The organism is Streptococcus sp. VTCC 12886 (genome assembly GCF_049893425.1).
Taxonomy (GTDB): Bacteria; Bacillota; Bacilli; order Lactobacillales; family Streptococcaceae; genus Streptococcus; species Streptococcus suis_AA.
This window is the reverse complement of sequence record NZ_JBMVJB010000011.1, coordinates 1-57,671: the sequence shown is the minus strand read 5'-3', so window position 1 is coordinate 57,671 and position 57,671 is coordinate 1. Positions and strand designations below refer to the sequence as shown.

47 protein-coding genes, 1 other RNA gene and 4 pseudogenes (1 of these 52 running past the window's edge) are annotated in these 57,671 nt (G+C 41.4%); 11 read left to right on the top strand and 41 right to left on the bottom strand.

Annotation, left to right across the window (positions count from 1 at the left end; genetic code table 11):
- Positions 1 to 200 carry the 3' portion of a MerR family transcriptional regulator gene (locus ACPC57_RS04940; RefSeq protein WP_434066425.1) on the top strand. The gene continues 163 nt to the left of window position 1, outside the view, so only the last 200 of its 363 coding nucleotides appear in the window; its start codon lies beyond the left edge, outside the window; the stop codon is at positions 198 to 200.
- Positions 201 to 236: 36 nt separating this feature from the next.
- On the opposite strand, the gene mmuM is transcribed toward ACPC57_RS04940, so the two are convergent.
- The 14 genes and pseudogenes from mmuM to ACPC57_RS04870 all read right to left on the bottom strand — a co-directional run bounded on the left by mmuM (position 237) and on the right by ACPC57_RS04870 (position 11,742).
- Positions 237 to 1,184, bottom strand: a complete 948-nt coding sequence (gene mmuM, locus ACPC57_RS04935) for a homocysteine S-methyltransferase (protein ID WP_289646129.1) — start codon at positions 1,182 to 1,184, stop codon at positions 237 to 239.
- Between the two features lie 12 nt (positions 1,185 to 1,196).
- Complete coding sequence (locus tag ACPC57_RS04930; RefSeq protein ID WP_217374529.1) at positions 1,197 to 2,573, bottom strand: amino acid permease; 1,377 nt, start codon at positions 2,571 to 2,573, stop codon at positions 1,197 to 1,199.
- Between the two features lie 138 nt (positions 2,574 to 2,711).
- Positions 2,712 to 4,166: a glutamate--tRNA ligase gene (gene gltX, locus ACPC57_RS04925; RefSeq protein ID WP_130554215.1), complete on the bottom strand. Its 1,455-nt coding sequence runs from the start codon at positions 4,164 to 4,166 to the stop codon at positions 2,712 to 2,714.
- A 389-nt stretch (positions 4,167 to 4,555) separates the two neighbouring features.
- On the bottom strand, positions 4,556 to 5,380 hold the full coding sequence (locus tag ACPC57_RS04920) for an MFS transporter (RefSeq protein ID WP_434066424.1): 825 nt from the start codon (positions 5,378 to 5,380) through the stop codon (positions 4,556 to 4,558).
- Between the two features lie 14 nt (positions 5,381 to 5,394).
- Positions 5,395 to 5,562 (bottom strand): hypothetical protein, encoded by a 168-nt coding sequence (locus tag ACPC57_RS04915; RefSeq protein ID WP_434065105.1) that lies wholly within the window; start codon positions 5,560 to 5,562, stop codon positions 5,395 to 5,397.
- A 112-nt stretch (positions 5,563 to 5,674) separates the two neighbouring features.
- Complete coding sequence (locus tag ACPC57_RS04910) at positions 5,675 to 5,839, bottom strand: hypothetical protein (RefSeq protein WP_242616080.1); 165 nt, start codon at positions 5,837 to 5,839, stop codon at positions 5,675 to 5,677.
- Between the two features lie 85 nt (positions 5,840 to 5,924).
- A complete protein-coding gene (locus tag ACPC57_RS04905) occupies positions 5,925 to 6,599 on the bottom strand; it encodes a LiaF transmembrane domain-containing protein (RefSeq protein WP_434066423.1) in 675 nt (224 codons plus the stop codon).
- 4 nt (positions 6,600 to 6,603) lie between these two features.
- Positions 6,604 to 7,050 (bottom strand): LytTR family DNA-binding domain-containing protein, encoded by a 447-nt coding sequence (locus ACPC57_RS04900; protein ID WP_434065107.1) that lies wholly within the window; start codon positions 7,048 to 7,050, stop codon positions 6,604 to 6,606.
- A gap of 170 nt (positions 7,051 to 7,220) precedes the next feature.
- Positions 7,221 to 7,979 (bottom strand): TIGR00266 family protein, encoded by a 759-nt coding sequence (locus ACPC57_RS04895; protein WP_217374528.1) that lies wholly within the window; start codon positions 7,977 to 7,979, stop codon positions 7,221 to 7,223.
- A 199-nt stretch (positions 7,980 to 8,178) separates the two neighbouring features.
- Entirely contained in the window at positions 8,179 to 8,673 is a 495-nt protein-coding gene (locus ACPC57_RS04890) for a beta-class carbonic anhydrase (protein ID WP_217374527.1), read from the bottom strand.
- A 122-nt stretch (positions 8,674 to 8,795) separates the two neighbouring features.
- Entirely contained in the window at positions 8,796 to 10,163 is a 1,368-nt protein-coding gene (gene radA / locus ACPC57_RS04885; RefSeq protein WP_130554220.1) for a DNA repair protein RadA, read from the bottom strand.
- Between the two features lie 6 nt (positions 10,164 to 10,169).
- Positions 10,170 to 10,633 (bottom strand): annotated as a pseudogene (locus tag ACPC57_RS04880) (histidine phosphatase family protein).
- A gap of 75 nt (positions 10,634 to 10,708) precedes the next feature.
- On the bottom strand, positions 10,709 to 11,152 hold the full coding sequence (locus tag ACPC57_RS04875) for a dUTP diphosphatase (protein ID WP_024388517.1): 444 nt from the start codon (positions 11,150 to 11,152) through the stop codon (positions 10,709 to 10,711).
- A 230-nt stretch (positions 11,153 to 11,382) separates the two neighbouring features.
- A complete protein-coding gene (locus tag ACPC57_RS04870) occupies positions 11,383 to 11,742 on the bottom strand; it encodes a YbaN family protein (protein ID WP_130554221.1) in 360 nt (119 codons plus the stop codon).
- A gap of 128 nt (positions 11,743 to 11,870) precedes the next feature.
- Here ACPC57_RS04870 and ACPC57_RS04865 point away from each other — a divergent pair, with 128 nt between their 5' ends.
- From ACPC57_RS04865 to ACPC57_RS04855, 3 genes are all read left to right on the top strand, one after another.
- Positions 11,871 to 12,473 (top strand): NADPH-dependent FMN reductase, encoded by a 603-nt coding sequence (locus ACPC57_RS04865; RefSeq protein WP_434065110.1) that lies wholly within the window; start codon positions 11,871 to 11,873, stop codon positions 12,471 to 12,473.
- Positions 12,474 to 12,487: 14 nt separating this feature from the next.
- Positions 12,488 to 13,723, top strand: coding sequence for an NAD(P)H-dependent oxidoreductase (locus ACPC57_RS04860; protein ID WP_434066422.1), 1,236 nt, complete (start codon positions 12,488 to 12,490; stop codon positions 13,721 to 13,723).
- A gap of 80 nt (positions 13,724 to 13,803) precedes the next feature.
- Positions 13,804 to 14,598, top strand: coding sequence for a formate/nitrite transporter family protein (locus ACPC57_RS04855; RefSeq protein ID WP_130554224.1), 795 nt, complete (start codon positions 13,804 to 13,806; stop codon positions 14,596 to 14,598).
- 88 nt (positions 14,599 to 14,686) lie between these two features.
- Here ACPC57_RS04855 and ACPC57_RS04850 read toward each other — a convergent pair whose 3' ends face one another.
- Genes ACPC57_RS04850 through ACPC57_RS04840 form a run of 3 tightly spaced genes read right to left on the bottom strand, consistent with a single transcriptional unit; the run spans position 14,687 to position 18,617 of the window.
- Positions 14,687 to 16,471 carry an ABC transporter ATP-binding protein gene (locus tag ACPC57_RS04850; RefSeq protein ID WP_217374525.1) on the bottom strand — a complete coding sequence of 595 codons (1,785 nt, stop codon included), beginning with the start codon at positions 16,469 to 16,471 and terminating at the stop codon, positions 14,687 to 14,689.
- Complete coding sequence (locus tag ACPC57_RS04845) at positions 16,472 to 18,178, bottom strand: ABC transporter ATP-binding protein (RefSeq protein ID WP_434066428.1); 1,707 nt, start codon at positions 18,176 to 18,178, stop codon at positions 16,472 to 16,474.
- On the bottom strand, positions 18,171 to 18,617 hold the full coding sequence (locus tag ACPC57_RS04840; RefSeq protein ID WP_217374524.1) for a MarR family winged helix-turn-helix transcriptional regulator: 447 nt from the start codon (positions 18,615 to 18,617) through the stop codon (positions 18,171 to 18,173). The genes ACPC57_RS04845 and ACPC57_RS04840 overlap by 8 nt, the downstream gene beginning before the upstream one ends.
- 469 nt (positions 18,618 to 19,086) lie before the next feature.
- On the opposite strand from ACPC57_RS04840, the gene ACPC57_RS04835 reads away from it, so the two are divergent.
- The 3 genes and pseudogenes from ACPC57_RS04835 to ACPC57_RS04825 all read left to right on the top strand — a co-directional run bounded on the left by ACPC57_RS04835 (position 19,087) and on the right by ACPC57_RS04825 (position 22,493).
- Positions 19,087 to 20,103, top strand: coding sequence for an NAD(P)H-dependent glycerol-3-phosphate dehydrogenase (locus ACPC57_RS04835; RefSeq protein ID WP_434066421.1), 1,017 nt, complete (start codon positions 19,087 to 19,089; stop codon positions 20,101 to 20,103).
- A 42-nt stretch (positions 20,104 to 20,145) separates the two neighbouring features.
- On the top strand, positions 20,146 to 21,045 hold the full coding sequence (gene galU / locus ACPC57_RS04830) for a UTP--glucose-1-phosphate uridylyltransferase GalU (RefSeq protein ID WP_130554229.1): 900 nt from the start codon (positions 20,146 to 20,148) through the stop codon (positions 21,043 to 21,045).
- 97 nt (positions 21,046 to 21,142) lie between these two features.
- Positions 21,143 to 22,493, top strand: a pseudogene (locus ACPC57_RS04825) (MFS transporter).
- Positions 22,494 to 22,592: 99 nt separating this feature from the next.
- Here the strand turns inward: ACPC57_RS04825 and ACPC57_RS04820 are convergent.
- The 9 genes from ACPC57_RS04820 to tadA all read right to left on the bottom strand — a co-directional run bounded on the left by ACPC57_RS04820 (position 22,593) and on the right by tadA (position 29,500).
- Positions 22,593 to 23,270, bottom strand: a complete 678-nt coding sequence (locus ACPC57_RS04820; RefSeq protein ID WP_217374521.1) for a rhomboid family intramembrane serine protease — start codon at positions 23,268 to 23,270, stop codon at positions 22,593 to 22,595.
- The gene (locus ACPC57_RS04815; RefSeq protein ID WP_434066420.1) at positions 23,254 to 23,796 is read right to left on the bottom strand and encodes a 5-formyltetrahydrofolate cyclo-ligase; all 543 of its coding nucleotides are present in this window, start codon (positions 23,794 to 23,796) and stop codon (positions 23,254 to 23,256) included. The genes ACPC57_RS04820 and ACPC57_RS04815 overlap by 17 nt, the downstream gene beginning before the upstream one ends.
- A 41-nt stretch (positions 23,797 to 23,837) precedes the next feature.
- Positions 23,838 to 24,965: an N-acetyldiaminopimelate deacetylase gene (locus ACPC57_RS04810; protein WP_434066419.1), complete on the bottom strand. Its 1,128-nt coding sequence runs from the start codon at positions 24,963 to 24,965 to the stop codon at positions 23,838 to 23,840.
- A gap of 9 nt (positions 24,966 to 24,974) precedes the next feature.
- Positions 24,975 to 25,673, bottom strand: coding sequence for a 2,3,4,5-tetrahydropyridine-2,6-dicarboxylate N-acetyltransferase (gene dapD, locus ACPC57_RS04805; RefSeq protein WP_434066418.1), 699 nt, complete (start codon positions 25,671 to 25,673; stop codon positions 24,975 to 24,977).
- 75 nt (positions 25,674 to 25,748) lie between these two features.
- The gene (locus ACPC57_RS04800) at positions 25,749 to 26,489 is read right to left on the bottom strand and encodes a metallophosphoesterase (RefSeq protein WP_434066417.1); all 741 of its coding nucleotides are present in this window, start codon (positions 26,487 to 26,489) and stop codon (positions 25,749 to 25,751) included.
- A 65-nt stretch (positions 26,490 to 26,554) separates the two neighbouring features.
- On the bottom strand, positions 26,555 to 27,904 hold the full coding sequence (locus ACPC57_RS04795; RefSeq protein ID WP_434066416.1) for a glucose-6-phosphate isomerase: 1,350 nt from the start codon (positions 27,902 to 27,904) through the stop codon (positions 26,555 to 26,557).
- Between the two features lie 81 nt (positions 27,905 to 27,985).
- Positions 27,986 to 28,528, bottom strand: a complete 543-nt coding sequence (locus ACPC57_RS04790) for a hypothetical protein (protein WP_434066415.1) — start codon at positions 28,526 to 28,528, stop codon at positions 27,986 to 27,988.
- 324 nt (positions 28,529 to 28,852) lie between these two features.
- Positions 28,853 to 28,948: signal recognition particle sRNA small type (ffs, locus tag ACPC57_RS04785), an RNA gene on the bottom strand.
- 39 nt (positions 28,949 to 28,987) lie between these two features.
- On the bottom strand, positions 28,988 to 29,500 hold the full coding sequence (tadA, locus tag ACPC57_RS04780) for a tRNA adenosine(34) deaminase TadA (RefSeq protein WP_434066414.1): 513 nt from the start codon (positions 29,498 to 29,500) through the stop codon (positions 28,988 to 28,990).
- Positions 29,501 to 29,913: 413 nt separating this feature from the next.
- Between tadA and ACPC57_RS04775 the strand changes: the two are divergent.
- Positions 29,914 to 31,246, top strand: a pseudogene (locus tag ACPC57_RS04775) (Nramp family divalent metal transporter).
- Positions 31,247 to 31,643: 397 nt separating this feature from the next.
- Here ACPC57_RS04775 and tkt read toward each other — a convergent pair.
- The 8 genes and pseudogenes from tkt to ACPC57_RS04735 all read right to left on the bottom strand — a co-directional run bounded on the left by tkt (position 31,644) and on the right by ACPC57_RS04735 (position 46,103).
- Positions 31,644 to 33,614 (bottom strand): transketolase, encoded by a 1,971-nt coding sequence (gene tkt / locus ACPC57_RS04770; protein WP_434066413.1) that lies wholly within the window; start codon positions 33,612 to 33,614, stop codon positions 31,644 to 31,646.
- 307 nt (positions 33,615 to 33,921) lie between these two features.
- Positions 33,922 to 40,326, bottom strand: a complete 6,405-nt coding sequence (locus ACPC57_RS04765; RefSeq protein WP_434066412.1) for a pullulanase — start codon at positions 40,324 to 40,326, stop codon at positions 33,922 to 33,924.
- A gap of 193 nt (positions 40,327 to 40,519) precedes the next feature.
- The gene (locus ACPC57_RS04760; protein WP_289646165.1) at positions 40,520 to 41,467 is read right to left on the bottom strand and encodes a LacI family DNA-binding transcriptional regulator; all 948 of its coding nucleotides are present in this window, start codon (positions 41,465 to 41,467) and stop codon (positions 40,520 to 40,522) included.
- A gap of 271 nt (positions 41,468 to 41,738) precedes the next feature.
- Positions 41,739 to 42,503, bottom strand: coding sequence for an amino acid ABC transporter ATP-binding protein (locus ACPC57_RS04755; protein WP_434066411.1), 765 nt, complete (start codon positions 42,501 to 42,503; stop codon positions 41,739 to 41,741).
- A gap of 9 nt (positions 42,504 to 42,512) precedes the next feature.
- Complete coding sequence (locus ACPC57_RS04750) at positions 42,513 to 43,172, bottom strand: amino acid ABC transporter permease (protein WP_277844231.1); 660 nt, start codon at positions 43,170 to 43,172, stop codon at positions 42,513 to 42,515.
- Between the two features lie 12 nt (positions 43,173 to 43,184).
- Positions 43,185 to 43,994, bottom strand: a complete 810-nt coding sequence (locus tag ACPC57_RS04745) for an amino acid ABC transporter substrate-binding protein (protein ID WP_277844229.1) — start codon at positions 43,992 to 43,994, stop codon at positions 43,185 to 43,187.
- A 13-nt stretch (positions 43,995 to 44,007) separates the two neighbouring features.
- Positions 44,008 to 45,147, bottom strand: coding sequence for a trans-sulfuration enzyme family protein (locus tag ACPC57_RS04740; protein ID WP_434066410.1), 1,140 nt, complete (start codon positions 45,145 to 45,147; stop codon positions 44,008 to 44,010).
- Between the two features lie 373 nt (positions 45,148 to 45,520).
- Positions 45,521 to 46,103, bottom strand: a pseudogene (locus ACPC57_RS04735) (CHAP domain-containing protein).
- A 159-nt stretch (positions 46,104 to 46,262) separates the two neighbouring features.
- Here ACPC57_RS04735 and ACPC57_RS04730 point away from each other — a divergent pair.
- Positions 46,263 to 47,027, top strand: a complete 765-nt coding sequence (locus tag ACPC57_RS04730; protein ID WP_434066409.1) for an alpha/beta fold hydrolase — start codon at positions 46,263 to 46,265, stop codon at positions 47,025 to 47,027.
- A gap of 283 nt (positions 47,028 to 47,310) precedes the next feature.
- Here the strand turns inward: ACPC57_RS04730 and leuS are convergent, their stop codons facing one another.
- From leuS to ACPC57_RS04695, 7 genes are all read right to left on the bottom strand, one after another.
- On the bottom strand, positions 47,311 to 49,812 hold the full coding sequence (gene leuS / locus ACPC57_RS04725) for a leucine--tRNA ligase (protein ID WP_434066408.1): 2,502 nt from the start codon (positions 49,810 to 49,812) through the stop codon (positions 47,311 to 47,313).
- 90 nt (positions 49,813 to 49,902) lie between these two features.
- On the bottom strand, positions 49,903 to 50,751 hold the full coding sequence (locus tag ACPC57_RS04720) for a patatin-like phospholipase family protein (RefSeq protein WP_289646173.1): 849 nt from the start codon (positions 50,749 to 50,751) through the stop codon (positions 49,903 to 49,905).
- 223 nt (positions 50,752 to 50,974) lie between these two features.
- Positions 50,975 to 52,867: a M13 family metallopeptidase gene (locus ACPC57_RS04715; protein ID WP_434066407.1), complete on the bottom strand. Its 1,893-nt coding sequence runs from the start codon at positions 52,865 to 52,867 to the stop codon at positions 50,975 to 50,977.
- Positions 52,868 to 52,921: 54 nt separating this feature from the next.
- Positions 52,922 to 53,761, bottom strand: a complete 840-nt coding sequence (locus ACPC57_RS04710; protein WP_318150695.1) for a metal ABC transporter permease — start codon at positions 53,759 to 53,761, stop codon at positions 52,922 to 52,924.
- A complete protein-coding gene (locus ACPC57_RS04705; protein WP_434065120.1) occupies positions 53,754 to 54,614 on the bottom strand; it encodes a metal ABC transporter permease in 861 nt (286 codons plus the stop codon). Before ACPC57_RS04705 ends, ACPC57_RS04710 begins: the two co-directional genes overlap by 8 nt.
- Positions 54,607 to 55,377: a metal ABC transporter ATP-binding protein gene (locus tag ACPC57_RS04700; protein WP_318150694.1), complete on the bottom strand. Its 771-nt coding sequence runs from the start codon at positions 55,375 to 55,377 to the stop codon at positions 54,607 to 54,609. The genes ACPC57_RS04705 and ACPC57_RS04700 overlap by 8 nt, the downstream gene beginning before the upstream one ends.
- Positions 55,378 to 55,509: 132 nt before the next feature.
- Positions 55,510 to 56,433 carry a metal ABC transporter solute-binding protein, Zn/Mn family gene (locus tag ACPC57_RS04695; RefSeq protein ID WP_434065121.1) on the bottom strand — a complete coding sequence of 308 codons (924 nt, stop codon included), beginning with the start codon at positions 56,431 to 56,433 and terminating at the stop codon, positions 55,510 to 55,512.
- Positions 56,434 to 56,559: 126 nt separating this feature from the next.
- Between ACPC57_RS04695 and ACPC57_RS04690 the strand changes: the two genes are divergently transcribed.
- Positions 56,560 to 57,219 carry a metal-dependent transcriptional regulator gene (locus ACPC57_RS04690; protein WP_274504445.1) on the top strand — a complete coding sequence of 220 codons (660 nt, stop codon included), beginning with the start codon at positions 56,560 to 56,562 and terminating at the stop codon, positions 57,217 to 57,219.
- A gap of 74 nt (positions 57,220 to 57,293) precedes the next feature.
- The coding region (locus ACPC57_RS04685; RefSeq protein WP_434065122.1) for a helix-turn-helix domain-containing protein at positions 57,294 to 57,671 on the top strand (378 nt) is incomplete at its 3' end.

Below are 57,671 nucleotides of genomic sequence, written 5' to 3'. Positions count from 1 at the left end.
GCCTATCTGTGAAAGCTATTATCCGTATCAAAGAACTTCACGACACCAAATGCGGCAGTCTCGAACAGCTAAAAGAAAACAAACAGGTCATACTGGATGAAATTGCCGACCGTGAAAAACAAATCCTCCTGCTCCAAGAACAGAAGGAAAATCTAGAAAATTTACTCCAGCAGATTGAGAAAAAATTACAGAATTTATAACAAAATCCCCGCCGTCACGCGACAGCGGGAATTCATTTATTTCAACCCTTGGGTCAGACCAGCTATATCATTCGGCCTAGTCCTACAACAACCTCCAACTACCTTAGCACCCAGTTTATGCCATGCAAGAGTATTGTCCAAAAGGCTATGGCTATGGTCAGCTTCTTCTTTCCAGGTCTGAGTAGCTCCATCATATATCTCTCCAGAATTTGGGTAGGTGACAAATGGTTTATTCGTTTTCTCTCTCAACTGGCTGAGAAAGGCTGGGTAAAGAGACGGTGCTGTACAGTTGAGACCAACTGCTAAAATCTGCTCACTGCCGTTAACCAGCTCTGCTATTTTTTCAATAGACGTACCATCAGAGATTGACTGACCGTCCTGAGAGGTGAAGCTAATATAGGCTTCAACCTCAGGAAAATCCTCTGCCAACAGCTCTACTAATGCTTGTGCCTCAAGAAAATTGGGGATGGTTTCTAAAGCCAACAGCTCTGCCCCCTGTTCTAATAGGAGTTCAATTCGGCGACGGTGAAAGTCTTTTAGCGCTGCTAGACTAATGTTACTATAGTCACCGGAATATTCAGCACCATTCGCCAAATAGGCCGCGTAAGGGCCAACATCGCCTGAAATAAGAGGATAGGTTCGATGTACTTTTTCAGCTTCAGACAATTCTGCCCAGACCTCATCACGCGCTTCCTTCGCCAAATCAACGGTCAAGCGAATGAGGTCCTCAGCCTCTGCTTGTGACAAGCCAACTTCTGCTAATCCTTCAAAGGTTGCCTGATAGGTGGAGGTTGTCACCAAGTCTGCCCCGGCACGAATATAATCCTTGTGAATATTCTTGATGTACTGGGGATTCTCCAAAAGATACTTGGCAGACCAAAGCTTACCCGATACATCATACCCTCGAAACTCCAACTCTGTTCCAAGAGCACCGTGCAAAATGATATATTCCTTTTGTTCTAGTAGTTCTTTAAAACGTCCCATACTTGAACCCTCCTACCACTTTTTAAAGCGAATGTAATGATAAATATAGCACCCAATCATGAAAGGAACACCGAAGTAAAGACCGGCACGCTGTGAAGGATCCCAACCGATTCCGATGATAGAAATAACCAACAGAACAACCGTAATCCATGGCAAGGTCGGTGAGAACGGCGTCTTGTATTCCAGTTCATCTTCACTGTGAGTTTTCAAAAATTCACGACGAAAACCGATTTGTGCCAGAGGAATAGCCAACCAAGCGATGACAACCGCAAAACCAGCAATAGAAACCAGGGCCAAGAAGATGGTATCTTCTGCATAAATTGACGCGATCAAGGCGATTACAACACCAATCATGGACAAAATCATGCCCCGCGTAGGCACACCATGCTTGTTAATCTTGACTAATTCCTTACTAATCATGCCTTCATTGGCCAAAGACCAAAGCATACGGCTTGAAGCATAGAGCCCTGAAGTCGATGCAGATAAGATAGCAGTCAAGATGATGAAGTTCATAATATCAGCAGCATAAGGGAAGCCAATCTTGTCCAATACAAGTACGAATGGTGCCTCTGTCACACCTGCTTCTGACATAGGAAGGAGAGCTGCCAAAACTACAATTGTCAAGACAAAGAAGATAACCAATAGACCGATAGTTGACTTAATGGCTTGCGGTACAGCTTTCTTGGGATTATCTGTTTCACCTGCCGCAATTCCGATCATTTCCACACCTGAAAAGGCATAGTTTACTGATAACATGACCGAGATAAAACCTACTAATCCGTTAGGGAGCAATCCATTACTTGTGATGTTGTTAAATAACGGCGCTGCATTGGTTCCTTCAAAAGGTAAGATTCCAAAAATGGCTAATGTCCCTAGTACGATAAAAGCTGCAATAGCATAAACCTTGATTGACGACAACGCATCCTCCGCCTTGGCAAACCAGCCAACCGAAAGTGTATTTAAAGCGAAGACAACGATGGCAAAAATCGTCGCAAAAATCCATAAAGGTACACTAGAGAACCAGCGTTGCATGAGTTGAGCTGCTCCAACAAATTGTGAAGCAAGGGCAACGACCCAACAAAGCCAATACATCCAAGCCACCATAAAACCTGTTCCAGGACTGATGAACTTGGTCGCATAGGTATGGAAAGAACCTGTCACAGGCATAGCAACCGACAATTCTCCCAAAGAGAACATGACCAAATAGACCATGACAGCTCCAAATAGATAGGCCGCAATAGCTCCAAAAGGCCCAGCCTGTGCAATGGTATAGCCTGAACTCAGGAACAAACCTGTCCCGATGACCCCTCCTATGGACAACATCTGCAAATGACGACTGTTCATCTCGCGGTTAAAGGTGCCTTGATTTTCAAAATTATGATTTTCCATACACTCTCCTAAATTCTTGTGATTATTCTATCATATCATGGATTTTCAGAAACTCGTTATATCCTTTTCAACGCAACTGTTATAGTTATCAGTTATAGCAAAATCCCCGCTGTCACAGGACATCGGGGATTATTTATCTTACAAAGATTTCAACATATTCTCAATATGCTGGATAGATTTCTCACGGCCGAGCAGGTAAATAGTATTTGGCAACTCTGGTCCATGCATTTCACCCGAAACGGCGATACGGATTGGCATGAAGAGGTTTTTGCCCTTGATACCTGTTTCTTTTTGGACTGCCTTGATTTGTAGGAAAATATTGTCTGGTTGGAAATCTTCGTCTGTCATGGCTTCCAATTTTTCCTTGAAGGCATTTAAAACAGTCGGAACAGTTTCTCCCGCCATCACTTCTCTTTCTTCCTCTGTCAATTCCGGGAAATCGGAGAAGAAAAGGTCTGTCAAACCCACAATTTCATCTGCAGAAGTTAATTGTGGCTTGTAAAGTTCCACTAATTTCTCTGCCTTATCTGTCAAGCGACCCGCTTCTTCCAAGAATGGTTTGGCAAGGTTGAAAATAGTTTCTAAATCAGCATTTTTGATGTACTCATTGCTCATCCAGTCCATTTTCTTTTGGTCAAAGGCTGCTGGTGACTTGCTGAGGCGTTTTTCATCGAAGAGTTGGATAAATTGCTCACGAGAGAAGATTTCCTCTTCACCACCCGGGTTCCAACCCAAGAGACCGATAAAGTTGAAGACAGCTTCAGGCATGTAACCCTTACGACGGTAATCTTCGATAAACTGAAGAGTATTGGTATCACGTTTGGACAGTTTTTTACCAGTTTCAGAATTGATAATTAAGGTCATGTGACCAAACTCTGGTGCTTCCCAACCAAGTGCTTCGTAGACCATGAGTTGCTTAGGTGTATTTGCAATGTGGTCATCCCCACGGATAACGTGCGAGATTTCCATGAGATGATCGTCAATGACAACGGCAAAGTTATAGGTTGGGTAACCGTCGCGTTTCTGGATAACCCAGTCACCACCGATATTACCACCTTCGAACTCGATTTCGCCCTTAACCATGTCATTCCACTTGTAAATACCAGCTTCGTTGACAGCCAAGCGAACAGTCGGGACAATGCCAGCCGCCTCACGCTCTGCGATGTAGGCTGTTTTTTCATCTTCAGACATACCCAGGTATTCATTGATGTAGCGAGGTGTTTCGCCCGCAGCTTCTTGACGCTCACGCTCTGCCGCCAATTCTTCTTCTGTCACGTAAGACTTGTAGGCCTTGCCTTCTGCCAAGAGCTGATCAACATACTTTTGGTAAATATCCAAACGCTCTGATTGACGGTATTGCTCATGAGTTTCTGGACTCTCATCCCAATCAATACCCAACCAACGCAGGTTTTCAAGCTGAGAGCGCTCTCCGTCTTCCACATGACGTTTACGGTCAGTGTCTTCAATACGAATAATGAAAGTACCGCCGTGATGGCGGGCAAAAAGATAGTTAAACAATGCCGTACGGGCATTTCCGATATGTAAAAGCCCAGTTGGACTTGGTGCATAACGCACACGAATTGGTTTAGTCATGATTCTCTCCTGTAAAATTTCATACTCAAAAAAATCAAAATCAAACGAACTTCAACTATCTGGGTGATAGTTAAAGGTGGGAATAAAATAATCCAGTGGAGTAAAGCAGCTCAGGGAACTGGTTCAGCCGGTCACCTATAAACAAGTAAACGATCATAGAAGCCCAAACTTACAATTGGGAGTCAAGAGACTGCTTCTAGTCGAATTCTTTTCCACTCTGTCAACCATGGTGTAGATTACCCGCTACTTTTTTGTTTTTGGGTAGCAGTCTGACAAGCTCAATTAGGGCTTGTCCCTCATCAAGTCAACTATGCCTGAATTTGATTTTCGCAGAGTAACAATCAAGAACATTATAGCACAGATCTGAGTAAGAAAACAGAAAAATCGGCCTATACAGACTGATTTTGAGGTGTTTTTTGATTTCTGATAAGCCAGTAGATAACATATAAGGCTAAAAAGCCACTTGCACTCAAGAAAATCCAGCTAATCTGATCAACTGATAATAGCAAGACTAAACCAGATACAACCAGCCGAAATAGAGCTTGACCCCACATGAAGTAGGTGGAAACACCACCTCCTATAGTTCCCAACTGCTCCTCTGGCATGGAATTGACAAATTTTGCATTAAATTTTGGACCACTTGCTCCGAAACCAATTCCCATAGTCGCTAAAAAGAATAGGTTGAGAGGCAATTGGTGAGTCAACATCCCTACAAATACCCCCAATAGAGAAAAAGTAGCTGCCACTTCAAGCGTAACCATGCTGGTCTTTTTGAACAAGGTAAAGACCAAAGAGGACCCCAAAATATTTCCCGCAAAGAAGATAAATAAAATGGTTGCAAGGCTTGTTTCAATATTTATTACTACCAAGTTAGGATCCTCGCTAATTAACAAGACTAACATTGGATAAAGTATTGCCCCACAGGCATTGATAATAGGGCTGGTAATCAAGACCAGGCGAAACTCAGGTATCTTGCGCAGCTCCCAAACCGCTTGTTTGAAAGAAGCAAAAATCCCCGGCCCTTTCGCTTTCTTCTCTGTCTGGCTTGGCAGCTCTGCTATTTTCGATGGTTGCTCCGTCAGAAGATTGCGAAAAATCGGTGTTAGAAACTGCATGATAAGAAATGCCACCAAAAATGTGCCGGCGTTTAAGAAGGCAAGATGCTGATAGGAAAGTAGGCCAACTAGAATGGCAGAGAGCGCTTGAAAGGCCATATTGAGCGTATTCGTTACAGTTTGACGAAAAGCAGAATACTCTCTTGTTCCCTCTCTTCTTTTGGCGCTACACGCAATCCCAGAGGTGTATAGAGGCCGTTTTCATAAAAGCCAGCAAAGTCTGCAATAACATTGAAAACCGATGCCACCACGACAATCCAAAGGGCCGGCTCAAAACCCATACAGAATCCAAGGATGAGGTAAAGAAGGACACGGAAGAGGAGGGTCAGCTTAATAGTGCCAATCTTGTTGACCGTTTAGTCTGCCAGATAGCCTGTAAAGAGCCCCATAAAGCTAGGGAAGGTTTCCGAAAAGGTTACGATAGCCATCGCTAGCCGGCTGTTTGGGACGAGCAATATAGTTCATAAAGGCCAGATAATAGACCACGTCCCCAAAGTTGGACAACATGTCTGATGCCAATATCCATAAGTAGGTTGAGTTTTTCAAAATCTTTTTCATGATAATCCCTTTTTTTTGAATATTTTCCAGAATATTCCGACTATTTATTCTGCAGAGAAGCCAAATTTGACTTTCCTCTAGCATCTTAACCTTTCGTTGAGTAAATCGTTAGGGTTGAAAAAGCCAAATCACCTGTAATGTGAAGGATTTTCTCACCCGGTTCGCTTGCATAATTATTGGTGGTTGATAAGGCACTATCTAATTTCACAATTGCTTGCCAGTTAGCTGGCAAATATAATGTCAGTGAAGAGAAGGCTGCATTAATTTCAAAACTGGCTTTATCTCCTAAAATCACTGCTTGGTCAAAATAAATAGTACTAGAGCCAAAAGCTACATCAACACTGTCATGAATAAAATTCTCCTCATGGATATAACGAGTCGAGGAACCAAAAGCTGTATCACGCCCCTTATCGTCAATCACTCCTGAACCAAATTCTTGTCCATCATTCATTGCTCTTTTTTTCTTTGGCTTAAAAATCAAGTTCAATCCCAAGCAGAGCAACCCTAGAGAAAGAACCATATTCCAAGTACCAAAACCAACCCATTCATAAACTGAATTTGCTGCGATAAATGCTAGGCCGAAGCAAAAAATACTTGAACGCCAATCCAATTTTACCAGACGATGAAATCCAGTAACAACTGTAATGACATACCAAACAGTTGTCCAGAAAGGCATTGATAGATTAAAGCCTAAAGTATCTCTTATCAGTACTAAGACTGCCAAACCTATAACCAAGTATCCTATAATAAGACGTTTCATCTCCCTACCTCACTTCTTGTAATTTTTCTTTTAACAAATGATAATAATGCCGTGACACATGAACTTCCTTATGGGTTTTATGAAAGGAAATTCGACTTGTTCCTGAAAAAGACTTATCCAATGAATACACAGCTCTAGCATTGGCAATCGTTGATTTAGCAACCCGACAAAAATACGCTGGAAGGCAGTCTTCCAATTCATGTAGTTTCATCTTGACTTCATAGGCATCATCTCTGGTATGACCAATCGTCTTATTTCCATCCGTTTCAAAAAAGAGCAGGTCTTCCAGTTTTAAGAAAAATTCACTCGTTCCCTTATAAAATACTAAGCTGGGGCGATTCAATCGTCCTAAAACTTGTTGGATTTGCTCTATTTCAGGTGCAAGTTGACTCGCTCTAATGATAACTTCAACCTGATCTAAGCTGTCATCAAATTCAATCCTAACTTTCATAAGCCCTCCTTTACTTTTGATACTCCTATTATAACAGGCAATTCGGGGAATACAAGGACAGTTCAGTAAGTGGTTACAAATTAGAGGTAAGTGGTAGAAATGAATAAAGAAAAATCCCTTGCTTTACACGAGGGACTTACTTTTATGTTGGATATTTCAGTATTAACTTCTTAAAAAATCGCATCAAGAAGTGATGTGCTACCACCACCACCGTCGCCACCTGTACGGACAATATGATTACCGATAATTTGAGCAAAGGTTTCAATGTTCAAACTTTGTACATAGATTTCACCGTAACCCGAGAATGTATTGACAATCCCTTCACCTGTACCAATTGATTGCAAGAAACCATTTTCCATATGGATATTGTAATCTAGCTCTCGGCTCCAAGCAACGACATGCGCATTATCAATTGTAATACTACCACCTGTTAACTCAATTTTCTTAATTGAACCAAAGGCATTTGCTAAAAGAGTACCGTAACCCTCAGTAGTCATAACAAAGAGACCGCCCTGACCACCAAAGAAAGCTTTACCTACACCTTGACGTTCCATCTTATACTGAGCAGAACCATCAAGAGCAAGAAATGCACCATCATTTAGGCGATATTGTTGAGCTCCAAGTTCTAAGGCAATGACCTGTCCAGGAGTAGAAGGAGCCAAAGCTATTTTTCCGTCATTGCTATTCGAAACTGCTTGGGTGATAAACATGGATTCCCCTGATACCATGGAACGACCGATAGCTCCCATGAGTTTACCAAAACCAGAACCACTGCGCGCATTGAGCTTAGTGTTCAATGTTACGCTTGGCGTGTGGTAAACCATACTTCCCTGCTGGATATAAGCTGACTCACCAGCTTCCAAAGCAATCTCTACTAAAGGAAATTGCATATTACTATCAATAGTGTATTTCATTCGATTGTCTGACATAGTTGCCTCCTATTTTTTACGAAAAGTTCCTGTTAACCACAAGATAGCTATAATAAACCAAAAACAAGCTAAAACAAACCAAATCATTTTTAACTCCAGCTGTATTATTTCTGTAGCACAATTCTACAGCTAAACAGGAGAAGTGTCAAGCATATTTACAAAAAAATAAAGGAATCCGAGCAACCAGATTCCCTCTGCATTATTTAACTTCTGTCATCACACCTGTATCCACGTTATATACAGCACCGTTGATAACAACATCCTCTGGAATTAGTGGAGATTTGCGAAGCAATTCCATATCCTCACGAACACTGTCTGCTACATCTGTAAATGGTAAGAAATCCTGTCCGGTTACATCTACACCTAATTCCTTATGAATATGGCGTGCAAAGTCTTCATTCGTAAAGGTCTGAGCTCCACAATCCGTATGATGTAGGACAACAATCTCACGCGTTCCCATTTGTTGCTGGGAAATGACTAAAGAACGAATCATGTCGTCCGTCACTCGCCCACCCGCATTCCGCAGAATGTGTGCGTCCCCTAATGCCAAACCAAGTGCCTGCGCTACGTGCAAACGTGAATCCATACAAGTTACAATGGCCACCCTAGTCTTGGGACGCAATGGTAAGTGATAATCTCCATGTAAATCAACATACGCTTTATTAGCTTGCATAAAATGTTCAAAATATGACATAATTCCTCCTATATCAATGAGAATTTCTGAAATCTTCAGACAATAACTACTTCTAGCTTAACACATTCTTTTGTATTTGTCGCAAAAAAGGAGCGACAATCTGTTACTCCCGAATATTTTTATTAGTTAAACACTTTTTGCAGAACTTCGCCAATTGTTGTCACGCCGATAACCGTAATTTCCTTGGGCACCTTGATACCGGTCAGGGAATTTTTAGGAGCATAGACCTTGGTAAAGCCCAATTTAGCGGCTTCGTTAATCCGTTGCTCAATCCGATTGACACGGCGGATTTCACCTGTCAGGCCAATCTCCCCTATAAAGCACTCTTGTGGGTTGGTTGGCTTATCTTTGTAACTGGAGGCAAGGGCAACTGCGACCGCCAGGTCAATAGCTGGCTCATCCAGTTTGACACCGCCAGCTGACTTAAGGTAGGCATCTTGGTTTTGGAGGAGCAGGCCTGCCCGTTTTTCCAAAACCGCCATAATTAAGCTGGCACGGTTGAAGTCCAAGCCTGTCGTGGTCCGCTTGGCATTGCCAAACATGCTCGGAGTCACCAGAGCCTGCACTTCGGCAAGGATAGGGCGGGTGCCCTCCATGGTCACGACAATAGCAGAGCCTGTCGCCCCGTCCAAACGCTCTTCCAGAAAGACCTCACTAGGATTGAGGACTTCGACCAAACCCTGTGACTGCATTTCAAAAATGCCGATTTCGTTGGTGGAGCCAAAGCGGTTTTTGACCGCCCGCAAGATACGAAAGGTATGCTGCCGCTCGCCTTCAAAATAAAGAACGGTGTCTACCATATGCTCCAAGGTCCGAGGTCCAGCCAGGGTTCCTTCCTTGGTCATGTGACCCACGATAAAGGTTGCGATGTTGTTGGTCTTGGCAATTTGCATAAGTTCATTGGTCACTTCACGGACCTGACTGACAGAACCTTGTACGCTAGAAATGTCAGGACTCATAATGGTTTGGATAGAGTCGATAATCAGGAAATCTGGCTTAATCTTTTCAATCTCGGTCCGAATGCTCTGCATATTGGTCTCCGCATAGAGATAGAACTCGCTGTCGATGTCGCCCAAACGTTCCGCCCGCAACTTAATCTGCTGGGCAGACTCTTCCCCGGACACATAGAGGACGGTACCAATGGTCGAAAGCTGGGTCGAAACCTGCAAGAGTAGGGTGGATTTGCCAATCCCTGGATCGCCTCCGATCAGGACCAGACTCCCTGGCACCACACCGCCACCGAGGACTCGGTTGAACTCCTCCATGTTGGTCTTAGTGCGAGCCACTTGAATGGAGGAAACTTCATTGAGTTTCATGGGACGGGTCTTCTCACCTGTCAGGCTAACCCGCTCGTTCTTGACTTCAGCGACTTCAACTTCCTCGACAAAGCTAGACCAGGAGCCACAGTTGGGGCAACGGCCCAGATACTTGGGCGAATGGTATTCACAATTTTGGCAGACAAAGGTTGTTTTTTTCTTAGCGATGATGATTTCCTCCTATAGAGTGTATTCTAGGATTTCGCAGTAGGCTAAAGTTACTTTGGGAACAAACTGGCGTGTCAGCATATCGTGACAGACGATAACAAGTCGGTCATAGGCTTGGTATTTTTCAGGGGCCTGTAAAAATCGCTCTTTCATTTCCGCAGCAGTCTCATAGCGAGCAGGAGAAGACTCGGGAACCGCTCCGCCATTTTCCAAAAATAATCGATGAGCCAAGACAGCCTCATCTTGACTGGTATTTTGCCCCGTCATATCTGGTCGCCACTCATGAAAAAAGGGTTCTACCGAAGAGGTCGTTGCTGGGCTTGAGCAACGTAGGTCGCAGTTTCCAAGGCCCTTGTGACGCTTGAAGCGACGACTACTTGAGCTTGGGAAAAGATAGGATTACTAGCAATTTCCTGAGCTAAAGTCCGCCCCTTTTCAGTTAAAGGAGCCAAATCCCGTCCAAAACCTGCATACAGACGGGGATTATCATGCTAGTCAAACATACTGTAATTGGGCTCGGAATGCCGCACAAAGAGAATCTGCATAGTAGTCTATTTCCCTGTCGAGCCAAATCCACCTGTCCGAACGCCGTCAGCCTGGTCACCGTCAGCCAAAAGGAAGGGGGCAAAAACAGCCTGTACGATTCGCTCGCCAGCTTCCACCACAACGGTTTCTTCTGTGATGTTTCGCATCTGGGCAAAGATATGACCTTCATTGGCTGGATTGCCGTAGTAGTCGCCGTCGATAACTCCAACCGAGTTAATCAGAACCAAGCCTTTCTTGCGAGGATTGGACGAGCGGTCGTAGAGATAGAGGACCTCATTGGCCTGCATATAGGCCTTTACACCTGTTGGAACCAGCTTAATCTCGCCTGGCTCCAAGCTGACCCTCTCCGCAGCTTTCAGGTCATAACCTGCTGCATGAGCTGTCTCACGTTTTGGCAATAAGTTTTCATCTGTAAACTGGCTGACCAGTTCGAATCCACGGATTTTCATAATAGTTTCCCTTCAATTTCTTCATGCATAATACGCTCTCTATTATAATTTATTCGCAGGCTAAAAGCAAAACTCCAACCTAGTGGCTGGGGTTTTCAACTTTATTCAAACACAAACTGGTTGTGGTAGAGTTCGGCGTAGAAGCCGGTGAGCTTGAGGAGCTGGCTATGGTTGCCTTGCACAATCACTTTTCCATCCTTGAGGACGATGTTCAACCCTCAAATCTGACTTTATTTCTCCGGTATGACCCAAAACAAATAGTAAGTGATGAAGATTGTTAATAGTCCCAGTCCCATTTTGACAAATAAAATAGGAGCCAGCCAGACAGAAATTGCCATGAGTAAGTAAATTTGCCAGATGATTTGCTTTTTTCGTTTGCGGGAAATGGATTTGGTCTCAACGTAATCAGATACGTAAAATTGATAAATTTTTGTATTACGTAGCCATTTTTCAAACCTTTTTGAACTTCTCGCAAAGCAAAAACCAGCTAAAAGTAAAAGAGGGGTTGTCGGAACTATCGGCAAAACAATCCCAATAACACCAACCATCAAACTAACAAAACCAAATACTAGATAGAATATTTTCTGCATACTAATATTATACCAAAAGAACTCGTGAATTTTTTAATAAATTTTATCACATTTTCAGAGAACGCTTGCATTTTATTGGATAAATGGGTATGATAAAGATACCAAATTTAGGAAAGAGAAAAGACGCTATGAAACTTCTAGGACTGGTCGGAACAAACTCCGCTCGCTCAACCAACCGCAAACTCTTGCAGTACATTGAACAACACTTCGCTGATAAGGCAGATATCGAACTGGTTGAAATCAAGGAACTCCCAATCTTCAATAAACCAGCCAATCGAGAATTACCAGAAATTGTCAAAGAATTGGTCGCAAAAATTGAGGCTGCTGACGGAGTCATCATCGGAACTCCCGAATATGACCACTCTATTCCAGCTGTCCTTATGAATGCCCTTGCTTGGGTATCATACGGTGTCTATCCACTCTTAAACAAACCAGTTATGATAACTGGTGCTTCTTATGGAACACTTGGTTCCTCTCGTGCCCAACTACAGTTACGTCAAATTCTCAACGCTCCTGAACTCAAGGCCACTGTCTTACCAGATGAATTTTTATTGTCACATTCCTTGCAAGCCTTTGATGCCAATGGGGAGCTCATTGATTTAGAAACTAGTCAAAAACTGGATGCCATCTTTGATGACTTCCGCCTCTTTGTCACTATGACTAACAAGCTGTCTAACGCAAAAAAAATACTCCAAAAAGAAGCTGAAAACTTCGATTGGGAAAACCTGTAAGAGAGGAATATACTATGAAATTTGTCGGAATTGTTGGATCAAATGCAGAACAATCTTATAACCGCATGCTATTGCAATTCATTCAACGCCACTTTAAAGTGAAGTTTGAACTAGAACTTTTGGAAATCAAAGATGTTCCAATGTTCAATCAGGACGAAGACCAGTCTGATTGTTTTGCAATTCAATACCTTTACAACAAAATCACCCGTGCTGACGGGGTCATTATTGCTACCCCTGAGCACAATCATACCATTACCCCTGCCCTTAAGAGTACTCTGGAATGGCTCAGCTTTAATTTGCACCCATTCGAAAATAAACCAGTTATGATTGTCGGGGCATCTTACTACGATCAAGGAACTTCTCGTGCCCAAGTTCACCTACGGAAAATTTTAGATGCACCAGGCGTCAATGCTTACACACTACCAGGTAATGAATTCCTCCTTGGTAAGGCCAAAGAAGCTTTTGACGATAAGGGCAATATCATCAATGAAGGCACCGTGAAATTCTTAGAAAGCTGTCTAGACAACTTTATCAAGTATGTCGGTGTTGTATCTAAATTGAAAAAACCAAAACCAATCGCACCAGAAGATTTAGACTGTACCAAACCAATCGCAACAACCATCACTGGTGTGGATCCCGATGATCCAGATTGGCTAGAAAAGGCTTCTAAATTGGTTAACGCAGTTGAGGGAGACACCTATGTTAAACTGGACAAAGGTCTGTTGACTGTTAACCAGCTCAATATGTTCCTCAATGCGATGCCATTTGAATTGACCTATGCAGATGATAATAACCAGTTCCTCTACTACAACAATAAGCACCAAGAACCTGATACCATGTTGGGTAAACGGGTACCTGCTCAAGTAGGAAATCGCCTGTCAACTGTCCACGGTACGCTACCTCCTGCCCGCATGAAGAATGTTGAATGGGTTGTCGGTACCTTGCGTAATGGTAACCAGGAATATGTTCGTACCATTGTACCCGGTACCCCTGCTGAAATTATCAACACCCACAACTACCAAGCTATGTACTATCCTGACGGATCCTACGCTGGTATCAATGAAATTATCTTTAATTTCAAACCATGGCTAGATTGGTATCTTGAAGCTACTGGTCAACGCTTGGTTGGTGGTTCGGGAACTGCCGCAGCTCCTGCACATGTTGACGCAACCTCTGGTGCATCAGATGCTGGTAGTGCCTCTGCTACTTCCACAACGACAGATGCAGATTCTGGTGCATCCGCTCACTAATCGTTCACATATAGTGGGAAGAACTCTTCCCACTATATTTTTCAAACAAAACATTGACAATTATTTCACAAGGAGTTCCTATGTCACCGTTTCAAGAAAAAATTTCAGCTGCAGTTTCAAAAAAAGAAGCCCTTTTTGACGAAAGTCTAGGCCGCTATGCCTTGCGTTCTATGTATGCAGGAGCCTACCTGACTATGTCAACAGCTGTCGGTATTATCGGAGCAGACGTTATTGCCAGTCAATTTCCAAGTTTGTCGCGCTTTGTCTTTACCTTCATCTTTGCTATTGGGCTGGTTTTTGTTCTTATTTTTGGTGGTGAATTAGCCACATCTAACATGATGTATCTCACAACTGGTACCTACTATAAGCAAATTACCTGGAAAAAAGTGACACAGATGCTGCTATACTGTACTTTCTTTAACTTTGTAGGCGCTACTATTCTAGCCTGGCTCTTCAATCAGTCCTTCTCCTACCTCAATCTCTCTGATAAGAGCTTTGTCGTCAATGCCGTTACCATCAAACTTGGAAAATCTGACTGGAGCAATTTTATTGAAGGAATCACGGCTAATATGTTTGTAAATATGGCAATCCTTGGTTTCATGCTCATCAAAGAACAGTCTGCTAAGTTCTTTGTCATCATTTCCTCCATTTTTATGTTCGTTTTCCTCATCAATGAGCATCTGGTCGCCAATTTCGCATCTTTCATGCTCCTAGCTTTTAACGCTACTCGAAGCAATGTCGAAGCTTTCAATATGAGCAATATCCTTCGTCAATGGATTGTGGTCTTTTTTGGAAATTGGCTCGGAGCCGGTCTCTTTATCGGTATCGCCTACGCTTGGCTCAATCAAACCAAAACCAACCATATTGAGCAGTAAGCCTACCACAAAAACAGCCAAGATAAACCACGTCCTAAACGTTTAAGGATTGTGGTCTGCTTATCTTGGCTGTTTATTTTTCTATATATTATTCAAACACAAACTGGTTATGATAGAGTTCAGCATAGAAGCCATTGAGTTTGAGTAACTCACTATGGTTTCCTTGTTCAATGACTTGACCATCTTTTAATACAATGATTTCATCTGCATTTAGAATGGTTTTAAGACGGTGGGCAATGACGAAGCTGGTCCGTCCTGCAATAATGGCCTCCATAGCTTTTTGAATTTTAGCTTCAGTCACGGTATCAACGTTAGACGTTGCTTCATCCAGAATCAATACTTGTGGATCTGTCAACAATGTACGGGCAATGGAAATCAACTGTTTCTGACCTGTTGAAAATACATTTTCATCATCCGTTACATAAGTGTCATACCCTTCTGGCAAACTCATAATGAAATCATGAATGTGGGTAGCACGTGCGGCAGTTTCAACCATTTCTTGTGAAATATCATCATTACCAAATCGAATATTATCCGCAATGGTACCAGAGAAAAGCACTGATTCCTGCAATACAATACCGACTTTATTTCGCAAACTATCCAAATCATATTCACGAATATCACGGCCATCAAACTCTACGCTTCCACTATTTACATCATAAAAACGATTAATAAGGTTCATGATTGTTGTCTTACCTGACCCTGTTGGACCAACGACGGCTATCATTTTCCCTTTAGGTGCCGAGATAGAAACTTTATTAAGCACTTTTTGACCTGGTAAATAACCAAAATCGATATTCTTAATCTCAACACCTTCCTTTAATTCGGTAAACAAGGGTGCATTTTGAGGGCGAACCTCTTCGGTCTCATCAAACATTTCTTGAACCCGGTGAGCACCAGTGAAAGCCAACTGTAGCTCTGCCCAACTTGAAGCAATCTGCAACATTGGTTGATAATACTGTTGAGAATATTGAACAAAGGTAACAACCAAACCTAGTGCAGCGGCCGCCTCTAACGAACTATCATTAAGGACTATAGTTGAACCTACAAAAATAACAATCGCAGTGTTAACCAAGCTCATCCCGTTCATAAATGGGAATAAGATACCCCCAAATAATCTACCTTTAAAGGTGGTACGACGAACTTCCTCATTAAGCTCTAAAAAGCCATCAATGGTTTCTTCTTGGACACCTTGGACGATAATCGCTTTTTGACCAGAAATTTTTTCATCCATGTAGGCATTTAATTTGGAAACTGCAACTTGCTGAAGATTGGTATATTTTCGAGCCAAACGAATGATTACTATTAAAGCAAGTAAGGCAACTGGTGTTGAAGCTATCGTCACTAAAGCCAATCGAACATCCTGTCGGAACATCATGATAATCAAACCAATGTATAAGGCTACGTTGGTCATAACCTGTGTCAATGATTGGTTGAAAGTATTTTGAATATTATCCAAATCAGAGGTAAAGCGAGAAAGGATATCACCATCTTTATGGCGATCAAAAAACGCAATAGTCAATCGTTCTAATTTTCCAAAAAGACCCTTTCTCATACGGCTAGTAGAGTCGGCAATAATACGAGTAAAGAGCAAACTGTAAATTAAGTTGGCAATAACTGTCATAGCATAGGCTAGAAAGAGTTTGGACATAATACTATTAAAATCTGAGTAGTCCGCTTCAAAACCAATTTGTCCCATTTGCTTAGCAACAGCATAGCTTTGACCTATTTTGCCCATCTCTGCAATCGCATCCCCAAGCAAAACCGGACTTTTTACTTGTAAATAAGTAGCTGCCACGATTGCCAGAAAAATAACAGCAAAAGACAATTTATAGCGTTTAAAATAAAACCAGAAAAAACGTAAAGTCTTCATCTATTCTTCTCTCCCTTTCTGAGTTTCATATATTTCGCGGTAAACAGCATTATTTGCTACCAGTTCAGCGTGGGTCCCTTCCCCAATTAGACGTCCTTCGTCAAGTACAAGGATTTTATCTGCTTTAATCACTGATGAAATTTTCTGTGCAACAATGACCGTTGTTGTCGCTTTTAATTCATGGTTTAAAGCCTCTTGAACCAACTTCTCAGATTTGGCGTCTAAGGCTGAAGTCGAATCATCCAAAACAAGTACCTTCGGCTCACCAATCACACCACGTGCAATCGAAATCCTTTGTTTTTGACCCCCAGAGAAGTTATTCCCCCGTTCCTCGACTTTACTTTCATAGGTTTCATCTAGGCGATCTATAAATTCTTTTGCTTGAGCAATCCCCGCTGCGCGTTCTAAGCGGAGTAAGTCTGCTCCTGGAGCACCCTGTCGCAGGTTGTCCGCAATTGTTCCAGAGAAAAGAATAGCCTTTTGTAATACAATCGAGACCGTATTGCGAAGGGTATTTTTATTGACTTCCTTAACATCACGACCACCAATAAAGATTCTCCCTTCTTGTGGATCAAAGAGACGAGCAATCAGTTGTGCTAAAGTTGATTTACCTGCACCTGTAGCACCAACGACGCCAACCATCTGTCCTGGCTCAATCTCAAATGAAATATTTTTTAATGTCGGCTCTGTATCATGTGGATACGTAAATGTTACATTATCAAAAACAATACTTCCATTTAATTCTTCGTCTGGAACATCTACAAAGGTCATAGCTGGTTCGGTATTTAAGACTTCCGCAATCCGTTTAATCGAAATAGCTGCACGAGATGCCTGCATTCCCATAAAGCTCGTCATAACGATTGCGAACATGATTTGCATCAGGTAACTCATAAATGAAGTGAATCCCCCAACCACTTCTAAATTTGTATCTACCATCCCTGAAACAAGATAGAGAGATGCAAAGATAGCCATGTAGGAAATAAACATCATCAATGGTTGTAGAATTGAAAAACCATATCCAATAAAAATATTTAAATCCAGAAGTTCATTAGAAACTTCTTTGAATTTATCGTATTGATTTTTTTCTTGAACAAATGATTTTACCACCCGAATACCACGAAGATTTTCCTTGACAATGCTATTCATACGATCCATCAAAGTTTGAAATTTTCCAAAACGTGGTCCCATTTGTCCCATCACAATGGCCATAATGGCTACAATCAAAATCACCATGACAATGATCATCCACCAAAGTTCTGGTAGGGTTCTTACAGCCATAATAAATGCCCCGATAAATAGCAACGGCACGCGTAATAAAATAGTGAAAAGCATCATGGTCAGGTTTTGAATTTGCGTAACATCATTTGTCATTCGGACAACTAAATTACCAGCATTAAACTCTTCGATATTTGCATATGAAAAACTTTGAATTTTTCGGAAGGTATTTTCTCGAATATCCGCAGATACTCCTTGGGCAATTTTTGCTGCAATAATTGTATTTGCGAGTCCAGCAAGCAAACCAATTCCGGCAATCACTAAAAGAATTTTCCCAACCCGAAAAATCTCATCTTGATCATTTAACAAAACTGCCGTCAAGACATCTTTGAGATAACTTGGTTGCAAAAGTGTTGTAATAACAACAATGGATGTTAGCACAAGCGATGTCAATGCATGCCACTTGTAGCGTAGAGTTGCATTTTTAAACATCATTATTCTCCTTATACTGTTTAATATTCTCCTTCAGCTGATGAATCAGCCGAATCATTGATTGGAAATCTTCCCGAGGGATTCCCCTAAAAAGTGATTCCGACATTTCTTGGTGCCAGTCCCTTAATGGTTGCAACTTCTCTTGACCCAATGGTGTCAAAACAACTTGCTTAAAACGCTTATCTACCACAGATGGAATGATTTGAACAAAGCCATTTTTTTCCATACGCTTAACCAAGTTACTGGCGACAGACTTAGATATTTTCAATTCAGTTTCAATATCCTTTACAAAAATTTCCTTATCCATATGATCACCTAAAAAGTGTAAGACATGACCCTGCGGACCAGCCAAATGCTCAACACCATAGTGTTTTGCAATCTTTTCACTCAAGTATTCTAACTGATGAAAAACATGTCGTAAGTCTGCCATATGTGACATCAAGAACCCTCCTTTTTTGTTAGCACGCTGATTATTATAGTTCCTAAGAGAACTAATGTCAAGTCTACTGCTCTCTTTTTTTCATTAATTTGAAAAAGTGATCCCATAGAACTGAAAAACAGCAAAAAAAAGATTTATATTTTATATTTTTCCATTTCGTTTATAATGGCTTTAACAACCTTTATCAAAATCTATTTTTTATACTACGTTTAAAATAGGACTCGGTTATGTCTTCCTCTAATTCCAATTTATTGCAATACAATTTGACTTTCTAGAAGTAATTCGTTCTTCATTTTCCGTACATTCCTCACTCTCTTCCACCTCATATTACCATCCCTCCTGTTTGAGGCTCTCCCAAATGAACCACCATAATTGCACAACAATTGAATTAAAGTCAGCCAATGATTTTTCTGTGAGAATATACCTACTTGTGATATAATATTAGTAACAATCTATGCAAGGAGAGGTCATGGAAAAACAAAAAATTGCCGTTCTTGGTCCTGGATCATGGGGAACAGCTCTCTCTCAAGTCTTAAACGATAATGGACATGAGGTACGTATTTGGGGAAATATTTCCGAACAAATTGATGAAATCAATAAAAAACATACGAATACTCGATATTTTAAAAATATTGTTCTAGATGAAAAAATTAAGGCATACAAAGACCTATCAGAGACTCTTGACGGAGTTGATGCTGTTCTTTTTGTTGTCCCAACCAAGGTAACTCGACTGGTGGCGAAACAAGTTGCGCAAGTGCTCAAACACAAAGTCGTTATCATGCATGCCTCTAAAGGATTGGAACCTGATAGTCACAAACGTTTGTCTGAGGTTTTAGAAGAAGAAATTCCAGCACAACTTCGTTCCGAAATCGTAGTTGTATCAGGTCCTAGCCATGCAGAAGAAACAATCGTTCGTGATTTAACACTGATTTCTGCCGCATCAAAAGATATGAAGGTAGCAACCTACGTTCAAAACCTATTTAGTAATCGTTACTTCCGCCTTTATACTAATAATGATGTCATTGGTGTAGAAACAGCAGGTGCTCTGAAAAACATTATCGCAGTTGGTGCGGGTGCCTTACATGGTTTGGGCTATGGAGACAATGCCAAGGCAGCCATTATCGCCCGTGGTTTAACTGAAATCACACGTCTTGGCGTTGCTATGGGGGCTAATCCTTTAACTTATAGTGGCCTTTCTGGTGTCGGTGATTTAATTGTTACCGGTACATCTGTCCATTCACGTAACTGGAGAGCCGGTGACCAGCTCGGTCGTGGCGAAAAACTGGAGGACGTTGAGCGCAATATGGGGATGGTTATCGAAGGAATTTCGACAACCAAAGCTGCCTATGAATTAGCACAAGAACTAGGTGTCTATATGCCAATAACTCAAGCGATCTACAAGGTCATCTACCAAGGAGCTAATATTGAGGATGCCATTAAGGAAATCATGACCGGTGAGTTCCGCCATGAAAATGAATGGCACTAATTCTTTTAGTTGAAAATAATTGCACAAAGGAATATATGAACTATGAAAAAAGTTAGAAAAGCAGTCATCCCTGCTGCAGGATTGGGAACACGTTTCCTTCCAGCAACAAAAGCACTCGCCAAAGAAATGCTACCGATTGTGGACAAACCTACTATTCAATTTATCGTTGAAGAAGCACTTCGTTCTGGTATTGAAGATATCTTAGTTGTAACTGGTAAATCAAAACGTTCTATCGAGGATCATTTCGATTCAAATTTTGAATTGGAATTCAACCTTAAAGAAAAAGGTAAGAATGATTTGTTGAAACTTGTTGATGAAACAACAGGGATTCGTCTCCACTTCATTCGTCAAAGCCACCCACGTGGACTCGGAGATGCAGTTCTTCAAGCCAAAGCATTTGTAGGGAACGAACCATTTGTCGTTATGCTGGGTGATGACGTAATGGACATCACAGATACAAAAGCTGTACCATTGACCAAGCAATTGATGAACGACTACGAACAAATACATGCTTCAACGATTGCTGTTATGCGTGTCCCTCATGAAGAAGTTTCTGCCTACGGTGTCATTGCCCCTCAAGGAGAAGGCATCAATGGTCTATACAGCGTAGATACATTTGTGGAAAAACCAAAACCTGAAGATGCTCCTTCTGATCTTGCTATCATCGGTCGTTACTTACTTACACCTGAAATTTTTGGAATTTTAGAAAACCAAAAACCAGGTGCAGGTAATGAGATTCAACTGACTGATGCCATTGATACACTAAACAAAACGCAACGTGTATTTGCCCGCGAATTTAAAGGTAACCGATACGATGTTGGTGACAAGTTCGGTTTCATCAAAACAACTATCGATTATGCTTTGCAACATCCTCAGGTTAAAGATGACTTGAAACAATACCTCATTGAATTAGGTAAACAGTTAGATAAACCAAAAAAATAACGTCAAATTCCAAATAGTCAACACTATTGGATTGCAAAGGTGGTAGCCAACTTCGTGCTACCCTTTTTTAATGAATAGAAACGGAAGGATTCTCCCAATGAATGACACTGTTTCCAGAAACACAACCATGTCCATTGTTGCCACCGCTCTGCTAGGATTTTCAGGTATTCTTTCAGAAACGAGTATGAATGTGACATTCCTACCAAACAAAAAGTTTATCACTTGCCACTGTCAAGTCTCCAATGGATTACAACCATCTACCTTTTAGCTGTTGCAATATCAATGACTGTCAGTGCTACTTTGCAGCAAAATGTTAAAGAAAAAACTATTTTAAATGCCTCTCTCATTCTGTTCACATCGGACACAATCTTGGCATTTGCAACCCCTAGCTTCTCCATCATGATCGTAGGACGCGCCTTACAAGGATTAGGAACTGGGATTGGAATGGCATTGATGTTCATTCTCATTTTAGACCGAATTCCTCCTCAAAAAATTGGAACCTATATGGGGATCGGCGGTCTGATTATGAGTTTAGCACCTGCTTTCGGCCCTACCTATGGCGGTTTTATGATTGCACGCCTTCCCTGGCAATAGATTTTCATCTTTATCCTACCCGTCCCTCTTATCTGTTTTGTTCTAAACCATCTCTACATAGAAAATAGCCAAAAAAGTGAGAAACGTCCTTTTGATATTTCGTCCTTCATACTGTTAGCTCTTGCGCTAATTACGTCGCTTCTAGCAATTACAAGTCTAGAAGAAGGTAAAATAAATTGGATATATTTAACTGTATTCATCCTTAGCTTGGCCGCATTTATCCATCGAAGTCTGACTATCCCTAAACCATTTCTTGATATTCGTGTCTTGAAAGTACCAACCGTTTGGCTTGGTTTAATTCCCTTCTTTATTTATCAATTTGCTAATTTAGGTTCAAACTTTATTATCCCAAACTTTTTAATTGTAGCGAAGGGGCAAGTTCCACTCTAGCAGGATTCTCATTACTGCCAGGTACTCTTTTGGGAGCCATCCTAGCCCCTGTTTTTGGCACATTCTATGATTTAAAAGGACCAAAACCTTCACTATATATTGGGAATACATTATTTACCATAGCTCTTTCTATCATGGCCTTATTCACTGTAACATTGACACTCTTCAGTTTGGCAGCAACCTATATTGTATTCACCTTTGGAAGAAACATGGCATTTAACAATACCCTGGCCGTTTCAGTATCCACATTCCCTCAAGAAAAGAAAGCAGATGCCACAGCTATTTTTCAAATGATGCAACAATTTGCAGGTGCTTTAGGAACAGCTATTGCTTCTGTCCTTGCAAATAGTAGCCAAAATTTGACCGAAGGAGTCCAACGTGTCTTCTCTCTACAGCTATTCTTAGTCGTCATTATCTACTTCTTCTTCATTAATCTATTCCAACAGCTCAGCAAAAATTCCTGAAAAAGATTGGATAGTTACAATTCTTTATCTTCAAATGAAAAAGCCGTCAGAAAACAATTCTAACGACTTCTCTTAAAAACTAGCATCCGCTAGTTTTTTTTACATGAAATAGAATATGCCCAGTAGCAAAGCAAACAAACCCAAATAACCAATGAAACTGTAAAAAACCTGTCTCCCAGTAAATAAATTTTTCTCTGTAAGCGGCGGTAAAAAAATAACGACTAAACAACCACCAATCGCTCCTCCAATATGTCCCGCCATGCTAATGGATGGGGTAAAAAGGCCTAATGCCAAGTTCAGTCCTAGAAGAAGCATGTAACGTTGGCCAAGAACTTGTAAATAAGGGCTACGACTAAATTTTCTCAAAAGGGCCATGGCTGCAAATAAGCCAAAGAGCGAGGTCGACGCACCTGCGCCAACCACATCTGGTGTAAAGAAGAGAACAAAAAGGTTCCCCATAATACCAGATAATAGATAGAGAAGAAAGAACCTCCGGGACCCAAAAAGCCCTTCTAATTGATAACCTAAACCAAGTAAAGTAATACCATTGAATAGAAAATGCTCCCAACCAATGTGGACAAAAACAGGTGAAACCAAGCGCCACAACTGAGTCGGATCATAACGCACTACTTCACCATACATACCACCGAATTCAAAAATCGTATAGGCTGTAGTGGTCTGACCAAAGCGAAATATTTGTATAAATAGAAAAACAAGAGCCGTAACTGCCAACAAGCCATTGGTCACAGGGTAGCGCTTATCAAAAAGATTCTTCAAAAATCAACAACTCCTTTACTGGGATATCAAATGTCTGGTGTTCAAAATCATATAACTGGAAAGAGCCCAAGGTCGATACCGTCTCCCCCTGATAATCTGACAAGTAGCGGTCATAAAACCCTGCCCCATAGCCAACCCGAAACCCTACTTGATTCCATGCCAATCCAGGGACATGAATCCAGTTAATCACAGACTTATCCACAGATTGTGAATAAGTCCCAGGTTCCCAAACTCCAAACCTTGTTTTAACCAAATCATCAGGATTATATTCTACAAAATCCATGCGTCCTTGTGAATAGGTTTTAGGAATGAAAATGTATTTTCCATCCTTTTGAGCCTGTTCAATCAAGTAACTAGTATCGAACTCATGTCCCATAGAAAGGTAGGTCCCAAGCGACTTTGAGCACTTATAGGTGTCAGAGGAAAGGAGCCTTTCTGTTAGTTGCTGACTCCATCTTGCTCGTTGACTACTCGTTAGTCCTTGCAAAGTCCCTAGCACTTCTTTCCGAATTTCTTTTTTATCCACAGAAACTCCTTTTCTTTCAGAAAAAGACTGGAAAACCCAGTCTAATTTGCTTTCGTTTTCAAAAAATCGCTCAACTTATCCACAGCAAAGGGAAGCACTTCCTCTTTGGGACTGAGACGAGGATTGTGAAGGGGATAAGGCGTATCCACACCCAGCCAGAACATAACACCTGGAACCTTGTTGAGCAGGTAGCCAAAGTCTTCACCCGTCATGGCAGGTGGACAGTCAATCATTTCCACACCATCAACCTGTTCAAAATAAGTCATTAGTTCATCCGCCAACTGAGGATTGTTCTCCACAGGCAGATAACCGCTAGGATTAAGTTCGATCTCCAAGTCTACTCCAAAGGACAGAGCAATTCCTTCTGCTATTTCACGCACTCGTTTTTGCACCAAGAGGCTCATACTCTGGGTCAAGGCCCGAATGGTGCCATGCAAAAAGGCTGTTTCGGTAATAACGTTGTTGGTCGTTCCCGCGTGCATGGAGCCAAAGGTCACCACAGCCCCCTCGATTGGGTCGACATTTCGACTCACCACTGACTGAACCTGGGTCACAAAGTAGCTGGCTGCCACCAAGGCGTCATTGGCGGTATGGGGAAATGCTGCGTGACCACCCTTTCCTGTAAACCGTATCTTGACTTCACAGGTCCCAGCAAAGAGGGTCGCACGGTTGGTGGCCATTTGACCGACTTTGAGGTCTGGTCGGACATGGAGCCCATAAAATTCATCTGGCAACCAATCCCCAAAAGCTCCCGCTTCATACATCAGCATGCCACCTGCTAGATTTTCCTCTGCAGGCTGAAACAAGAAGAGTAGGTTATTTTTCGGTTGCTGCTCTGCCATTTTCTCCAAAAGCCCCAAGGCAATGGTCATGTGGAAATCATGTCCGCAGGCGTGCATCCGGTCTGGTTGGAGGGACTTGAAGTCCAGGCCCGTTTCCTCCACAATTGGCAGACCGTCAATATCCGTCCGCCAACCAATCGTTTTTTGAGGAGCAGATCCTGTCAGATAAACCAAGATACCCGTCTCCCACGTGCGAACTTGGGAAAAAGAGCAGTCTTGAAGCAACCCCTCTATAGTTTCCATAAGAAAGGCATGGGTCTTGAACTCCTCCATACCCACCTCTGGAATCTGGTGGAGGGCCCGCCGTGTTGCAATTAAATCTAGCATAGCTACCTCTTAGAGTATCCGCAAAGCCTCTTCCAAGGCTGTTTTTTGTTGAGTTTGGGCATCAATTTCCTTGATGATGCGGGCTGGTACACCTGCAACCACAACGTTTTCAGGTACATCTTGGGTCACAATGGCACCCGCTGCGACAACAGAGCCACTACCGATTTGCACACCTTCGATAACAACAGCATTGGCACCAACCAAGACATTGTCACCAACACGAACTGGATCTGCAGAAGCTGGCTCGATGACACCAGCAAGGACCGCACCTGCACCGATGTGGCTGTTCTTACCAACCGTTGCACGGCCACCGAGAATAGCACCCATATCAATCATAGTTCCTGGACCGATTTCTGCACCGATGTTGATAATGGCACCCATCATGATAACGGCATTATCGCCAATCGTCACTTGGTCGCGAATAATTGCACCTGGTTCAATACGAGCATTGATGTTCCGTTTGTCCAACAAGGGCACAGCTGAATTGCGGCCGTCTTGCTCAACCACGTAGTCTACATTTTCAGTCAAGTTTGTCAAAAGTGGCTCGACGTCTTTCCAGTCACCGAAGAGGACATTGCCAAGTTTTGTCACTTCTGCAGGAACAGGACCAGCCAATTCCCCTTCAAAAGTTACTTTCACAGTTGTTTTTTTCACCGCATTAGCGATAAAGGCAATGATTTCTTGTGCAGTCATTTTTTGTGCAGTCATAATGATTCCAATCTAAAAATAATATTTTTTCTATTATATCAAAATTTTCAGAAAATTTTGGTAAATTTTGTTTTCTTAATCACTCTTATGTTTCCTTGGATATATAGCACCTATAATATTATCTTTTACCAGACCAGTGTCATCCAGTACAATTCCATGGAGAACTCCGCCGTAAACAGCTCCACCATCAATCCCAATTTTACCATCTGGGCTAGTCCAAATTTGACTAATGCGAAGTTGAGTTTGAAAGAGGTTATACACAGGTGTATGTCCAAAGACAATCATTTTTCCTGTGGTATTTTCAGCCTCATGGAAAGGGGTGCGTAACCAAACCTTATCATGATTACTAGTTTTTCGCCAATCAGGCAAGGTCAGATCCACACCCGCATGAACGAAAATATAGTGCTCGGTTTCTACATGGTAAGGGCATGTTTTGACAAAGTTGATCAATTCTTCGTATTGTTCCATCACCGCATTGGCATCTATTAAGCCATCCACAGGTGTATCCAAGGGACGCCCAAGAAGAGAATTAATGGTCGTATCGCCACCATTCCTCCGGTAATGATCATAGCGTTCCAAGGGATCCCGCAACCAAGCTAAAAACATACGTTCATGGTTACCTGTCAGACAGATGGCTCCCTTTTCGCGAACCAACTGCCAAACCAGTTCTAAGCAGGCCTTTGAATTTTCTCCACGGTCAATCAAATCTCCCAGAAAAATTAGCGTTTGTCGCTCTTCATCCCATTTCTTTAAAATATCTAGTAGGAGCTCAAACTCTCCATGGACATCACCCACTACAAAAAATTCATTTTTCATAGACTCTATTCTACCACATTTAATAAGTAAAGAAAAACTGACCGTTTCCGATCAGTTCGGTTTTCTTACAAACGTGCGTTTAATTCTGCACCAAGTTCTTCAAATCCTGGTTTACCAAGAAGAGCAAACATATTTTTCTTGTAGGCTTCTACACCTGGTTGGTCAAATGGGTTGATAGCATTGAGGTAACCAGAGATAGCAATAGCCAATTCAAAGAAGTAGAAGGTGTAACCAAGTGTGAACTCATCTTGTTGTGGAAGAGTCACAAACATGTTTGGTACGCCACCATCTGTGTGAGCAAGAAGCACACCATCCGTTGCTTTTTTGTTTACAAAGTCAACGTCTTTTCCTTGCAAGTAGCCAAGACCATCAAGGTCTTCTTCCATTTCAGGGATAAGAATATTTTTTCTAGGTTTGTCAACACGAACAACTGTTTCAAAGATGTTGCGGTTTCCTTCTTGGATAAATTGTCCAAGAGAGTGCAAGTCTGTTGAGAAGTTAGCAGATGTTGGATTGATACCTTTTTGATCCTTACCTTCTGATTCACCAGCCAACTGTTTCCACCATTCACTGAAGTATTGAAGCGATGGTTCGTAGTTAGCTAAGATTTCTGTTACATAACCTTTTCTGTAAAGAATGTTACGCACTGCAGCATATTGGTATGCTTGGTTTTCAGCAATTTTATCAGATGTAAATGTCGTACGGGCAGCATTTGCACCTTCCATAAGAGCATCAATATCTGCACCAGATGCTGCGATTGGCAAAAGTCCAACTGCTGTCAATACTGAGAAGCGTCCACCGACGTTATCTGGAACAACAAAAGTTTCCCAACCATTTGCATCTGCTTCCACTTTTACAGCACCTTTGGCTTTATCTGTTGTAGCATAGATACGGTTATTAGCTTCTTCTTGACCGTATTTTTTCACAAGCAATTCTTTAAAGACACGGAAAGCAATCGCAGGCTCTGTTGTTGTACCTGATTTAGAAATCACGTTAACAGAGAAATCTTTATCCGCCACGTAGTCAACCAAGTCAGCAAGGTAGCTTGATGAGATAGAATTTCCAGCGTAAAGGATTTGTGGCGCTTTGCGTTCTTCACGAGTTTGCAAATTATCAAAAGAATTGCTTAAAAAGTCAATCGCTGCTTTGGCACCAAGGTATGAACCACCGATACCAATAACCACCAAAACTTCACTTTCATTTTGGATCTTAGTTGCTGCTTTCTTGATACGAGCAAATTCTTCTTTGTCATAGTTTTCTGGCAAATCCAACCAGCCAATAAAGTCGCTATCAGGACCTGTACCTTGACGAAGCATTTGGTCAGCCAATGTAACCTGTGGTTGCATATAGTCAACTTCTTGTGCACCAACAAATTGGCCTAAGACTTTTGAATAATCAAATGTAATATGTGTCATGTTTTTCCTCCATTTGTATACCATAATATGATAACGCTTTATCAGGTATTTTTCAAGGAATTTATCAATTTTCATTCATTTTCATGAAATGGTTTGCGTAATTTTGGGTTTTCTTAAAAATTCTATGAAATTTTCGCGTTTACAATAATCCTCTAGGGTCTCTCCAGCGTGTGTTACAGTAATCCAGTAGGGAAATAGCTTAGCTAGCATATACAGTGGAATCAAAGCGATGTACCAAATAAACATAACCTCAAAGATAAAGCGTTGGTTGTTTCCTCTAGAAATATAGCGTTGCCGATATTCCTCTTTTAAAAACGGATGTGGAATGAAAATATGAAACAAGACCCCACCACGTACTATCATTGCAACTAGCATTCTGGCTAAAAAATTCAGTGCTACTAAAACAACTTTTCCATCCTCGTGGAGACTAAATGCTTTATCCACATAGATTGTTTTATAGCGCTTATCCTTTAAAGGACGCTTCGTTGATTTTCGTTCTTCCTTACTCAAATGCTGTACACTACTATTATCGTATTTTATATCGGACATCTCTAAGTCCACCACTCTGCTATATTTCTTAGCAAGAGTTGTTTTCCCCATACCTGGAAAGGCAAATACAAACATAGACTTTCCTCCTTCTTTTTCAATAGAATAGCAGAGCAGTCCAAAAGTTTTCTTAATAATATTCGAAAAACAGAGCCGTCTGTTATTAATTCAAACACAACATGTTATGTGACCATGAAAAAGAATTCGAACAATAAGGGCCAAAGAATACTTCAAACCGCCTACCCCCTGACAGTACCTGACTTTTATTCTTTTTGTTATGGGTTGGGTTATTGTAGCTTGGCCACTTTCGTACGTGGTTTGATTTGACTGCCCCTATTTTGCCCCTATTTCTAAAAATAAGCCAAAGAAAACCCTCCAAAAGCTTGATTTCAAAGGGTTTTTAGACTATACGCAAAAAGAGCACACACTCGAATTCGCTTAGGGCTGCTGGATTCCTCCCCTGACCCGCTTCACGCACGAATGTTGCTCCGAATATTATTATAACACAATTTGACTAGAATGCAAGTGGAGAGTCGATTAGGATTGATCCACTTGGGATTTAGTAGCCAGCTTATCAGCTTTTTGCTTCTCCCTACGTTGTCTGAAAAAAGCTTGCATGATTTGGGCACACTCCTCTTCCAATATTCCCTTTTCCACCTCTACTCGATGATTCAGACGGACGTCCGCTAAAATATCATAAAGACTCCCAGCAGCACCAAACTTTTGATTGGTTGCTCCATAAATCACCCTTGGAATGCGTGCGAGACCAATAGCCCCACTACACATGACACAGGGTTCAATTGTCACAAAAAGTGTGGTCCCAAGCAACCTCCAATTCCCCTCAACACGATTAGCCTCTTGAATCGCCATAACTTCAGCATGCATAATCGCCTGATTCAGCTCTTCACGAGCATTGTGGCCTCTACCAATAATCTGCCCTTCCTTCACAATAACGCAACCGATTGGGATTTCATCTTTTTCAAGGGATTTTCGTGCCTCTTCTAAGGCTTGTCTCATAAAATATTCTTTTTCTTCGTCTGTATAGTGCATAGGTCTATTATATCAGAAAATCCGAAACGAACTCTTTCGCTAATGGAAATTTCGAAAAAGAAATAAAGATACTTGAGAATAAGTAACCATACTTTAGCGAGATACCCTCTCCAACTTTGAAGAATCGAATTGATGGCTAAGCCAGTAACCTCATATACTCAGATGATGATTTAAGTTCTTAAAAGTGACGCAAATTATCTTCCGACTTAAAGCTACAAAATCAAATCGAACTCCTTCTCTTTTTCCCATCCAATGCAAGAAATCAATTACTCTAGGTACAATAATTTCTATTTTATTGCATATTGGATTCGTTAGCATCTGAAATTTTAGGTGTGCCAAATAAATAATTTAAACATTGTTAACAAATTGATTTTTTTCTGTTATAATATCTTTCATCAGAAAGAAGTAACATTATGAAAAAAACAAAAATATCGCTTAGTGAAGTAAATCAAAGTATTGCTGTTCCAAAAAATGGTGGTTTTTTTCAAGACTCTAAAGGCATTTTTAGGACCTGGAGCACTAGTAGCTGTTGGTTATATGGATCCAGGAAACTGGTTTACTAGTGTTATAGGTGGTGCCAGTTATAAATACCTTTTATTATCTGTTATCTTGATATCTTCTCTTATTGCCATGCAACTGCAACAAATGGCCGGAAAGTTAGGTATTGTTACTCGCCAAGATTTAGCCCAAATGACAGCAACACATTTACCTAGTTGGCTACGCTATCTGCTGTTTATTGTCATAGAATTAGCCTTAATGGCGACTGATTTGGCTGAGGTTATTGGTTCTGGTATTGCTCTTCATTTACTCTTTGGCTGGCCATTACTGTTCTCCATTCTCATTACCATACTGGATGTCTTCTTACTCTTGTCACTGATGAAATTGGGTTTTCGAAAAATAGAAGCCGTGGTAACAACCTTAATTTTAACTATTTTAGGTATTTTCATTTATCTAGTAGCATTGTCCAAACCTAGTTTTTCAGGGATTCTACACGGATATCTTCCTCATCTCTCTATATTCAACCTTCATCAAACTACTACTAATAGCCAACTAACTCTAGCTCTCGGTATCATTGGCGCTACAGTCATGCCACACAATCTCTATCTGCACTCGTCCATTTCACAGACACGGAAAGTAAATTATGAAGATAATAAGTCAATCTCTGAAGCGGTACGCTTTATGAGTTGGGATTCAAACTTACAACTAAGCCTAGCATTTTTTGTCAATTCTTTACTTCTCATTCTTGGAGCCACACTATTTTATGGACACTCTAGTGATATCAGTGCTTTTTCACAAATGTATAATGCACTCAATGACTCCTCAGTTGCAGGGAGTATTGCTAGCGGCTTCTTATCAACTTTATTTGCAGTCGCTTTATTGGCTAGTGGCCAGAATTCAACCATCACAGGAACACTGACTGGACAGATTGTCACAGAAGGCTTTCTTAACCTCAAACTCCCACAATGGAGTATCCGATTAACAACTCGACTCTTAGCCTTATTACCAGTAGTCATTGCAGCTGTATTTTACGGGGATAAAGAAGCCGTTCTAGATCAACTAATTGTCTATTCACAAGTATTCCTCTCACTTGCTCTGCCATTTTCTATCTTTCCACTTGTTTACTTTACGTCTAACCCTAAAATAATGGGAAATATGGTTAATGCCCGTTGGAACACTCTTTTCGGCTACCTTGTGGCTTTCATATTAACCTTACTCAACTTCAAACTTATCTATGACGTTCTGTAGAATATTTTATTTCCCTATTTATTTTTTAAACCAAAAGGCAACTACAATTAAAATGCTAAACACAAACGCAGGATGATATCTCTCCATTAGAATAATCATTGTGCGTTTTTTTTGATTATCATACTCAAGGAAAATCAAAAGTAGCCTAGTTTCAACTATCTAGGAGATAGTTGGAGCTAGAAATATTGCGAACTGTGTTCGCGTCATTAAGCCGAAGATAGAACTCTATTACTACCTCATTTCAAGGTTACAGGCTGGGAGCTTTTCATTCATAAAGGCTCTTGACAACGGATAATGTTGATTTTCGAAGAGTATCAATGTTCAAAATCGCACAGTATTGTCCATAACAATTGAAACGAACTTGAAAAACAGCCCCGAAAGGCTGTTTCTGACTTTATTACAATTCGCCAACCAATTTCACTACGTTTTCTACTGTGAAGCCGTAGTTGTCAATAACTGTTTGTGCTGGAGCTGATGCACCGAACCTGTCGATACCAAGGACTTTACCATCAAGACCGACATACTTGTACCAACTTTGAGTTGCACCCATTTCAATGGCCAAGCGACGACGGATGGTATTTGGAAGAATTTCTTCCTTATAAGCTGCATCTTGTGCATCGAAGAGCTCAGTAGATGGCACAGAAACCACACGAACCTTAGTGCCTGCTGCTTCTAGTTCTTTGGCAGCTTTTACAGCCAAGTTCACTTCTGAACCAGATGCAAGAAGGATGGTATCAAAGCCTGCTGCTTCATAGACCACATAAGCACCTTTGGCAACCTTGTCAAAGGCTGTTCCTTCTTCAACTGTCAAGTTTTGACGAGTGAGAACAAGGGCTGATGGTGTTGATTTGCTGGTCAATGACAAGTACCAAGCCGCCTGTGTTTCACGCGCATCTGCTGGGCGGAAGACATTGAGGTTTGGCATGGCACGAAGTCCTGCCAAGTGCTCGATTGGCTCGTGAGTTGGGCCATCTTCACCAACTGCAATTGAGTCATGCGTGAAGACATAAGTCACAGGAAGACCTTGAAGGGCTGACAAACGAACTGCTGCTTTCACATAGTCTGAGAAGACGAAGAAGGTCCCACCGAAAACGCGAAGCCCACCGTGTGCTGCCATACCATTCAAGATAGTACCCATAGCAAATTCACGCACACCGAATTGGATATTACGATTCAGAGGATTAGCAGAGTCTTGAAGTCCTTCCCCCTTAATGACAGTCATATTTGAGTGTGCCAAGTCAGCTGAACCACCAAAGAAATTTGGTAATACAGCCGCTGCTGCATTTATCGCATCTTGTGATGAATTACGAGTTGCTTGTGAGAAACCATTTTCATAGACAGGAAAATCAGATTCTGTCAACTCAGCCAATTCACGACCTTCCAAGATAGCTGTTACTTCTGCAGCCAATTCTGGATGTGCTACTTTGTAGTCTTCCACCAATTTCACCCAAGTATCATACGCAGCTACTCCACGGTCAGCTACATTAGCTTTGAAATCCGCATAGACCTCAGCTGGAATTTCAAACGGAGCATAGTTCCAATCAAGTGCCTTACGAGTTGCTTCTGCCTCTTCTGGACCAAGAGGAGCACCGTGAGCCGCATTGCTTCCAGCTTTATTTGGCGAACCATAACCAATAACTGTCTTGATTTCGATAAGTGATGGTTTACCAGCAGCTTTTGCTTTTTCAATAGCCGCAAAGATGGCATCTACATCTGTACCATCTGTTACGAGGTCTGTATGCCAACCATATGCATCGTAACGTGCACGAACACTTTCTGTAAAGGCATCCTTCGTTTCACCATCCAAGTTGATGTCATTTGAATCATAGAGAACGATGAGTTTTTCTAATTTTTGGAGTCCAGCATAAGAAGCAGCCTCTGAGGAAACACCTTCCATCAAGTCCCCATCACCGCAAATCACATAAGTATAGTGATCAAAGATTGGGAAGCCATCGCGGTTATATTTAGCAGCGAGATAACGTTCTGCTTGAGCAAAACCAACTGCTGAAGCAATCCCTTGCCCCAAAGGACCAGTTGTAGCATCTACACCGGCTGTGTGACCAAATTCCGGGTGACCAGGTGTTTTAGAGCCCCATTGACGGAAATTCTTGATCTCGTCCATTGTGACATCTTCAAATCCTGACAAATGAAGGAGGCCATAAAGAAGCATGGAGCCATGTCCTGCTGACAAGATAAATCGGTCGCGATTGATCCAGTTAGGTTGTGCTGGGTTGATATGAAGTTCTTTTGTAAACAAGCTATAGGCCATAGGAGCTGCACCCATAACGATTCCTGGGTGGCCTGATTTTGATTTTTCAATGGCATCAATACCAAGGAAACGGATGGCGTTAACTGAAAGATTTGACATGTTTTTCTCCTTTTATAAAGTCATGTTTTCATTATACCATAAAGCGTTTTCTATGTCTGTCAGAATATTCTTGTTTCTATATGACGAAATTTTTTTGAGAGGAGCGGAATCAATAAATGTATGAAACAAATTACAATTTTTGAGATCTAAAATCCAAGTAAATTCTTCAATAAAAAAACGCATAAAATCAGTATGTCACTTGAACCTTTGATTCTATGCGTTTTATAATGTGGTCTATCTCAATAATTTTGCTACATTTTGAACTTTTCCCAAAAACTGTAAAAACTATTGTTACGACCGAAGAATACTATTCTTCTGATTTTTTGTTTCTTCCTTGTGCAGCAATTGTCAAACCAAGTCCAGCAAGTCCGAGACCTAGAAGTGCCAAATCACTTTGTCGGTCACCTGTATCTGGTAGGCTTTCTTTGTTTGATGCACTTGTGGTTTGTTCAGACGCTTGAGCTGTTGGAGTAGAAAGACTTGGTTTTTCTACCACATCATTAGCCTCCATACTACCCTTAACAACAATCCGTGCCTCACCATCTACTACTGTTTCAGATAACAGTTTTGTTGCTACTACCTTGCCGTCAACCAAGACATCTTTATAAACCAAGACTCTCTTACCTGCCTTACCTTCTTGAAGCACATAAGATTGACCTTTTGCAAGAGTTGCATCATAGCGAACTTCCTCTACAATCGGAAGGACAGATTCTTCTGTACGTTCTTTAGGTGCTGTATCTGGAACTTCTGTAATGATATAAGGCAAACGAATCACGGTTGCAGTCAAAGGTGCAAGAACAACTGCACTATCAGTCAATTCAACACCCACTAAATCAGACAATGCTTCTACACCTGCACGTTCACCATCAACCAGTACTTGACCCTGCAGTAAGTCTTTGTAAATATCTGAAAGAACAAAACTACGTTCCTTACTGTCAGCATTGACAAATACAGCATAGCGATCACCGTTGCTTGCAATGGTTTGATAGGCAATAACCACATCGTTGGTAGCAATACCGTTCTGACCTGGAATTGAAATCAAGCTAACCTTTTGATCGACTTGGTCTTTTGTTCCCAAACGGAAGGCATCTGTAGATTTACGCAAGGCAATCAATCCTTTTGTAAAGGCCTGAGTACGGGTATTCTCTGGATAGAGGGTCTCATCTGTCGCTTTGGTCCAGTCAAACTTATTGACCGCATCAGATGAATCATAAGAGTCATGAATGTAGTATGGGTAATCAAATGGTGTACCATCAGCATTTGTCAACAAATGAGCTTTGTTCGGCACTTGATCTTCTGCTACAGGGTACTGATAATCAGGGTGACGGAACTGTTTGGTCCGTCCATACTCCTGACCAGAATGGATAAACGGTGTCCCTTGAGAAGTCAAAACTAGCAAATTACCCAAACGTTGACGTTGGTGAATTTCAGTGTAATTTTCAGCGATTGATGGGTCCTTCTTGATGGACTGAGCAATGATATCAAAGAGAGTCAAGTTATCATGCGCAGCAATATATTGGATCACATCACCTGGATCATCTGCCAAGAAGTTTCCTGGTTGTGCCTTGATGTTATTAAAGACAGATTCTACACTCTTAGCACCGCCTGTGATAAAGGCTGGCTGACCTTCGTTTGGATAACCAGATTTAAGTGTATTGCGAATTTCATCTGAGAATACCGCAACAGTATCTGTTGAACTCATCCAGTCTTGGTCCGCTGGCTGAACAGGCTGATTGGCGTCGCCTGTAAAGGTTCTCCAACCTTCACCAAGCATAATGATGTTTGGATTGAGTTTTTGTGCCTCGGTAAAGGCCAGCTCAATCGCTTCGGCATCATGGTCACCCATCATATCGAAGCGGAAACCATCTACCTTAAACTCATCCACAAGATACTTGATGGAATCAACGAGGACACGGCGACTCATATAATGAGTTGTTCCGAGACGACCCCCACCAAAGCTAGATTTAGCCGTACCATCTGCCTCCATGAAGTGATAATAGTTTGGCTCTAAATCTTCAAATAAGAAAGTCTTAGAAGTGTGGTTATACACCACATCCAAAATCACACCCATGCCTTGTTTGTGAATTTCATTGACCAGGTTTTTGAACTCTTCGATGCGTTTCATTGGATCTGTCGGATCTGTAGAATACATACCTGTAAAGGCAAAGTAGCTCTGTGGATCATAACCCCAGTTGTAGTTACTGTTGCTTGACGCGTACTCATCCATCCTCTTTCCATTTATCAATTCATTGACAAAATAGTAGCTCATAACAGGCAATAATTGAATATGAGTCACACCCAATTCCTTGAGGTAGCTGAGACGCTCTGCAAAGGCTGCAAAGGTACCAAACTGAGCAGTCAATTCATCCGAAATTGCAGGATCTGATGTGAAGTCACGAACATGTGCTTCATATATAATCGCATCTTCACGCTGATTGAAATTAGGAATAGTAGCATAATCCAAATCGCTTGGACCAACTTCTGATGGATCCACAATCGCCGCTTTGGCAATACGATAAGATGGATCAGTATCTGCTAAATCACTATTCCACTCCGCTAAAGACTTAGCATATGGATCTAAAACAAGAACAGATTGATCCCCACGAGTAATTTCATAATGGTAATAGTAACCACGATAATCTGTGATACCAAGATCTGATTGACTGTTCAATTCAAGATCCCATTGTCCTTTATCGCCCTTGGTCATGGCTAATTTACCGACCACTTTAGACTGATCATCCTTATCATAAAGAACAACTGCTACACTGTCTGCACTTGGAGACCAGAGAGTCATATCAACGACACTACCAGCCTGACTCACACGCGCACCAAGTTCTCCATCATAAGCATAGAGCTCATCCTTCAATTGCCAGCTCATAGTTGTTGTGAAGCTATCATTGCCATATTTGAGGGTGTAGCCAGCATTTTCTTGGTTGAAATCCCCGAGGACTCGCACCTTGTTGCTGGTGGCATCCAAGACAAGGTCCGTCACAGTCACCGTCTGACCATTTTTATCTGTGACAGATAATTTCTCTAAAATACTTTCCTTATCAGCACCTTCAAGCGTTGTAAATGCTGCTTCTAGAGCTGTTAGACTAACATGGGAAACGCCTGTTACACGGACGTTGTTCACAAAATAAGGATTTGTGTAGATTGTTGGATCATCATCTTTAAGGAAGATTTGTGTCTGATTTTTCAAATCTGTAAAGCTGTAATCTTTCTGCTGAATCTTTACATCATCTCCTGACTTGCTTTCATCCAATAGTAGGAAGCCAATTGAACTTGGTAAATCTGTCAATTTGACATCGATATAGGCACCATATTTACCTTGGTTTTCAAAATCAATACCATCTGGCCAATCACCCAAGGTAACGTCAGTCACATCACCCCAGATCCAGAGACCTTTTTGGTCATAATCACCATCTGTACGGAAATAATTAATCCGAATATATCCTTCTTTAAGTGGTTGATAGAGGCTGAGTTGATAATTCTCATCAAACCAAGCTTCATTCATCTTGGTGCTAATTCGCTCAATAACTTTATCGCCGGTTATATTTTCCCCAGATGTATTATTAATCAGAAGACTGATTTTGCTGGCTGTTTCATCTTTCATCTTGATATCAAGATAATAGCCATAATCATCCTGCTTAGCAGTACTGAAATTAGTCGCTCCTGTTGGCCATGCACCAACTTCTGGTGATGGTTTTTCGACATCATCCCATGTCCATAAACCTAAGCTAGATAAATTATCAGATGGTAGAGTTTTAAAGTGAACACGGAAGTAGCCTGCTTCAATTGGTTCTTCAGTTGCTCCTTGCACACTTGCATTGACGATGTCACCTGCTTCTGTCTGAAGGAGCATGGTACCACCTTGACCGATAGTTGGAAGTTCTACTTGAACGACCCATTTACCGTCTTTCTCAATAGCTTGATAAGATTTTCCTGTGTATGCATCTGTTACAACCACATCTTTCCCAGATACTTCAATCGCCATTTCCTTGCTCTCGGTATTGGTTGAGAAGACAAGATAGGCAGCTTGATCTTGGTAACTGCGTTTGCTGATAAGCCAACCTTGGCTATCATTTCCAGCAAGTGTTGTTGTATCACCACGTGAGAGCAATGTTGAATTTCCATTACGGAAAGCCAACAATTTTTGGTAATGGTCCTCTATGTCACTTGTCTCTACCTTACTCCAATCGAAATCGTACCGGTTGTCATAAGCTGGCCAGTTGTTTTGTCCAGATTGGCCTAATTCTTCACCGTAGTAGATGACAGGCTGACCTTTAGCAGTAATCAAGAGACTAGCAGCCAATTTCAGTTTATCCAGATTTCCTTCTTTTTCTGCGCCACCGAGACTGTAAAGGAAACCATCTTCGTCATGACTGCCCAAGAATTGACCCAGAGAAGCTGCGCTAGTCAGAACCTTGCTACGCTCTTCTAGCTCTTTTCCAGCTGCTTTCAGTTGACCATTGACCAAATACTTGGCGATATCCTTGAAGCCAAAGTCCAACAAGCTGTCCATAGTACCGATTCCCAAGTCACCCTTGGTATCTTTATAGTTAGCTCCCCAAGATTCTCCAATCAAGTGGAAGTCAGGATCTCTATCCACCAATTCATTTTTGAAATGTTGCCATGTGGTATCATCAACGTGTTTGACTGTATCGACACGGAAACCATAGATTGAATTACCTTTAGCAGTTTTTGAGCGATCCAACCAAGATGCCTGCCAAGCAACCAACTGATTGCGTACTGTAGCTTCTTCTGTCTTGAAGTCTGGTAATCCAGATAATGAGCCTAATTGGTCATCTCCCTGCTTATCTTCTTCCTTGGTCCGTACCATGCCCGCAAAGGTTTCTTCTGTGCCATAGCCAGCATGATTCAGCACCACGTCAACAATGATATTGATTCCTTTTTCGGCTGCGGCATCAATCAATTCGTGGAAATCGTCTAAACTTCCCAAATGTGGATTTAGTTCTTCAAAATTTGATGCCCAGTAGCCATGATAGGCGTAGTATTCTCCATCTGTAGCGCTACCAACATTCTGTGGAATATTTTCAACAATTGGTGTCAACCAGATAGAATCCACACCCAATTCTTTCAAGTAGTCCAACTTAGCTGTAACCCCTTTAAAATCTCCGCCTTGGTAGAGACCACGAGGGTTAGTTACGTCTCCAACAACCACCTGATCATTGCTAACGTCACCATTGTAGAAACGGTCAGTCATCATAAAGTAGATGACTTGCTCGTCCCAGTCTTTTTCACCTTCTGCCTTAATGCGCTCCGTAATGGTCACATCCAATTTTGTTTCGTAGTAGCCATTGTCTTTATCATATACCTTTACAGGTAGACTGTATGTCCCTGGAGCTGTGTCAGAAGTTGCCTTAATCGTTACACGATTAAGCTCTGTTGAAATTGGTACGATACCACCACCCAGTGTAGTAGTGTCGACTTCCATTTTGATAATTTCAGCACTTTCAGGATTGGTTATAGCTACAGAAACAAGACCACTTTCGTTGTAGTTGAAAGGAGCGTTTATACTTGCTTCAATGGTTACATTTTTAGTTCCCGGAGTAGCTTTGCTTGTATCTAATTCTACTTTTTCTTCGATAAAGTATGGATTGGTATAGACTTTGTCATCACCATTCCGAAGGAAAATTTGGCTATGCCGTTTACGATCTGCAAAAGCTAAATCAATCGATTTATTGCCAGCAAGATCTGGATTATTCTGGTTGATGAGCAGAAAACCAAGTTTAGAATCTAAACCATTTGAAAGAGGAATGTCAACATAAGCACCGTATTTCCCAACTTTAAAATCAACGGCACCTACTGGCCAGCCGTTACTTACTTCAGTCGTATCTCCCCAAGTCCATACGCCCCAACCATCATAATTGTTGTCTTCACGTGTGTAATTGATGCGGAGAACATTTTCATCCTTGAGTGGCTCATAGCTAGAAACAGTATAATCGCTAGCAATCCAAGCCTCATTTTGTTCCGGAACAAGAAGCTCCACTTTTTGGTCCGATTCTGTTATTTTTTTCCCATCTTTAAGGACCACATAACCGATTGTGCCTGGTGTCTCAGATTTTTTAATATCAACATAATGGCCGTAGTCATCCACTTGGCTACTTGAGAAATTCACTGTATCAGTTGGCCATTTATTTCCATCAGATGGTGTTTCAACTCCTCCCCAAGTCCACAAACCTTGACTTTCTGGTGCTGTTTCGTCTACATTTTCAAAGTGCAGACGAATACTACCTTCTTCAATTGGCGCTTCTGCTGGGGTGGTCAATGTAGCTGTTTCAATTGGCGCTTCTGCTGGGGTGGTCAATGTAGCTGTTTCTGCTACAGTTGCAACATTTTCTACTGATGCTGTATTTACTTGTGCATCGAAAGCTTCGCCTGCTTCAGCAACTAGTGTTGATGCCTCTGTAGCAGTTGTGTCAGAAGTTACAACCTCTTCAACCAACTCACTGCCAGCGACTGATGCAGTAGCATCAACATCTGACGTTTGATCTGTATTAACTGGAGCTGTTATTTCCGTAGAGGGAGTTGCTACTTCCTCTGCTTGAACTAATTGGCCAGTTCCGGATATCAAAAAAGCTGTTGCAATACCGACTGATGCAACACCCACCGTGAACTTACGTATCCCAAAAATAACCTTTTTTTCAAACATTGGTGATTTCTTTGCTACACGCAAACGTTTTTTATTCATTCCATTCTCCTTTGGTATGTCTAATATAATAATAATAGTATATAAAAAACAGCCCTTACTTTGCAAACGTTTTCTTAATTGTTAGCGGTAACAGTTTTACTTAAAAAATAAGGGGATTGTGCCACTGGAACTTATTGTTAGATAGTTTCTAACTGTACTTTGGACAATTCCCTACTTATGAAGACTTTAATTGTTAAGACCGAGTGCTCTCTCTCTCGACTAAACTCGCTTGACAATACCGGTTGTATTCTTTCAATTCCCGTCCTTCAACCAAGCGCATCAACTGGCTAACACTAATTCTTCCCATTTGACGAAAGGGTTGTTTCATCGTTGTCAACTGTGGATTAGAAACTCGATCAATAAATATTCCATCAAACCCAATAATCCCGTAATCTTCAGGTACATTCCTTGACATATTCATTAATCCTCGAGCAATTCCCAAAGCTATTCGGTCTGAGGCACAGATAAAGCATGTATTTGGCATTAACTTATTAAATTGTGTAATGAACTTTTCTGCTATCCTTGACCGATTTTCTAATCGGTAAACACTTGGTTTTTGACCTAACTCATCCATAGCCTCTAAGTACCCAGCTTCTCTAGCTTGAGCAAAAGTATCTGGTAAATCGATTCCCACAAATACAACTTGATGATATCCTTTTCTTGTTGCAAATCTACTGGCTTGATAGGTTGCTTCTTTATTCTGTGTGTCAACAAAAGGTATCCCTGCTCGATTCTCTCCAAAAAGTACTACTGGTTTATTTAAACTTTTCAGCCAACTATAGTCTGAAGTACGTGCTCCAGTAACGATATAACCATCACATTGGTCTGTTACTTGGTGCTTTTCGGTCACAATCTGCATCGTGTAATTTTTTTCACTCAATCCAAGAGCAATCCCTGCAATCAATTCGGCATAGTAAGGCTCTACAATCTCCATCTCCTCTAGAATGATAACTTGAACTGTCAATGTCCGTTGTTGAGCAAGGGCTTTTGCTACAACATTTGGTTGATAGTCTAACTCTTTCATCGCTAATTGGACCAGTTGTTTTAACTCTTCTGTGACAAGTTCCGGATGATTCAGAACCCTAGAAACAGTCATCTTTGAAACATTGGCCCTTTTCGCCACATCCGCCAACGTCGTCATATTTCTCCCCTTTAGATTTCAAAGCCATAAAGTGCAAACGTTTTCTTAGTGTTATTATATACTATTGACCACTAAAAAGTAAAGCCCTTTCAATATATATTTATTAAAAATAAGTAAGATTTGTACACAAAAACTACCCCCTTGGATTTAACCATATTCGGTCGCACCCATGGAGGTAGTTTTATCTTGTGTCATTAGTTTTATACTTTGTGATGATACGGAGAATATCGTACTCTGAAAAGGAGACTTTTTGTTTAACTTCATTACTAGTTTATCCTAACGTTTCGTACCGATTGTCGGTAGAATTTTGAATTCGAGACAAGAATTGTTGAATTCGGGTTTCTTTTGGTTGATTTAATATATCTTCTGGCGAACCTTCTATGACTATTTGACCGCCTTCCATAAAAACCACTCTATCCGCGACTTCACGTGCAAAACCAATCTCATGAGTCACAATGATCATTGTCATACCCTCCTTAGCCAATTGGATCATCACTTCTAATACTTCACCAATTAGTTCTGGATCCAATGCAGAGGTAGGTTCATCAAAATAGATTACTTCTGGACTCGTGGCAATTGCTCTAGCAATACCAACTCTTTGCTGTTGACCACCTGATAATTGACTTGGATAAAAGTCATATTTATCAGATAGCCCGACCTTGTCTAGAGCTGCCATACCAATTTGTTCAGCATCTTTCTTAACCATTTTTCTAGCTATGATCAGACCTTCTGTAACATTTTGTAGAGCAGTCTTATTAACAAATAAGTTATAGTTTTGAAAGACATAAGATGTTCTCTTTCGGATGGACGCAATCTCTTTTTGACTAATGTTAGTCAGATCATAATTTTCGTCATCAAAGAATAAGCGCCCCATATCAACCGACTCTAGAAAATTCAAAGAACGAAGAAGAGTTGTTTTGCCAGATCCAGATGGTCCTAAAATGACAACAACTTCCCCTGAACTGACCTGTAAATCAACACCTTTTAAAATCTGTTGCCCGTTAAAAGCTATTTCAATTCCACTTGCTTGAATCATTTAGACCTCCTAATAGACTGCTAACTTCTTTTCACCATAAGTTTGTAGTTTTGTCAAAATGGTTGAAAAAAGTAAATAGATAAGACCAACCTCACAATAGAGAGCAAATGGTTCATATGTTCTAGCAGCAATTTGTTGGGTTGTCATAAACATTTCCAAGACAGTAATATTTGCTGCTAGGGAAGTATCTTTTACTAGACTGATTAATGTGTTGGATAAAGGTGGAAAAGCCACACGAATTGCTTGAGGAAGAATGATTCTACGCATTATTTGAGAAAAACTCATCCCAACAGTATATCCAGCTTCCATTTGTCCTTTGGGTACTGACTCTATTGATGCACGAATGGTTTCCGCAGCATAAGCACCTGTGTTTACTGAAAAAACTAAAACTGCTGAAGGAAAGGCATCTAATACAACACCTAAACTTGGTAACCCGTAAAAAATTACATAAAGTTGAACCAAAAGTGGTGTCCCTCGTACAATCCAAATATAGAATCGGGCTAATTGTTTGAGGATAGAAATGTTAGCAATTTGTACCATAGCTGTTCCAATGGCAATGATAAGCCCGAAGACAAAAGAAAGTATAGTTAGGGGAATTGTCACAAGCAGACCTGGTATAAGTATTTGTAAAAATGAGTCAATCAACAATTGCAACAATCTAGATGTCATGGTATCTCCTATTTACTTAGCTTGTGATACATCTTCTCCGAAGTATCTATTTGAAATTTCTGTCAATTTCCCTTCACTAGAAAGTTCGGCCAAAGCAGCATCAATCGCTTCCACCAATTCGTCTTCCCCCTTAACAACTGGAAAGGCTGTCTCAGAAACATCTTGTGACAAAGTTGCAACTTGAATAGGAGCATCTGGATGTTGTTTGATATAGTCTAAGAAAACTAGGTTATCATTCAAGGTTGCGTCTACACGACCAGCTGTCAAGAGTTCAATAGCTTGTGCAAAACCATCTACACCCACAACTTCTGCTCCATTTTCACGTGCTAAATCAGCCCAGTTACTAGTTAGGCTATTTGCCGACTTCTTACCGGATAAATCCGAAAAATCTTTAATTTCACTATTCCCCTGCTTGGTAATCAACGCTCCATAAATATAGGTATATGGGTTTGAAAAAATATATTTTTCTTTTCGCTCATCTGTTATTCCAACTTGGTTAGCGATAGTATCAAAACGAGCTGCGTCTAAACCCGCAATCATTGAATCCCATTCTGTTTCAACAAATTCTACCTTTACTCCTAGTTTTTCAGCAACAGCTTCTGCTACCTCAACATCGTAACCAACTAATTCTCCACTTTCATCATGGTAAGAATACGGAGCATAGGCACCTTCTGTACCGATTTGAATAACACCTTCTTTTTGTATTTGTTCCAAAAGTGTCTGATTTGAATCACCTTTTGAACTAATAGAATCTGATTCCCCACAGGCAGCTAAGATAAATGCTGATAGTACTAAAGTTGTGAAAATTGTCATTTTTTTCATATTTGTTAATCTCCTATTTCTTTGCTTGTTCAAATGCTTGTTCTAAATCATTTTGTAAATCTTGAACCGACTCAATTCCAACAGCTAAACGTAGTAAATTCTCTTTTATCCCAATTGCCTCTTGTAATTCTCTATCATAGGATTCATGAGTCATAGAGGCAGGTAGGCAAATCAAGGACTCAACCCCACCTAGGCTAACTGCAAAACCAAAAATTTTCAACGATTTTATAAAAGCCCTTAAGTCATATTTATTTTGATCCACCAAAATGGAAAGGACTCCTCCATGACCTTTTGATTGCTTCAGTTGAAGGGAATACCCGGGATTACTCTTTAATCCTGTGTAAAAAACTGTTACTCCCTCTTTCGATTCTAAATATTTGGCTATAGCATGGGCATTCTCCTCGTGACGTTCCATTCGAAGAGCCAAAGTCTTAATTCCTCGTGATAAGAGAAAACTATCAAACGGGCTAAGAATTGCACCTAATAATTTATGCACTAACTTAATACGCGGATAAAGATCTTCTCTGTTTGTTACCACTAATCCTGCCAAAATATCAGAATGTCCTGCATAATATTTAGTCGCAGAATAAACAACTATATCAGCACCAAAATCAAGTGGTTTTTGGAGATAAGAAGTCATAAAGGTATTATCCACAATAACTAGCAGTCCCGCTGCTTTAGCTGCTCTAATTACATTTTTCAAATCCGTTACTCCTAAGAGAGGATTTGTTGGAGTTTCAATAAAAACGGCCTTTATAGTGTCATCTAATTTTGAGAAATCATAATCATTAAAGTCAGCTACTAGCTCATAGTACAAGTTCCGAGAGGCAAATAATTCTGTAATAAATTGCCACGTCCCTCCATATACATTATCAGAAACTAAAATTTTATCACCACTATTCAACAGCTCAAATGCAATGGCGGTCGCAGCCATGCCTGTAGAAGTTGCAAAAACGTACTTGGCTTCTTCCAAGTCAGCTATTTGCTTCTCCAAAGCAGAACGAGTTGGGTTGGCACTTCGACTATAAACGAATTCACCAAATTCATTTATATTTTCCTGTAAGAACGTTGAGGAAAGGTAAATCGGATAAGTTACAGCTCCTTTACTACTATCATCAACTTGTCCATGTATTGCTCTCGTACTAAATTCCATACCTCATCTCCTTTTGTAGTATTTACACCCTAATTTTTTATTTGACAATGATTTCTCACCTCCCCTCAATCATTATTCACGCATTTCCTAATTTATAAAAAAATAAGTACAATAAAACTGTCATGAAACATATGTTACCATGAAGCCAAACATCCGCCTAATATATTTTTTTTATCACAATGATTAACTTTTTTAATGTAAATCATTTTGATCTACTAGTCTCTTAAAATACCTATTTTCTCCTAAAAAATAATCAATGGCAAAAAAGTAAAGTTAAAGTAGAACATTTGAAATGTTCTACTTTAACTTTACTTTTTTATTTTGATATAACGAACATGCGTAAACTTTATTACACTAATTTAATCTTGCAGTCTCACACTCCAGCAGGGGGATAAATATAACTTACCTTTCCCTCACTGGTTTTTGTCGGATCAAAGAAACCTCGAATATTACTTGGATAATAGGATCCATTATAGTTTGACTCAGTGACTTGAATTTGACCATCGGTAGCCACATCTGTCACATAGGCAACATGCCCGTAGCCACCATTTTCATCTGTCCAGACTGTAATTGCGCCAACTTTTGGTATTGTTCCAACTTCATAGCCTAAGGAAGCTGCACTGGTTGTCCAATCTCCGGCGTTTCCCCAATAGTTCCCAACCCATGGTGCCATTTCTTTTGCTCCCCATGTACATTGACCTGCTGGGTAAGTATTGGATGTATATTCGACCGTCACCTCTGAAACCATATTTGTAGACAATGCTGCTTCTTCAGCTCTTTTTTTTCGCTGCAGCTTTTGTTGCTAAAGCCTGCTTTTTTAATATTTCTAACGAAGGTCTATCATTTACAGTTAGGTCATCCGCAAGAATAGTGGATGTTCCCGTCCAAAACAGATTTCCCATAAACAGAGCAAATATCCCTAATTTAAGATATCTTTTGATAATTTGGTGGTTCATATTATTTGATTCCTTTAAGTTTTTTTCACCCAATCCATCCTATAGGACAATTCTTGCATAGAGCTTAAAATAACGTAACAAATATTACAGATAGGTTGTAAATACTTAACAATTGTTTTTTTCTCATGCTATAATTAAGAAAAAGTCAGGAGTAAACCTATGAAAAGCATCGTTTTAATACACGGTACCTGGTGTAATGGCACATTCTGGGGAGACTTTGCTAGTCAGTTAGAAAAAACTGGCTTACAGATCCATACCCCTAGTTTACGCTATCACGATTTACCCTATGAAGAAGGGATCAAAAAAGTCGGTGACGTTAGTTTGACAGACTACGTGGATGACTTGGTATCCTTAGTCGAAAGTCTAGAAGAGCCACCTTTACTTCTGGGTCACTCACTTGGATGTCTCTTAGCCCAAATGGTTGCGGAACGTACCCCTGTTGCTGGCATGATTCTCATGGGCCCTGCCCCAACTGCCGATATCTTCGCTCTTTATCCAACCATGCTTGCCAGTTTCTTACCCCATTTTCTTCGCTGGGGATTTTGGAGAAAGCCTATTCCACCTTATAAAAAAGCCTTCTTTTCTTACTGCCTCAATGCACAGGATCCTAGTATAAAAGAAAAGCTCTATCAAAACCTCGTCCCTGACTCAGGCAAGGTTTACACACAAATGGCCTTTCCATTCCTAGATAAAAGCAGAGCAAGCTATGTGGACTTTCGTAACATTACCGGACCTGTCTTGGTCATCACAGGAAGTGAGGACAAAATGACTGTCTCTGCCATCGCCAGAAAAACAGCACATAATTACAAAGATTCTGTTCTAGTCTCACTAACAGGAGCCGATCATATGTACCCAACTGGAAAATTTCAAGGTAAAACCCTTTCTGTTATTCGAGCATGGTTGGAAGAACAGGAATTTATCTAATACTCTTCGAACATCTAAAATATCCGTTGTTAAGAGCCTTGGTGAATAAAAAGCACCAATGGCGCTTTTCAGCCTGTTACTTTGAAATGAGAAAGTGACAAAGTTCTATCTTCGGCTTAATGATGCGAACTCAGTTCACTTTATTTTCAGCCTTCAAGATTTCCCAAATAGTTGAAGCTAGGCTACTGTTGATTTTTATTGAGTATAAATACAAAAACGACCTCCACATGGAAGTCGTTTCTTGTTATTTACATTTATTTCGCCAGGATATTCACTAGTTTGGTTATTTCACAACAATATTAACCAATTTGTTTACAACCGTAATCACCTTCACCACTGTTTGCCCAGCGATTTCAGCTTGGACTTTTTCGTCTGCAAGGGCAACTTTTTCAAGTTCATCTGGTGCTAAGTCTTTGGCTACAGTCAAGCGAGCTTTTACTTTGCCTTTGATTTGGACAACGATTTCCACTTCGCTTTCTACCAGCTTACTTTCGTCATATGTTGGCCATGCGACATAGCTAATTGATTGACCCGTATTTGCAAGACCCTGCCAGAGTTCTTCTGCCAAGTGTGGTGCAAATGGGGCGATTAATTGGACAAATCCTTTGGCGTAGTCAACATAAAGCTTGTCTTCTTTGTTGGCTGCGTTGACAAAAATCATGAGCTGGGCGATAGCCGTGTTGAATTTCAGGTCTTCAATATGCTCTGTCACTGTCTTCACAGTCTCATTGTAAACTTTATCAAGCGCTCCGCTATTGTCCGCCACAATCTCCTTGGTGGTTAAGAGGCGATAGACACGGTCAAGGAACTTACGGCTACCTTCGAGACCCTCTTCTGACCAGGCGATTGACGCATCAAGTGGGCCCATGAACATTTCATAAACACGAAGAGTATCTGCACCGAACTGCTCGACCACATCATCTGGGTTAACCACGTTCTTAAGAGATTTAGACATCTTAGCAGGTGCCTGCTCCAACTCTTCACCAGTTTCGATGTGGAAGAAGGACCCATCGCGCTTCTCCACCTTGTCGGTCGCAACAAGAGCACCACGGCTGTCACGGTAGCTAGTCCCCAAAATCATGCCTTGGTTAAAGAGTTTTTGGAAGGGCTCTTTGGTCGGCACAACACCGAGGTCGTAAAGGAACTTATGCCAGAAGCGAGCATAAAGCAAATGAAGGACTGCGTGCTCGGCACCACCGATGTAGATATCCACTGGCAACCAAGCCTTGAGAAGCTCTTCGTCTGCCAATTTCTCATCATTGTGCGGGTCAATATAGCGCAGGTAGTACCAGCTAGAACCCGCCCATTGTGGCATGGTGTTGGTTTCACGGCGACCTTTTACGCCGTCTTCACGCACGACTTCCAACCAGTCTGTCAAGTTAGCAAGAGGTGACTCCCCTGTACCTGAAGGCTTGATGTCTGAGGTTTTTGGCAATACCAGAGGTAACTCATTTTCTGGGACTGCTGTGGAAGTACCGTCTTCCCAGTGGATGATTGGAATTGGCTCACCCCAATAACGTTGACGGCTGAAGAGCCAGTCACGGAGGCGGTAAGAAATTTTTTCTTGACCAACACCATTTTCTTCCAACCAAGCCACCATTTTAGCAATGGCATCAGCCTTGTTGAGACCATCTAAGAAGTCTGAATTAATGTGAAGACCATCTTCTGTGAAAGGTGCTTCATCTACATTGCCACCTTCCAAAACTGGAATGATGTCCAAACCAAACTGTTTGGCAAAGTCCCAGTCACGCTCATCGTGGGCAGGAACCGCCATGATGGCACCTGTTCCGTAGCTTGCCAGTACATAGTCGGCAATCCAGATTGGAATTTCCTTGTTGTTCACAGGGTTGATGGCATAAGCACCAGTCCAAACACCTGTCTTGTCTTTGGCAAGGTCAGTACGAGCCAGGTCTGATTTGAGAGAGGCTTGGCGTTTGTACTCTGCCACGGCCTCTGCCTGCTCTGGTGAGGTAATGCTATCCACCAAGTCGTGCTCAGGAGCAAGGACAGCATAGGTCGCACCAAAAAGAGTATCTGGACGGGTAGTAAAGACTGTGAAGTCCTTGTCTGTGTCCTTAATCTTGAAAGTCACATTGGCACCGGTTGACTTACCAATCCAGTTGCGCTGCATATCCTTGATTGACTCTGGCCAATCAACCTCTTCTAGATCATTGAGCAAGCGTTCTGCATAGGCAGTGATTTTCAACATCCATTGACGCATTGGCTTGCGAACAACTGGGTAGCCACCACGTTCAGACGTTCCGTCAGGAAGGACCTCTTCGTTGGCGATAGCTGTTCCCAATTCCTCTACCCAGTTGACAGGCACTTCTGCCTCGTAGGCTAGGCCTTTTTCATACAACTTAGTGAAAATCCACTGGGTCCACTTGTAGTAGTTGGGGTCAGTCGTATTAACCTCGCGGTCCCAGTCGTAAGAAAAGCCAAGGGCGTTAATCTGACGTTTGAAGTTGGCAATGTTTTCTGCTGTAAAGTCAGCTGGGTCATTTCCCGTGTCCATAGCGTATTGCTCTGCTGGCAGACCAAAGGCATCCCAACCCATTGGGTGAAGGACGTTGTAGCCTTGGGCACGCTTGTAACGGCTGAGAATGTCGGTCGCAGTATAGCCCTCAGGGTGACCAACGTGCAAGCCCGCACCAGACGGATAAGGGAACATGTCTAGCGCATAAAAGTTTGGCTTGTCCGCATCTGTTCCCGTCTTAAAAGTATGATTTTTTGCCCAAAATTCCTGCCATTTGGGCTCGATTTCCTTGTGATTGTAGAAGCTCATGTCATTTCTCCATGTCAATAAATTATCTTTACCATTATATCACGAAATAAGGAAAGAAAAAAGGCAGAAATCACGGGGGATTCCTGCTCATTACTCTTCATTTCCCAAATACCCCATCAATCTCGCGACAGCTTTCTCCCCGTCCGCCAGACCAAGCCCATAAATCTCGTCAAATTTGACTGGATTTTTTTCCAAACGTCCTATTTCGAGCGGCTTTTGAGGGCGGACTGCAAAAACCTGACCCTGATGTTCCAACTGGATAATCTTTTCAACCGTATCATTGTAATGCTGGTAACGTTTTGAAGCCACCGCCACAAACTTAGGATATTTCTTGTAAAGCAAGCGGTAGACCCGACCGCTAGAGGGCTTCTTGCGGTAATCAATGGGTTGTGTCAATATCACAATCAATTTGTCAAACCCCAGGCTTCTAGAAAAGTCCACAGGGATGGAGTCCGAAAGACCACCATCTAAGTATTTTTTACCATCAACTTCGACAATTTTTGAAACGAGAGGCAATGCTGAACTGGCGCGCAACAATTCCATTTGCTCAAAGACATGGTCAATTTTGTAATACTCAGGCAGACCGGTTTCGACATTGGTCACTGTCACATAGAAAGGCACGCCAGACTTGGCAAAGGCCTCTTGGTCAAACCTATCTAACTCCATTGGTACCTTGTAATAAGTAAAGTCTTTGTTGACCATATTTCCTGTTGTCAACCAGGATCTCAATCCCATATAATGCTTATCTTTAATAAAACGCTTATTATAGCGAATCGCTCTGCCTCTTTGTTTGGAAAGGAAATTAACGCCAAAAAGTGCTCCTGCGGAAACTGAAACGACCCCATCAACATGAATATCAGCATCTAAAAAAGCATCTAGAACACCCGCAGTATAAAGGCCTCGCATACCCCCACCCTCTAAAACTAAACCAACTTTCATCTGTAGCACCTCCTAAAATTACCTTCTATTGTAGCAAAAAATCCCGTCGAAACGAGATTTTTGCTATATGATATCCAATGAAACTTAACATCCGACTGGTTAATGCATGCACAGCTTAGGATCTGTTCTTTTTTCTATTTCAAAGGAATTAGCTGAAAAGAATCACTAGACCCTTTTACTTAGCAAATCGAATTACCAAGGTTCGATGTTGAGTGTTACAATGTTACCAAATAATCACACGGTCTTCTTTTGCACGCCACATGCCGTCGCCTTCTTGAACGCCAAATGTTTCATGGAATTCATCGAAGTTTGGCAACTGGATGTTAGTGCGCAAATGACCTGGTGCATGGACATCCACACTTGCCAACATCTGCATGAACTCAGGACGGGCCTTCATTCGCCAGATACGAGCAAAGTTGGTGAAGAATTCCTCAGCGGAGAAGTCTTCTTCTGACTTGGCTGCTTCCAAGGCTGCTGCAATCCCACCAAGGTCGGCAATATTTTCTGACACAGTCAACTTACCATTGATTTTGGCACCATAAGAATCCTGACCTTCAAACTGGTCAATGACCTGCTGGGTACAAGCTTCAAAAGCCGCATAGTCTTCTTCTGTCCACCAGTTATTGAGACTACCATGCTCATCAAAGGAGGCACCGTTAGAGTCAAAGGCATGGGAAATCTCGTGGGCAATGACAGCACCAATACCGCCGTAGTTAGCTGATGAAGACTGTTCTAGCGAGTAGAAAGGCGCCTGCAAAATGGCTGCTGGAAAGACAATCAAGTTTTTCTGTGGGTTATAGTAGGCATTGACCATGTGAGCTGGCATGCCCCATTCCTTAATATCCACAGGCTTGTTCCACTTGCTCCAACTATGGGCAATGTCAATCTTGTTTAGTTCGATAGCATTTTCCACCAAGGACTTGCTTGGGTCAATAATCTTCTTATAATAACGCTCTGGCAAGGCATCTGGGTAACCAATGTAAGGCTTGATAACATTGAGTTTGACAATGGCTTTGTCACGCGTTTCCTGAGCCAACCAGTCTGCAGTTTCCAAACGAGACTTGTAGACCTCAATCATCTTGGCAACTTTTGCTTCCACATCGGCCTTGGCTTCTGGTGAGAATTTTTCCTCAGCGTACCAAAGACCGAGGGCTTGGTCAAAGTAGCCTTGTGCCAGATTGTAGGCTGCTTTTTCTTGGTTTTGAGCCTGCGGTGTACCAGAAAGGGCACGACTATAGGCTCCTGCTAGAATACGAATTTCATCCGACAGAAAGGCTGTATAAGCTCCTGCCGCTTTCAAAATCAAGGTCGCCTTCAAAAGCTCCCAATTATCCGCACTGTAAATGTCCTTAGCTGCTTGCCAGAAACGTTCCTCTGGAACGATAATCTTGTCTGGTGTTTGCCCCAAAATCGCTGTGAAGAAATCATCCAAAGGCAACTCTGGTACTAAGGCAGTAAAATCTGCCCACTCGTACGGGTGGTAAAGTTTGGCGTACTCAGAACCTTCTTCATTTGACAAGACATACTTGGCAACCTTGGCATCCAGTTCCAAACGTTTGTCCAGAAGGTCCTTGATCTCTTCATCTGAAAAACCAAACTTAGGTAAGAGGGCCTCTTGACTCTCTCTCCACGTTTTTAGCAATTCTGCTCCTTTTTCATGACCTTCTTCATAGTAGGTCGTATCTGGTAAGATAATACCTAATGAATCTGCCCAAAGAACATTTATTGTCGCATCCATAAAGTCAGGTGCCACATAAAAAGGCATGAGGTTTGGCTTGCCGGCCAACTCAAACTCTGCCAACTTGCTGGTAAATTCTTCGAAAGAGTTAAGAGCCTTGTACTCCGCAATCAAGGCCTGAGCAGGCTCCGCTCCCAAACGGTCACGGGTTTCATAGTCGGCTGCTTGTTTGTGGAAAGCCACGAAGTTTTGCAAAACGCTATCTTCTGGGACATTTTCCCCTGTCAACCAAGCATTTGTCGTATCAATCATGAGCTTTTCAATCTCGTCCGCCAAATCAGAAAAGCCACCTGTTCTTGGCTTATCGTCTGGAATCACGGCTGTTTTTGCCCATTCGCCATTAACGTATTCGTAAAAATCATCTTGTAAACGTGTCATTCTATTCTCCTTTGTATTTCATAATGATTATGATAACAAAAAATTCTGACAATATCACTTATCAGATGACCGTGACCAAGTATTTTTTAGAATAATACTCGAGCAAACCACAAGAAGGCTGACAACGGCACAGGTCCCTGACATGGTTAAATCCAGTTGATTGGCCACTAAAAAACCAAGCACAACCGTTAGAATAGCGATACCTTGCCCTAAAAGAAGCAATTGCCAAAAGGATTTGACCCAACGTAGGGCAGCCATACTTGGTGCCACCAAGAAAACAATAACAGTCATCGAACCAATCGCTTCGAAGGCCAGAACAGTGGTTAAGGAAACTAGAATCAAAATAACCATTTCTAAAATCCTTGTTCGTAAGCCAGACAAACGAGCATGGTTGCTGTCAAATAGGTATACTTGTAAACAATGGTAAGCCCAAACAAAAAATAGAACAATAACCAACCAAGCCAAACTCGACTTGACCAGACTAACAGGGAGTGACCAGGCTAGAACATCCATACGATGGAGCGGAGCAAAAAGTACTTCCCCTTGCAAAACCATATCTACATCCAAATGAACATTGCGAGCAAAAAGAGAAATAAGCAAAACCGCCACCGCAAAAAAGAAAGAAAAAACCAGACCTGTTGCGGCATCATGCGCTATCTTTCGACTATGCAGACGGTCAATGGCAAGAACCGATAATAACCCAAACAGACTGGCACCAACTATTAGCAATGGCGAATCCAAACTATGACTAATAAAAAACCCCAGAACAATCCCAAGCAAGACAGAATGTGATAAAGCATCTGCCAGCATCGATTGATTTTTTACAACCAGTATTGATCCGAGCAAGCCACAAGAGCTAGCAATAACCATCAAAATAAGCAATACCTCAAACACGACCATTCTCCTTTCTGACATAGGTAACATACACAAATGCAGACAGGGTCAGACCTGTTAGACAGACGATAATAGTCGGTCCGGTCGACAAACCAGATACACTGGAGCTAATCCAGGTCCCTACGAAAGCCGACCCAATTGCAACGATTCCTGCCAGTAATAGACTCTTGTGATACGATTTTCCCAGCATCAAGCCAAAGACAGCTGGTGCAATCAAAAAACTACTCATCAAAATAGCTCCGACTAACTTTAATCCTACTGCAATTAGGCAAATCATCAAAAACATCGTCAACTGCTGCAAGTACTTTACACGAACACCAATAACCCTTGCAAAAGTTTGATCAAACAGATACAGCTTATAGTCTTGATAAAAGAAAGCAAACAATACCAAAGCCAATAGAGAAATAATTCCGATGAGTATCACATCATCCAGCTGAATAAAGGCTGCCTGTCCAAATAGATAGGTTTGCAATCCAGCCTGGGAAGCCCCTGCAAAGGCTTCATTTCCCTGAATAGCATTTTTCAAGACCATTCCCAAACCAAAGAAAGACGCAGACAGCAATGAAAGGGCATTGACTAGACTGTGACCACCTTTTCGACGTAGCCAATGGACAAGTGCATAAGAAAGGTAGCCTGACAACACTGCTCCTAAAAGCAAGTAAAGAGGTTGTCGCGACTGAAAAATCATGAAAGAGACAATCACTCCAGGATAAGAAGCATGCCCCAGAGCATCCCCAAGCAAACTCTGTTTAGTAAGAACAGATATACTTCCGATAGTACTGGCTGCCACAGCTAGGCTGACGGTCCCTAAAGCAACTGTCCAGAAAGAATACTCTTTGAAAACCTCAAACATGACTGCCTCCTTTGGCATTTCCTAGAAACAGCCCATTTCCTATGCCGTAAGTCGCCTGATAATTCTCGCTTGTCAAAGTCTCATCCATCGGACCAGAGTCAATCACATGCTTATGAAGCCAGACAAGGTGATCAAAGTAGGCATCCAGCGTCGTTAAGTCATGATGAATGACAATGGAAGTTTTCCCTTCACATTGGAACTCCTTGAGCATATCCATGATCATGATTTCTGTTGCCTGATCAATCCCTGCTAGAGGCTCATCCATAAGATACAATTCTGCTTCCTGTGCCAGAGCTCTGGCTAGAAAGACCCGCTGACGCTGCCCACCTGAAAGCTGATCAATCTGACGATGGCGTAAATCCGCAATTTTTAATCGTTCTAGAGCCTGCTCAACAATCTGTCTATCAGCCTTAGTCGGTCTTCTAAACATTCCCTTACTATGAGCGAAGCGTCCCATCAGAACAATTTCAAAGACTGTTGCAGGAAATTGCCAATTTACTTGACTGGATTGGGGAATATAGGCTACTTTTCGAGCAATCAACCTCTCTAGACCTGCCTCCTGACCAAGCATGCGAACCTGTCCTGTGTCTGGTTTTTCCAACCCCAAAATGACCTTGAATAGACTGGACTTACCAGCACCATTCGGTCCAACAATAGCCGTCCGACTCCCTCTGGGAATCACCAAATTGACATCTTCTAAAGCCATGGTCTGGCTGGCTGTATATGCTAAATTGACATCTTTTAATTCAATGATTGCTGACATATTTCCTCCCTTTGTTCTACCATCCATTCTACACTTGTAGGCGTAGTCAAATATTTTACTTTGCTATTTAAATATGATTCTCAAACCTTAGCTCCAATAGATATCGTACGGTTTACGTCTCCCATAACAATTTTATTTTAGATATTTAACCATCAATGTAACATTATGTTTGTACATGTCGATAAAGGTATCTCCATCCTCACCTTCTGGTGCCAAGGAATCTGAGAACAACTCCTTACCTTCACCAGTAACAACTTCAACCTGACCTCCTTTGGCTTTTACTGCTTCTTGTAATTTCTCCATGCGTTCTGGATTAGTTGTAGACTCTGTAAAGATAGCCTTGATATTATGGTCAATGATTAGGTTAACTGTCTCAATCATGTCACTATTAGCCACTTCGGAATCCGTGCTAATTCCCTGAGGCGCATATAGAGTGAAGTCATAACTAGCAGCAAAGTAATTAAAGGCATCATGTGGCGTTACCAAATAGCGACTTTCTTTTGGAATCACACTCAATTCTTTTTCAACCCAGGCATGCAAATCATCTAGCTGCGCTTGGTATTTTTCTGCATTTTGTCGAATCATCTCAGCTTTAGCAGGTAAGAGTTTTTGTAGTTCCTCTGAAGCTACAGCTGCAGCTGACTTGTACAAGGGAATTGAAAACCAAAAGTGCGGATCAACAATTTCTTCTCCATCCTCATCCATCGCATTCAAGTCTTTTGCATTAAAGTTTTTTGAAACAGCTATCCCGGTCTTCTCCAAAGCTTCAACCATTTTACCTTCAAAGTGCAAACCGTGGTAGAGAACAAGGTCAGCCTTTTGTAATTTTGATAAATCACTAGATTTGGCTACGTACAAATGAGGGTCTTCTCCTGCTGGAATCAGCAAATCACGTTCCACCTCATCACCCACCAACTGATAGACCATGTCATTGAGGAAGGAAGTAGTCACAGCCACCCTTGGCTTACTAGAGCCTTCTGTGGTTTGCGATGGACGACAAGCTCCTAACCCTATTAGGGACAATAGCAGAGCAAAACTGAACAGCATTTTCTTCATATAGGTTCTCCTTTTATTTTTGTTAAGCATGCTTAATTTAATTATTAGATTAAGTTAAATTATTGGTTTTGTCAACTGTTTTTATAAATTTTTGTTATAATATTCTTAACTAGAAAGCGAGTTCTCATGACACCAAACAAAGAAGATTATCTAAAATGTATTTATGAACTGGGTCAATTAGACCAAAAAATTACCAATAAACTCATCGCAGAGAAGATGGCCTTCTCCGCACCAGCCGTTTCCGAAATGCTCAAAAAAATGGTAGCCGAAGAGCTCATTTCTAAGGATGCCAAGGCAGGTTATCTCCTCAGCCAAACCGCCCTTGAAATGGTATCTAGCCTCTACCGCAAGCACCGTCTGATTGAAGTCTTTCTGGTGGAACAACTCGGCTATTCTCCAGAGGAAGTCCATGAGGAAGCTGAGATTCTAGAACACACCGTTTCAGATCACTTTATCAATCGCCTAGACCTACTACTGGAACAGCCCCAAACTTGTCCTCACGGTGGAAGCATTCCTCGAGAAGGTCAACCACTCATCGAACGCTACCAGACACGACTCTCCCAACTCACTGAAACTGGATACTACCAACTTGTCCGTATACACGACTTTTATCAGCTCCTCCAGTACTTAGAACAACATGATTTAGCTGTCGGAGATCAGCTGGTTGTAACAGATTTTGATAGTTTTGCCCAAACGATTACTATTCAGTACAAGGGCAAAGAACTCGCAGTACCCACCACTATTGCTCAACAATTATACATAGAAAAAACCAATCGCCCAAATTAAACTGATATACTCCCCTTATAGTGGACAGTGAAAAAATAAAAATTTTCACTAGAAACTATAAGGGGAGTTTTATTATGTCCAAAAGAAGTCCAAAATCTGTATCTGAGAAACTAGAAATTGTTCTACTTCACTTGGAAGAAGGGAAATCACTTAGTTGGTTAACTAGAAACCAAGGTATTTCTAAAGACACCCTATCGAACTGGGTTCGGAAGTACAAAGAAGCTGGTGTTGAGGGGCTAGAGGAAAGCCGTCAATGGAAGAAGTATAGTAAGGAACTAAAGGAACAAGCTGTTTCCGACTATCTTAATGGCTTGGGAAATCTCAAAAATCTGACCAAAAAATATGGAATTTCTGACCCTTATGTTCTCAGATCATGGATAAAAAGTTATACTAGTGGTAAAGAACTGAAAGCTACTAGTAAAGGAATGAGACGCATGAAACAAGGACGCAAG

Excerpts from the sequence above, each read along its gene's own strand:
- ACPC57_RS04750 (WP_277844231.1), bottom strand. The coding sequence starts at position 43,172 with ATGACATCTAGATTGTTGCAATTGTTGATTGACTCATTTTTACAAATA.
- ACPC57_RS04930 (WP_217374529.1), bottom strand. The coding sequence starts at position 2,573 with ATGGAAAATCATAATTTTGAAAATCAAGGCACCTTTAACCGCGAGATG.
- ACPC57_RS04730 (WP_434066409.1), top strand. The coding sequence starts at position 46,263 with ATGAAAAGCATCGTTTTAATACACGGTACCTGGTGTAATGGCACATTC.
- ACPC57_RS04890 (WP_217374527.1), bottom strand. The coding sequence starts at position 8,673 with ATGTCATATTTTGAACATTTTATGCAAGCTAATAAAGCGTATGTTGAT.
- ACPC57_RS04860 (WP_434066422.1), top strand. The coding sequence starts at position 12,488 with ATGAAATTTGTCGGAATTGTTGGATCAAATGCAGAACAATCTTATAAC.
- ACPC57_RS04915 (WP_434065105.1), bottom strand. The coding sequence starts at position 5,562 with ATGGGTTTTGAGCCGGCCCTTTGGATTGTCGTGGTGGCATCGGTTTTC.
- ACPC57_RS04905 (WP_434066423.1), bottom strand. The coding sequence starts at position 6,599 with ATGAAACGTCTTATTATAGGATACTTGGTTATAGGTTTGGCAGTCTTA.
- ACPC57_RS04740 (WP_434066410.1), bottom strand. The coding sequence starts at position 45,147 with ATGGAATTTAGTACGAGAGCAATACATGGACAAGTTGATGATAGTAGT.
- ACPC57_RS04795 (WP_434066416.1), bottom strand. The coding sequence starts at position 27,904 with ATGACACATATTACATTTGATTATTCAAAAGTCTTAGGCCAATTTGTT.
- ACPC57_RS04690 (WP_274504445.1), top strand. The coding sequence starts at position 56,560 with ATGACACCAAACAAAGAAGATTATCTAAAATGTATTTATGAACTGGGT.
- ACPC57_RS04845 (WP_434066428.1), bottom strand. The coding sequence starts at position 18,178 with ATGTTTAAAAATGCAACTCTACGCTACAAGTGGCATGCATTGACATCG.
- leuS (WP_434066408.1), bottom strand. The coding sequence starts at position 49,812 with ATGAGCTTCTACAATCACAAGGAAATCGAGCCCAAATGGCAGGAATTT.
- ACPC57_RS04910 (WP_242616080.1), bottom strand. The coding sequence starts at position 5,839 with ATGAAAAAGATTTTGAAAAACTCAACCTACTTATGGATATTGGCATCA.
- ACPC57_RS04705 (WP_434065120.1), bottom strand. The coding sequence starts at position 54,614 with ATGTTTGAGGTTTTCAAAGAGTATTCTTTCTGGACAGTTGCTTTAGGG.
- ACPC57_RS04875 (WP_024388517.1), bottom strand. The coding sequence starts at position 11,152 with ATGAAAATCCGTGGATTCGAACTGGTCAGCCAGTTTACAGATGAAAAC.
- ACPC57_RS04755 (WP_434066411.1), bottom strand. The coding sequence starts at position 42,503 with ATGATTCAAGCAAGTGGAATTGAAATAGCTTTTAACGGGCAACAGATT.
- ACPC57_RS04745 (WP_277844229.1), bottom strand. The coding sequence starts at position 43,994 with ATGAAAAAAATGACAATTTTCACAACTTTAGTACTATCAGCATTTATC.
- ACPC57_RS04855 (WP_130554224.1), top strand. The coding sequence starts at position 13,804 with ATGTCACCGTTTCAAGAAAAAATTTCAGCTGCAGTTTCAAAAAAAGAA.
- ACPC57_RS04800 (WP_434066417.1), bottom strand. The coding sequence starts at position 26,489 with ATGAAAAATGAATTTTTTGTAGTGGGTGATGTCCATGGAGAGTTTGAG.
- ACPC57_RS04810 (WP_434066419.1), bottom strand. The coding sequence starts at position 24,965 with ATGCTAGATTTAATTGCAACACGGCGGGCCCTCCACCAGATTCCAGAG.
- ACPC57_RS04700 (WP_318150694.1), bottom strand. The coding sequence starts at position 55,377 with ATGTCAGCAATCATTGAATTAAAAGATGTCAATTTAGCATATACAGCC.
- tkt (WP_434066413.1), bottom strand. The coding sequence starts at position 33,614 with ATGTCAAATCTTTCAGTTAACGCCATCCGTTTCCTTGGTATTGATGCC.
- ACPC57_RS04790 (WP_434066415.1), bottom strand. The coding sequence starts at position 28,528 with ATGTTTGTATTTGCCTTTCCAGGTATGGGGAAAACAACTCTTGCTAAG.
- gltX (WP_130554215.1), bottom strand. The coding sequence starts at position 4,166 with ATGACTAAACCAATTCGTGTGCGTTATGCACCAAGTCCAACTGGGCTT.
- ACPC57_RS04850 (WP_217374525.1), bottom strand. The coding sequence starts at position 16,471 with ATGAAGACTTTACGTTTTTTCTGGTTTTATTTTAAACGCTATAAATTG.
- tadA (WP_434066414.1), bottom strand. The coding sequence starts at position 29,500 with ATGCACTATACAGACGAAGAAAAAGAATATTTTATGAGACAAGCCTTA.
- galU (WP_130554229.1), top strand. The coding sequence starts at position 20,146 with ATGAAAAAAGTTAGAAAAGCAGTCATCCCTGCTGCAGGATTGGGAACA.
- ACPC57_RS04895 (WP_217374528.1), bottom strand. The coding sequence starts at position 7,979 with ATGTCAGACAATCGAATGAAATACACTATTGATAGTAATATGCAATTT.
- mmuM (WP_289646129.1), bottom strand. The coding sequence starts at position 1,184 with ATGGGACGTTTTAAAGAACTACTAGAACAAAAGGAATATATCATTTTG.
- ACPC57_RS04920 (WP_434066424.1), bottom strand. The coding sequence starts at position 5,380 with ATGGCCTTTCAAGCGCTCTCTGCCATTCTAGTTGGCCTACTTTCCTAT.
- ACPC57_RS04720 (WP_289646173.1), bottom strand. The coding sequence starts at position 50,751 with ATGAAAGTTGGTTTAGTTTTAGAGGGTGGGGGTATGCGAGGCCTTTAT.
- ACPC57_RS04695 (WP_434065121.1), bottom strand. The coding sequence starts at position 56,433 with ATGAAGAAAATGCTGTTCAGTTTTGCTCTGCTATTGTCCCTAATAGGG.
- dapD (WP_434066418.1), bottom strand. The coding sequence starts at position 25,673 with ATGACTGCACAAAAAATGACTGCACAAGAAATCATTGCCTTTATCGCT.
- ACPC57_RS04840 (WP_217374524.1), bottom strand. The coding sequence starts at position 18,617 with ATGTCACATATGGCAGACTTACGACATGTTTTTCATCAGTTAGAATAC.
- ACPC57_RS04765 (WP_434066412.1), bottom strand. The coding sequence starts at position 40,326 with ATGAATAAAAAACGTTTGCGTGTAGCAAAGAAATCACCAATGTTTGAA.
- ACPC57_RS04715 (WP_434066407.1), bottom strand. The coding sequence starts at position 52,867 with ATGACACGTTTACAAGATGATTTTTACGAATACGTTAATGGCGAATGG.
- ACPC57_RS04760 (WP_289646165.1), bottom strand. The coding sequence starts at position 41,467 with ATGACGACGTTGGCGGATGTGGCGAAAAGGGCCAATGTTTCAAAGATG.
- ACPC57_RS04835 (WP_434066421.1), top strand. The coding sequence starts at position 19,087 with ATGGAAAAACAAAAAATTGCCGTTCTTGGTCCTGGATCATGGGGAACA.
- ACPC57_RS04900 (WP_434065107.1), bottom strand. The coding sequence starts at position 7,050 with ATGAAAGTTAGGATTGAATTTGATGACAGCTTAGATCAGGTTGAAGTT.
- ACPC57_RS04870 (WP_130554221.1), bottom strand. The coding sequence starts at position 11,742 with ATGCAGAAAATATTCTATCTAGTATTTGGTTTTGTTAGTTTGATGGTT.
- ACPC57_RS04865 (WP_434065110.1), top strand. The coding sequence starts at position 11,871 with ATGAAACTTCTAGGACTGGTCGGAACAAACTCCGCTCGCTCAACCAAC.